46 protein-coding genes and 1 tRNA gene (1 of these 47 running past the window's edge) are annotated in these 57671 nt (G+C 40.1%); 9 read left to right on the top strand and 38 right to left on the bottom strand.

The window, feature by feature from the left end; translation table 11 throughout:
* The 7 genes from PLE33_04210 to rplU all read right to left on the bottom strand — a co-directional run.
* Positions 1 to 401: the 5' portion of a uracil-DNA glycosylase gene (locus PLE33_04210; protein ID HPS60448.1), read on the bottom strand. Its footprint begins 253 nt before the window's first position; only the first 401 of its 654 coding nucleotides appear in the window; it begins with the start codon at positions 399 to 401; the stop codon falls past the left edge of the window.
* A gap of 3 nt (positions 402 to 404) precedes the next feature.
* Positions 405 to 821, bottom strand: coding sequence for a hypothetical protein (locus PLE33_04205; protein HPS60447.1), 417 nt, complete (start codon positions 819 to 821; stop codon positions 405 to 407).
* Positions 822 to 831: 10 nt separating this feature from the next.
* Positions 832 to 1443, bottom strand: a complete 612-nt coding sequence (gmk, locus tag PLE33_04200) for a guanylate kinase (GenBank protein HPS60446.1) — start codon at positions 1441 to 1443, stop codon at positions 832 to 834.
* 26 nt (positions 1444 to 1469) lie between these two features.
* Positions 1470 to 1847: a glycine cleavage system protein GcvH gene (gcvH, locus tag PLE33_04195; GenBank protein HPS60445.1), complete on the bottom strand. Its 378-nt coding sequence runs from the start codon at positions 1845 to 1847 to the stop codon at positions 1470 to 1472.
* A 93-nt stretch (positions 1848 to 1940) separates the two neighbouring features.
* Entirely contained in the window at positions 1941 to 2366 is a 426-nt protein-coding gene (locus PLE33_04190) for a hypothetical protein (GenBank protein HPS60444.1), read from the bottom strand.
* A 162-nt stretch (positions 2367 to 2528) separates the two neighbouring features.
* Positions 2529 to 2789 carry a 50S ribosomal protein L27 gene (gene rpmA, locus PLE33_04185; protein HPS60443.1) on the bottom strand — a complete coding sequence of 87 codons (261 nt, stop codon included), beginning with the start codon at positions 2787 to 2789 and terminating at the stop codon, positions 2529 to 2531.
* Positions 2790 to 2804: 15 nt separating this feature from the next.
* Complete coding sequence (gene rplU / locus PLE33_04180; GenBank protein HPS60442.1) at positions 2805 to 3119, bottom strand: 50S ribosomal protein L21; 315 nt, start codon at positions 3117 to 3119, stop codon at positions 2805 to 2807.
* Positions 3120 to 3722: 603 nt separating this feature from the next.
* Here rplU and PLE33_04175 point away from each other — a divergent pair.
* Positions 3723 to 4001: a DUF5678 domain-containing protein gene (locus PLE33_04175; GenBank protein ID HPS60441.1), complete on the top strand. Its 279-nt coding sequence runs from the start codon at positions 3723 to 3725 to the stop codon at positions 3999 to 4001.
* A gap of 103 nt (positions 4002 to 4104) precedes the next feature.
* On the top strand, positions 4105 to 4533 hold the full coding sequence (locus tag PLE33_04170; protein ID HPS60440.1) for a retroviral-like aspartic protease family protein: 429 nt from the start codon (positions 4105 to 4107) through the stop codon (positions 4531 to 4533).
* A 496-nt stretch (positions 4534 to 5029) separates the two neighbouring features.
* Here the strand turns inward: PLE33_04170 and mce are convergent, their stop codons facing one another.
* The 9 genes from mce to PLE33_04125 all read right to left on the bottom strand — a co-directional run bounded on the left by mce (position 5030) and on the right by PLE33_04125 (position 13017).
* On the bottom strand, positions 5030 to 5431 hold the full coding sequence (gene mce / locus PLE33_04165) for a methylmalonyl-CoA epimerase (protein ID HPS60439.1): 402 nt from the start codon (positions 5429 to 5431) through the stop codon (positions 5030 to 5032).
* Positions 5432 to 5640: 209 nt separating this feature from the next.
* Positions 5641 to 6177, bottom strand: coding sequence for a 2-oxoacid:acceptor oxidoreductase family protein (locus PLE33_04160; GenBank protein HPS60438.1), 537 nt, complete (start codon positions 6175 to 6177; stop codon positions 5641 to 5643).
* The gene (locus tag PLE33_04155) at positions 6177 to 7016 is read right to left on the bottom strand and encodes a 2-oxoacid:ferredoxin oxidoreductase subunit beta (GenBank protein HPS60437.1); all 840 of its coding nucleotides are present in this window, start codon (positions 7014 to 7016) and stop codon (positions 6177 to 6179) included. The genes PLE33_04160 and PLE33_04155 overlap by 1 nt, the downstream gene beginning before the upstream one ends.
* A gap of 1 nt (position 7017) precedes the next feature.
* Positions 7018 to 8262 (bottom strand): 2-oxoacid:acceptor oxidoreductase subunit alpha, encoded by a 1245-nt coding sequence (locus PLE33_04150; protein HPS60436.1) that lies wholly within the window; start codon positions 8260 to 8262, stop codon positions 7018 to 7020.
* 15 nt (positions 8263 to 8277) lie between these two features.
* On the bottom strand, positions 8278 to 8577 hold the full coding sequence (locus PLE33_04145) for a 4Fe-4S binding protein (protein ID HPS60435.1): 300 nt from the start codon (positions 8575 to 8577) through the stop codon (positions 8278 to 8280).
* A gap of 20 nt (positions 8578 to 8597) precedes the next feature.
* Positions 8598 to 9812, bottom strand: coding sequence for a PLP-dependent aminotransferase family protein (locus tag PLE33_04140; protein HPS60434.1), 1215 nt, complete (start codon positions 9810 to 9812; stop codon positions 8598 to 8600).
* Positions 9813 to 9835: 23 nt separating this feature from the next.
* Positions 9836 to 10126, bottom strand: a complete 291-nt coding sequence (locus PLE33_04135; protein ID HPS60433.1) for a hypothetical protein — start codon at positions 10124 to 10126, stop codon at positions 9836 to 9838.
* A 114-nt stretch (positions 10127 to 10240) separates the two neighbouring features.
* Positions 10241 to 10939, bottom strand: coding sequence for a hypothetical protein (locus PLE33_04130; protein ID HPS60432.1), 699 nt, complete (start codon positions 10937 to 10939; stop codon positions 10241 to 10243).
* Positions 10940 to 11556: 617 nt separating this feature from the next.
* Complete coding sequence (locus tag PLE33_04125) at positions 11557 to 13017, bottom strand: peptidylprolyl isomerase (protein ID HPS60431.1); 1461 nt, start codon at positions 13015 to 13017, stop codon at positions 11557 to 11559.
* Between the two features lie 209 nt (positions 13018 to 13226).
* Between PLE33_04125 and PLE33_04120 the strand changes: the two genes are divergently transcribed.
* Together PLE33_04120 and PLE33_04115 are read left to right on the top strand one after the other, a co-directional pair.
* Entirely contained in the window at positions 13227 to 13580 is a 354-nt protein-coding gene (locus tag PLE33_04120; GenBank protein HPS60430.1) for an HIT family protein, read from the top strand.
* 9 nt (positions 13581 to 13589) lie between these two features.
* The gene (locus PLE33_04115) at positions 13590 to 16589 is read left to right on the top strand and encodes a S8 family serine peptidase (protein ID HPS60429.1); all 3000 of its coding nucleotides are present in this window, start codon (positions 13590 to 13592) and stop codon (positions 16587 to 16589) included.
* Positions 16590 to 16811: 222 nt separating this feature from the next.
* On the opposite strand, the gene PLE33_04110 is transcribed toward PLE33_04115, so the two are convergent.
* From PLE33_04110 to PLE33_04095, 4 genes are all read right to left on the bottom strand, one after another.
* Positions 16812 to 16985: a zinc-ribbon domain-containing protein gene (locus PLE33_04110; protein ID HPS60428.1), complete on the bottom strand. Its 174-nt coding sequence runs from the start codon at positions 16983 to 16985 to the stop codon at positions 16812 to 16814.
* A gap of 141 nt (positions 16986 to 17126) precedes the next feature.
* A complete protein-coding gene (locus tag PLE33_04105) occupies positions 17127 to 18401 on the bottom strand; it encodes a metallopeptidase TldD-related protein (protein ID HPS60427.1) in 1275 nt (424 codons plus the stop codon).
* Complete coding sequence (locus tag PLE33_04100) at positions 18398 to 19840, bottom strand: TldD/PmbA family protein (GenBank protein ID HPS60426.1); 1443 nt, start codon at positions 19838 to 19840, stop codon at positions 18398 to 18400. Before PLE33_04100 ends, PLE33_04105 begins: the two co-directional genes overlap by 4 nt.
* 15 nt (positions 19841 to 19855) lie before the next feature.
* Positions 19856 to 20143 carry a hypothetical protein gene (locus PLE33_04095; protein HPS60425.1) on the bottom strand — a complete coding sequence of 96 codons (288 nt, stop codon included), beginning with the start codon at positions 20141 to 20143 and terminating at the stop codon, positions 19856 to 19858.
* 418 nt (positions 20144 to 20561) lie between these two features.
* On the opposite strand from PLE33_04095, the gene PLE33_04090 reads away from it, so the two are divergent.
* The 4 genes from PLE33_04090 (at position 20562) to PLE33_04075 (ending at position 31550) form a co-directional block, all read left to right on the top strand.
* Positions 20562 to 21932 (top strand): hypothetical protein, encoded by a 1371-nt coding sequence (locus PLE33_04090; GenBank protein ID HPS60424.1) that lies wholly within the window; start codon positions 20562 to 20564, stop codon positions 21930 to 21932.
* A gap of 9 nt (positions 21933 to 21941) precedes the next feature.
* Positions 21942 to 26969, top strand: coding sequence for a FlgD immunoglobulin-like domain containing protein (locus tag PLE33_04085; protein ID HPS60423.1), 5028 nt, complete (start codon positions 21942 to 21944; stop codon positions 26967 to 26969).
* A 242-nt stretch (positions 26970 to 27211) separates the two neighbouring features.
* Positions 27212 to 31147: a M6 family metalloprotease domain-containing protein gene (locus PLE33_04080; GenBank protein HPS60422.1), complete on the top strand. Its 3936-nt coding sequence runs from the start codon at positions 27212 to 27214 to the stop codon at positions 31145 to 31147.
* Between the two features lie 327 nt (positions 31148 to 31474).
* Positions 31475 to 31550, top strand: a tRNA-Phe gene (locus tag PLE33_04075).
* Between the two features lie 54 nt (positions 31551 to 31604).
* On the opposite strand, the gene PLE33_04070 is transcribed toward PLE33_04075, so the two are convergent.
* The 18 genes from PLE33_04070 to rpmF form a co-directional block, all read right to left on the bottom strand.
* Entirely contained in the window at positions 31605 to 32774 is a 1170-nt protein-coding gene (locus PLE33_04070) for a glycosyltransferase (GenBank protein ID HPS60421.1), read from the bottom strand.
* On the bottom strand, positions 32771 to 34045 hold the full coding sequence (locus tag PLE33_04065; protein HPS60420.1) for a glycosyltransferase: 1275 nt from the start codon (positions 34043 to 34045) through the stop codon (positions 32771 to 32773). Before PLE33_04065 ends, PLE33_04070 begins: the two co-directional genes overlap by 4 nt.
* Positions 34042 to 34794 carry a class I SAM-dependent methyltransferase gene (locus tag PLE33_04060; GenBank protein HPS60419.1) on the bottom strand — a complete coding sequence of 251 codons (753 nt, stop codon included), beginning with the start codon at positions 34792 to 34794 and terminating at the stop codon, positions 34042 to 34044. The genes PLE33_04065 and PLE33_04060 overlap by 4 nt, the downstream gene beginning before the upstream one ends.
* Entirely contained in the window at positions 34791 to 36254 is a 1464-nt protein-coding gene (locus tag PLE33_04055) for an oligosaccharide flippase family protein (GenBank protein HPS60418.1), read from the bottom strand. The genes PLE33_04060 and PLE33_04055 overlap by 4 nt, the downstream gene beginning before the upstream one ends.
* Positions 36247 to 37692: a family 10 glycosylhydrolase gene (locus PLE33_04050; protein HPS60417.1), complete on the bottom strand. Its 1446-nt coding sequence runs from the start codon at positions 37690 to 37692 to the stop codon at positions 36247 to 36249. Before PLE33_04050 ends, PLE33_04055 begins: the two co-directional genes overlap by 8 nt.
* Entirely contained in the window at positions 37689 to 39029 is a 1341-nt protein-coding gene (xseA, locus tag PLE33_04045; GenBank protein ID HPS60416.1) for an exodeoxyribonuclease VII large subunit, read from the bottom strand. The genes PLE33_04050 and xseA overlap by 4 nt, the downstream gene beginning before the upstream one ends.
* Before the next feature lie 150 nt (positions 39030 to 39179).
* The gene (locus PLE33_04040; GenBank protein ID HPS60415.1) at positions 39180 to 39755 is read right to left on the bottom strand and encodes a nitroreductase family protein; all 576 of its coding nucleotides are present in this window, start codon (positions 39753 to 39755) and stop codon (positions 39180 to 39182) included.
* Positions 39756 to 39850: 95 nt separating this feature from the next.
* The gene (locus PLE33_04035) at positions 39851 to 41848 is read right to left on the bottom strand and encodes a hypothetical protein (GenBank protein HPS60414.1); all 1998 of its coding nucleotides are present in this window, start codon (positions 41846 to 41848) and stop codon (positions 39851 to 39853) included.
* Positions 41848 to 43098 (bottom strand): hypothetical protein, encoded by a 1251-nt coding sequence (locus PLE33_04030; GenBank protein HPS60413.1) that lies wholly within the window; start codon positions 43096 to 43098, stop codon positions 41848 to 41850. Before PLE33_04030 ends, PLE33_04035 begins: the two co-directional genes overlap by 1 nt.
* 1 nt (position 43099) lies before the next feature.
* Entirely contained in the window at positions 43100 to 44611 is a 1512-nt protein-coding gene (locus PLE33_04025) for a hypothetical protein (protein HPS60412.1), read from the bottom strand.
* A gap of 175 nt (positions 44612 to 44786) precedes the next feature.
* Positions 44787 to 45554 (bottom strand): ribonuclease III, encoded by a 768-nt coding sequence (gene rnc / locus PLE33_04020; protein ID HPS60411.1) that lies wholly within the window; start codon positions 45552 to 45554, stop codon positions 44787 to 44789.
* Positions 45555 to 45588: 34 nt separating this feature from the next.
* The gene (fabF, locus tag PLE33_04015; protein ID HPS60410.1) at positions 45589 to 46830 is read right to left on the bottom strand and encodes a beta-ketoacyl-ACP synthase II; all 1242 of its coding nucleotides are present in this window, start codon (positions 46828 to 46830) and stop codon (positions 45589 to 45591) included.
* Positions 46831 to 46988: 158 nt separating this feature from the next.
* A complete protein-coding gene (locus PLE33_04010) occupies positions 46989 to 47225 on the bottom strand; it encodes an acyl carrier protein (protein ID HPS60409.1) in 237 nt (78 codons plus the stop codon).
* Between the two features lie 43 nt (positions 47226 to 47268).
* Positions 47269 to 48018 carry a 3-oxoacyl-[acyl-carrier-protein] reductase gene (fabG, locus tag PLE33_04005; GenBank protein ID HPS60408.1) on the bottom strand — a complete coding sequence of 250 codons (750 nt, stop codon included), beginning with the start codon at positions 48016 to 48018 and terminating at the stop codon, positions 47269 to 47271.
* A 35-nt stretch (positions 48019 to 48053) separates the two neighbouring features.
* Complete coding sequence (gene fabD, locus PLE33_04000; protein HPS60407.1) at positions 48054 to 48986, bottom strand: ACP S-malonyltransferase; 933 nt, start codon at positions 48984 to 48986, stop codon at positions 48054 to 48056.
* Between the two features lie 343 nt (positions 48987 to 49329).
* The gene (locus PLE33_03995) at positions 49330 to 50322 is read right to left on the bottom strand and encodes a beta-ketoacyl-ACP synthase III (GenBank protein ID HPS60406.1); all 993 of its coding nucleotides are present in this window, start codon (positions 50320 to 50322) and stop codon (positions 49330 to 49332) included.
* A 2-nt stretch (positions 50323 to 50324) separates the two neighbouring features.
* Entirely contained in the window at positions 50325 to 51320 is a 996-nt protein-coding gene (plsX, locus tag PLE33_03990; GenBank protein ID HPS60405.1) for a phosphate acyltransferase PlsX, read from the bottom strand.
* A gap of 1 nt (position 51321) precedes the next feature.
* Entirely contained in the window at positions 51322 to 51501 is a 180-nt protein-coding gene (gene rpmF, locus PLE33_03985) for a 50S ribosomal protein L32 (protein ID HPS60404.1), read from the bottom strand.
* Positions 51502 to 52528: 1027 nt separating this feature from the next.
* Here rpmF and PLE33_03980 point away from each other — a divergent pair.
* A complete protein-coding gene (locus tag PLE33_03980) occupies positions 52529 to 57289 on the top strand; it encodes a S8 family serine peptidase (GenBank protein HPS60403.1) in 4761 nt (1586 codons plus the stop codon).
* Positions 57290 to 57671: the final 382 nt, after the last annotated feature.

The following is a 57671-nucleotide window of genomic DNA, read 5'->3' as shown; positions in this document are numbered from 1 at the left end:
AGCAAATAGGGTAAACAAGCTCTTCTTTCATCGGCTTCGGGATTGCGGTTTCCCGGAGGACGGCATTTTACAATATTGGCGATATAAACATCACTGCGTTTAAGATTTATGGCAGCCAGCATTTTTTCCAAAAGCTGACCTGCAGCTCCTACAAAAGGTCTGCCGGTTTTGTCTTCCTGTTCGCCGGGTCCTTCTCCAATCAGCATTGCAAGGGCATTGGGATTGCCTTCTCCGTAAACAAAATTATGGCGTGACTGAGAAAGGGAGCACTTTGTGCAGTTGGAATATTGGTGTTGAAGTTCGTTCAGGCGTTTTTGGTTATTGCTCTCCGGCAGATAAAGTTCTTTAATACCGCTATTTTTTAAGAATTCCAGGTATTGGCGTAAAGCATTTACAGACATAGTTTAATTTTCGTTGTTGTCTTCGTTATCCTCGTTGTCGTCGTAAAAATCTTCTTCTTCCTCTTCTTCCTCTTCCTCTTCGTCCTCTTCATCTTCAAAGCTTTCGGTGTCTGAAAGTTCTTCTATGAATTTCTCGGAATCATCAATCGTTTCTTCTGCTTCTTCTTCAGCGCTTTCTTCTTCCATAAAGATTTTTTCCTGGGCTGCGGCAAGTTCTGCTTCAGCCAGTTCGGTAATATAATCCGGCACTTCGTTTTCAGCAACATGGTTCATAGCCAAAATGGCTATTTTATCTTCAAATTTCTGCCTTACATAAGTAGGAAATTGAAGTAAGCGATATGCCTCTAACTGCGCTAAAAGGCAGAACAGAAAGTTCATATCGGCTTTTTCCAGAAAGGTCTCAAGTTTTTCGTTAATCATCTATTTTCTCCTAAATTATAAAATCTTCCGCAGGATGTTTGTAGCGGCAAACCCGGTTTTCTTCAGCCCGGATAATAGCTAAAATATCCTGCACAGCTATCTCTAAATTATCATTAATTACCAGATATTGATACTGAGGAATATAGGCAACTTCTTCTTGGGCAATTTGCAGGCGTTTGGCAATTTCTTCTTCGCTATCCGTTGCCCGTAAAACTAAACGCTGTTTTAGCACTTCCATAGAAGGCGGTAAAATAAAAATCTTCACATAAGGAATATCGGTAGCGCTAATAAAAGAAGCACCTTGCACATCTATATCCATTATCACATGACGCTTACCCGCCAGACATTTTTTAATAAAACTTTTGGAAGTGCCATACCAGTTTCCGAAAACCTTGGCATATTCCAAAAAATCACCTTCAGCAATACGCTGCTGAAACTCTTCCTCACTAACAAAGTGATAGTGAATTCCATTTTGCTCAGTTCCCCGGGGACTTCGGGTAGTGAAAGAAACGGAATAATCAATATTATCGGCAACTTTTAGAATTTCAGTTAAAATGGTGCTCTTGCCACCACCTGAGGGTGCAGAAAGAATAATAAGAAAATGACCGTCCTTGGTAATCACTGATTGCTTTAGAAATAAGGTTACAGTCAGGGAATTAGTTTTTGATACTCTGCTGCCGTTAGCAGATTTTCCAATTCTTCGGAACCGGACATTTTAACTTTGAATAACCAACCTTCATCGTAAGGCGACTTGTTGATTAGCTCCGGACTATCCTCCAGCTCTATATTCTTTTCCTCAACAATGCCGCTAACTGGACAAATGAGGTCTTCCACTGCTTTAACAGCTTCAATTGAACCACAGGGTTCGCCGGCTGCTACATTTTGTCTTACTTCGGGGAGTTCCACAAAAACAATATCACCAAGTTCGTGCTGCGCAAAATCACTAATCCCGATGGTAGCTATATCATCAACTATATGAACCCATTCATGGCTCTCTGTGTAATATAAATTGTCCCGGATTTCCATTTTTACCTCCAAAACCGGATTTATTATCTTGTGTTATTCAACTCTTGGCAGGGTATTATTATGTCAAGCACAATCACCCTTCTATCAATCTTATCACTTGGTTACCCGATCCTTTTCCGCAACTGTTATTTTGCCTTCGGGTAAGGTGATGGTAACCGTAACTTGGGGACTTTTATCCTTTCTTCGGGCTTTGGCATAACCGGTTATAGAAACACTGGTATCGGAAACGGCAGCGATGCTGAAAGTTCCGGCTTCTGTAGTTATAGAATTAGCATCCCAACCCGCATAATTTCCTAATTGAGCGGTATCCGGAAAAACTGAAACCGAGTCCTCTGTCTTTTGCCCGGCAAGGGCTTGATAATTATTACAGAATTTGTTTGCATAATCTTTGGCTTCGGTGGATAGAGCTGTTTTTGCAGCAGTATATGCCTGATCCTTATATAGGGTTAGACCTACTATAATCGTTGTTCCGATGATAATAATACTGAGGATGAGTAAAAGTATTTGTTGAGCTCCCATCTTTTTCTCTTCTCCTGTTTAATATTTTTACACCGGAAACACTGAAATCCCGAATTTAATTATAAGTTATGCTTTTATTTGTGGTTTGCCACCGAAGTTTGAGAAGCTATTTTGCTATTTTAACCAAATCCACTTTCCAAACTTCATTTAACGCTTTTGTTGTTATTCATTCAGCCGCAACACGCTTACATATTTTCTGCCTTCTCTTCCGGTTGAAAATTCAACCTTGCCATCTATTAAACTGTAGATAGTAAAGTCCCTGCCAATGCCAACATTTTTACCGGGATGAATCTTTGTTCCTTTCTGGCGGATAATGATATTACCGGCTATAACAGATTCACTTGCGTATTTTTTAACCCCACGGTATTTGGGATTGCTGTTGCGTCCGTTTCGGGAACTTCCCACACCTTTTTTATGTGCCATTTTTCACCTCTTTCCTTACACCAAAATATCTGTAACCCGAAGGTCGGTAAAACTTTCGCGGTAACCTTTTTTTACCCGGTAACCTTTACGGTTTTTCTGATGGTAAATGGTCTTTTTCTTCCCTTTACCGTGCTCCATAACTTCGGCAACAATACTGGCTCCTTCTACAACAGGTTGACCAACTTTAATTCCATCTTCATCACGCAACAGAAGAACTTTTTCAAAGGTCAGGGTTTGACCCGGCTCTGCTGTATTCAGATAGGGAACGCGTAATACTGCGTTTTTTTCAGCCCTAAACTGAAATCCTTTAATTTCTACGATGGCGTACATCTTTTCTCCTATAATATGGTATATGAGTGCAGATTTTTAGAGAGGGGAAATCTGTCAAGGATTTCACGCAGATTACACAGAAAAAATGTCTCTCACAGATTACACGGATAAAATGTCTCTCACAGATTACACGGAAAAAATGTCTCTCACAGATTACACAGATAACACAGATAAAAGAATAGGTATGGGATAAACAGGATAAAAGATTAGATATGGGATAAACAGGATAAAAAATAGGTATGGGATGAACAGGATAAAAAATAGGTAGGGGATGAACAGGATTTTCAGGATTTTGGAGATTTTATTTGTATAGTCGGAAGATGCTATTCCTCTGCGAGAAAAAATAATGCAAAATACGGAGCTTCAGTGAGCTCCGGTTACCCATATCAGGGTTTGCAACGATATTTATCTCCCCGTTCACCTGTTAACCTGTTAACCTGTTAACCCGTTAACCTTTTTCACCTGTTAACCCGTTAACCTGTTAACCTGTTAACCCGTTAACCTTTTTCACCTGTTAACCTGTTAACCTGTTCACCCGTTAACCTTTTTCACCCGTTCACCTGTTTCCTATAAGAAAAAAAATAACTTGCCAATTTAATCCTGATGAATAGTTTGTATTTAGAGGTAAAAAAAATGGAAAATAGTGCGAAACCGTTGGAAAAAGAGTTTGAATTCTTTAGAGCTCATCTTCCGGAATTCAGCAAAGAACATCCTAATAAGTATGTAGTAATTGTAGATAATAAAGTTGTTGGTTTCTTTCCCAATATCACAGAAGCGATTGTGTTTGCAAAAAAGAAATATGAACCGGGGACTTTCTTTGTTGAACTGTGCACTGCAGATCCATCCTATTATAATGTAAGCTTTTTAAACTGGAATGTCTAATAATATTCAAAGATTTGCTTTTACCGTTGCCTACCCTTCGCGGGTTAATATTTTACAAACAAAAATCAGTATAACCTCTTCCACAGTTTTGGAAGATTCAAAAATGAAAGTAGAAACTATTGGTGCATGGGATACTGGTGCCAATCATTCAGTTATTTCGTCACAGTTAGTTCAGGCACTGAATCTAAAACCAATAGGAATTACGCAAGTGAATGGAGTACATGGTAAAAGTTCCTGCAATAATTATTTGATAGATATGATCTTACCTAATCAAGTCGTTATTCAGCAAGTGAGAGTTATTGAAAGTAATTCTATTCCTTTTGGGGTTTTAGTTGGGATGGATATCATTGGTTTGGGGGATTTTACTATTAGCAACTCGGAAAATAGAACCAAGTTTACCTTCCAAATTCCATCAACTCATAATACGGATTATGTCGCTGAGATTGAAGAAATTAACAAGAAAAACAAACCATCCCAAAAATATACAACTGATGATATTAGAGCTTATCTGGCAAAGCGGAAAAAGAAATAATCGTTTTCCAAGAGATAGAGTTAGATCTCTCACAGATTACACAGATAACACAGATAAAAGAATAGGAAGGGGATGAACAGGATTTTCAGGATTTCACGCAGATTACACGGATAAAATGTCTCTCACAGATTACACGGATAACACAGATAAAAGATTAGATATGGGATAAACAGGATAAAAAATAGGTATGGGATGAACAGGATAAAAAATAAGTATAGGATGAACAGGATAAAAGATAGGTATGGGATGAACAGGATTTTCAGGATTTTGGGGATTTTATTTGTATAGTTGAAAGATGCTATTCCTCTGCGAGAAAAAATAATGCAAAATACGGAGCTTCAGCGAGCTCTGGTTACCCATATCAGGGTTTGCAACGATATTTATCTCCCCGTTCACCTGTTCACTTGTTAACCTGTTAACCTGTTAACCTTTTTCACCCGTTAACCTTTTTCACCTGTTAACCCGTTAACCTGTTAACCTGTTAACCTGTTAACCTTTAACCGTGTTCCTCGCACAATTCTATCAAAACCCCCAAACTGGATTTAGGATGCATAAAAGCAATCTCCGAATGATGTGCTCCGGGGCGAGGTTCTTTATCAATTAGGGCTAAACCCAAATCGTTTACCTGTTTTAAGGCGTCGTTTATATCGTCAACGGCGAAGGCAAGATGTTGAATTCCTTCTCCCTTTTTTTCAATGAATTTGGCAATAGGGCTGTCATCTGAAGTAGGGCAAAGCAATTCTATTCTTGTATCTCCACAAGGAAAAAAGGCAACTTTAACCATTTGGGAAGGGACTTCTTCTATCCCTTCAAGTTTTAAGCCGATTTTTTCGTAGAAAGCAATTCCTGCTTCCAGGTTTTTAACTGCGATGCCGATGTGACTGATATGTTTAAGCATCAATAATCTCCTCTAATGAATTAGGGTTCAAGGTGTCACGAGTCCTCACTGCCAAAAATGTTTGCGGATAGCAATGAAGGCATTTCGGCAGTGATGACTCCTGACATAACGGGATCATAATGAACGATGAGGACATCGTTCCTCCGGGGTTTTTGAACGATGAGGACATCGTTCCTCCGGGGTTTTGAACGATGAGGACATCGTCCGTCTTATTTTTTTGCGAGGTCAAAACCAATCTGCATTGCTTTCAGGTTCAAGTCAACAAATGCGGGTTTTACCGTTTCCTCAATCGCTTTTTTCAAAGAGCTTTCTTTCACTATTCCTGTAACTTTCACCAGGAAAGCAAGAGCCATAATATTAGTAGAAATAGGGCTGCCCAATTTTTCCTGGGCAATTTCTGTGAAAGGAATTTCGTAAGTATTTTCAGCAGACATAGCCAGGTTTTTAACGAAGGTAGTATCAATAATCAGGATTCCGTTTTCTACCAAATCAAAAAGAAACTTATCACACGCTTCCTGAGTTAAAGCCAGCAGGCAATTAATATTCGTTGCTTCAGGAAAGTTTATTTCCCTGTTACTGATAATTACATCAGCATGCGAATAGCCGCCTCTTGATTCAGGACCATAGCTTTGGGTTTGGGTAACCTTTTTATTTTCTATCACAGCAGCTTTAGCCAGAATAATTCCTGCCAGAATTAAACCCTGGCCACCGCTTCCGGAAAGGCGAACTTCAAAATTATCAGCCATTATTCACCTCTCTCAGTTTGCACTTTCTGGCATAGAGCAGCATATTCAGCAGTGAATTCAGGACGGATTTCTTTGCGTAAAATTCCGCGCACTATTTTTCCTTCCACTTTTTCCGGAGGCAGTTTGTCCACTGCAGCCAGGGGAATGGAATTATCCCGAAAGTCCTTCAGCATTTGTGGAGCTCCACCTTTTTTATTTAAGCGTCCGTAGATTACAGGACAAGCGCTAACTACCTCTATCAAAGAAAACCCGGGATGCTGAAGAGCGTCTTTTATCATAGATTGCATTTCCTGAACATGGAAAGCTGTAGTTCTGGCAACGAAAGAAGCGCCGGCACCCATAGCCAGATTGCAGATATTAAAATCAGGCTCTATATTTCCATAAGGTGCAGTAGTAGCATAGGCATTATGAGGAGTTGTAGGACTGCACTGTCCACCCGTCATCCCATAAATATTATTATTAATCATCACTACTTTCAGGTCTATATTTCTGCGAGCAGCATGAATTAAATGATTACCTCCGATGGCAGCACAATCGCCATCGCCGGTTACAACGATTACTTTCAAATGCGGTTTATGCAGTTTAACGCCTGTAGCAAAAGCAATACTGCGTCCATGTAAAGTATGCAGAGTATTAAAATCTACATAAACAGGCATCCGCGAAGAGCAGCCAATGCCGGAAACCATAACAATATCGTTGCGGTCTATATTCAAAGAGGCAACTGCTCTAATAATAGCACCCAAAACTATACCATTACTGCAGCCGGCACACCACACATGAGGAAATTTCTTATCGTGCCGCAGGTATTCATGAATTATGCGTTGGGGAATATTAGCCATTTCAGCATACCTCCTTGATTTTATTCAGGATTTCGTTGGGAGTAATCAATTCGCTGCTTACTTTGTTAATAGGAATCAATCCGCCGTCACTTTTATCTTTAGTCAGACGCTCTACTTCGTGAATCAACTGTCCCTGATTAAGTTCCGGAACGATAACTGTATCCACATTTCGGAGCATTTTCCGCACTGCGTCATCCGGGAAGGGCCAGATAGTTAAAGGTCTTAAAAGCCCTACCTTAATTCCCTCTGCTCGGGCTGTGGCAATTGCAGCTTTAGCAGCCCGGGAAGAAATTCCGGCAGCAAAAATAGCAATTTTGGCATCTTCCATCTGATAGCTTTCAATTTGTACCAGGTCACGCATATTATAAGAGATTTTTTTGCGTAAACGATCCATCATATCAGCTGCCTCGCCAGGTTTGTTAGTAGGAAAACCATGCGAATCGTGAGTTAAACCGGTAACATGATAACGGTAGCCCTCTCCAAAACTGGCAAGAGGGGAAAGGTATTTTTGGTTTTCATCATAGTGTTTATACCATTGAGGTGGCACGGTTGGTTTAATCCGATTGATTATTCGCACATTGGCAAGATCAGGAAGGCAAACTGCTTCCCGCATATGCGCTATCACTTCATCCAGTAACAAAATAACGCATGTTCTGTATTTTTCGCTTAAATTCACTGCCCGGATAGTTAGTTCATAGCTCTCTTTCACCGAATCGGGATAAAGAACTATAGCAGGAGAATCACCATGCGAACCCCATTTGGATTGCATAATGTCTCCCTGGGCAGGACTGGTGGGCATTCCAGTGCTGGGACCAACTCTTTGCACATTAACTACCACGCAGGGTGTCTCTGTTATTTTGGCATAACCGATTCCTTCCTGCATCAGGGAAAATCCTGGTCCGCTGGTAGCGGTTAATGATTTTGCTCCTGCCAAAGAGGCACCAATGATAGCACAGATTGAGGCAAGCTCATCTTCCATTTGAATAAAGGCACCGTTTCTTTTGGGAAGTTCAGCGGCTAAAATTTCCGCAATTTCCGTGGAAGGAGTAATCGGGTAACCGGCAAAGAAATTTACTCCCGCATCCAAAGCACCATAAGCAACTGCTTCATTGCCTTGCATCAGAACCGTTTTGCGTTCGCGTTTTGCCTGAATTTCTTCCAGTTTGCTTTCCGGTTTAGTAGCCAGAGATGCTTTTGGGGATGGGGTTTTATGGGTTGTCTGTTTACTTTTTTCTTTTTCTGTCATTTTTTTTAAGTTCCTTCAGCGTTCTTTAGCTCCGGTAATGGCAAAATCGGGACAAAGCAGGTCACAGGTTTCGCAGTGAATACATTTTTCGGGTGCTTGCACATAAGGGGAGCCGTCACTTTTTCTACCCAGACAGCCGGTTGGGCAAAAAGCTACGCAAATCCCGCATTTTTTGCACCAGTTGTAATAGATGAGGACAGGGGAATCCTCATCGCCGGGAGCTTTAATTTCCGTTATTTCTACTTCCATTTTTTCGGGAGTATCTTCTTCGTGAATAATCATGCCCATACGGTCTTTTTCGACTTTTTTGGACATTCTTTCCTCCATTACTTTATTTATTTTTGTAGTATTTTTTTGAAATATCCACCGAGGCGTTTGCAGCCCTCAATATTGGTTTCAATGCTTTCGTAGCTGAAATTAAGACGCATTGTATTATAACCTTTGCCGTCGCAGAAGAAACTGTTTCCTGCTACATAAGCTACATTGGCTTCTCTAATGCATTCCAACAAAAGAGCATTAGTATCCAACTGTTCCGGACCCGTAACCATCAGGAACAAACCACCTTCAGGATGAGTCCATTTCATTTCTTCCGGCATATATTTTTCCAGGGATTCCAGCATTACTTTTTGTTTCACGGAATACATATCTTTAATTTCGTTAATTTTGGGGTCTAAATATCCCTTTTCCATATAGCGGGCAGCTATTCTTTGAGTGAAGGGGGGAGTGCATAAGTCGGTTGCCTGTTTGCCAACAACAATTTTATCCAAAACATCGGGGTGACCTACAACCCAGCCAATTCTGAAACCGGGGCAGAAGATTTTGCTGAATGTGCCCAAGATAACAACCTGGCTTGTTCCATCCAGTTCATAAAGGGTCTTTTGGGTTTTACCTTCATAGCGCAATTCCCGATAGGGGCTATCTTCCAGAACCAGAACATCATATTTATGAGCCAGTTCCAGAATTTCTATTCGCCTGCGTTCGCTCATAGTAATACCGGCGGGATTTTGAAAATCAGGTATCAGATAGATAAATTTGGGCTTTTTCCCTTTGGCGGCAAGGTCTTTTAATGCCTTTTCCATCAGGTTCGGGTCTTCACCTTCATCATCCATAGTAATTCCAATCATATTAGCTCCATAAGAACCAAAAGCTTGGAGTGCTCCTAAGTAAGAAGGTAAACCCACAAGAACATAGTCACCCGGATCAATAAACATTTTGGAAATCAGGTCTAATGCCTGTTGAGAGGCAGTAGTGATAATGATATTGTCTTTCGTAACATCTATGCCATTGGCTTTGTAACGGTTAGCCAGCATAGTCCGCAATAAATCATCACCTTCCGTTGTTCCATATTGAAGTGCATAAGCAGCTTCATTATCCATAACTTCGGCAATAATGCTTTTCAGCTCTTCCACCGGGAAAGTTAGAGGGCTGGGAAAGCCACCGGAAAAGGATATCAAACCGGGCTGACCGAGAAACTTCAAAAGTTCGCGGATTGCAGACCTTTTCATACCCTTAATGTTGGTTGACAGGATGTTTTGCAAATCGGTGATCATTTTCTGATCCTCCTTGTCTTTTTTTATCTTTCTTCGTAAATTAAAACTTTCTTATTGGTTTTGCGCCATTCCTTGTAGGCATCTTTAATCTCCAATTCCCACACGATGCGCTTATCATTATCTTCAAAAGTAATAATATCTATGTAGTAAGTATGTTTGGATTTGCCAATAAAGCTCTTATGCGGAAATTCCACTACAATTTCGCCATCAATATTTAAAATAGTAACCTCATTCAAAAAAACACCATCCGCAATTTCTATAATTGCTCTGGCTTCCACGCTTCCACTTTGGACATCTCTGAAATGTATGTTCATTATTACTCCCGGCTATTACCTATTTCTCCAAAATATAAATGCCTTTATTAGTCAAGTAATATATTGCTACATAGTATCCTGCAATAGTTAGCAATATTTTCCCGCTATAATTAACTACCTTGCATCTTGTTCGGCAGACGGAGGGTTAGTATCCTTAGGGGGATTGCTGCCATCTGTTTCGGGTTTTTCTATGAGTGCAGGACTACCCGGAATATGAAAAAGTTCTGGAAAATGGGCATCATAATAGAGCACCGTTAAACTGTTGTCATCTGCATACATAATATGCACACTGCGAGTTGTGGATAAAAACCAGATAAGTTGCTGTGTTTCTTCATCATATTGGTTAGTTTTGCCATGTAATTCCTGCAGAGTTTGCAAGATATAGGCATCGTCTTCTTCCGAATTATCGGGACTGTATTTAATAAACCAGCCCACTATGCGTCTGGTTTTGGGCTCTACGAAAACCAGAATTGCTTCTACATAATTACTGGTTTTGGGGTAATAACGAACCAAATTGTCGTTAAAATTGGGCGTATAAAAGTCAATTTGGGTAAGCAGAGAGTCCGCTTCTTCAATCGGAATGGCATAGCTCAAATTAAAAAGTCCCGTTTGAGCCCTTAGGGCAAAACATCCTGCAATCAGAATCAGGAGGATAGCTAATCTTTTCATTATATTATTCCATTTTTGCATTCTTATATCCACTTTTAAAGGCAAGGATAGTTCGTCAATCAAAATCTGGAAATGAATTGCTCGCAGATTGCCAAGATTATGCAGATTTGAACAGGTAATATAGTTTTCCCGTCGATCAAACATAAATATTTATGCATTATGTAGATTCCTGCGAAAGCAGCAGTTTGGAGAGGTCTATGCAATTTAACTGTCAGGCCATAAAAGGAAACAATGTTAATAGCGATAAGATATTGGGGAAGAAAGAATTTGCTTCATCATTATTCCCTATCACCTGTCCATAAGTTATAGCGTCCTAAATTAAAATTTACTTCAGATGGCAATAAATTAGCGTGTCATTGGCGAAACCGTTACTTGGGCATAGCTGTGTCTTATTTCTTGCCAAGTTGAATCTTTTATGTTTCTTTAAACCTTCTTTAACGACTCTTTAACAAAGTAAATGTATCGTTAAAGAGTCGTTAAAGAGTCGTTAAAGAAATGAGCAGGCAACAGGTAGTTAAACATAATCCACAAAGCAAGTTAATAAATCAAAACGCCGATGGGGAGATAGCTTCTGTCTGGTAAGTTCCTTCAGAAAAACTTCTAAACCTTATTTTCCGAGGGGCTTACGCACTCATTACAATCATTGGGTTGTCTTCAAGACCTCTCGCCTTCAAGTCCTCAAGACCTCTCGACTTCAAGACCTCTCGCCCTCAAGACCTCTCGCCTTCAAGCCCTCTCGCCTTCAAGCTCTCTCGCTCTCTCTACAATTTCAACTGCACTTGCAGCTCGTAAAAATCCTTCCGGTTATCCGTTATCTTAGTTTTCTGGCGTTGCTCAAAATACCATTGATTAAGGTGATCTTCCTGAAGTTTTGCTTCAGCATCTGCGATAATTTGCTTTTTATCTTTTTCCCAGATTGTTAAATCCGGTTGTTGGCGTTTAGTTACAAGTGCCAGATACCAATGTTTTTCATTTTCAATAAGAGGAGTGAAAGAGCCCACTGCTGTGTTCAAAATTGCCTGGTTTAAAGCAGGAATTTTACCGAGGGGTTTAATATCGTTGTCCACCAGAACTTTTTCTGCTTCAATAATGGCAATACTATCTCTGGCAGCTGCTTCCAAATATGTTTCAGGTGTTTCTCTCCGCATAAATTCCTGCACATAATTATCCATTGTGAACATTCGTTTGGTGCGGGTTGCCTTAATTGCCATTTCCTGTTTTTTAATATCAAAAGAAATGTAGTATTCAGGAATTTCGCTCTTAAGCTCCAGCACCAAAATATCGCCGGTGGGAGCATAAAAAATATTCGGGATGGAACCGATTGGATTGTTAAAAGCAAAAGAAATCAAATCGGGAGCTCTACCTATAAGAGGTATTAACTGGTCCTGTTGATTAAAATAAGGGCTTTCTTCCAGGGGGATATTCATTTCTGTTGCCGCTTGTTGCAAACCAACTTCTTTGGCACGATTATACAGTGTGTTACTAAGTGCTTTATTTTCCTGTGCCTGTTGTTCGGGATTTTCAGCTTTACTTAAATTTCCGGCAAAACGCGCCAGCAGATAGCTCCGTCCATTTTCGCGTTTAAATTCTTCTTTGTGTTCTTCGTAATAAGCACGCACTTCGTCATCGGTTGCGTTAATATTAGTCAGCTTACTGTAATCAAAGTAAATAATTTTAGCGCTGGCAAAGTCATTATCGTGCATCCAGGCATTTTTAACGCTGTCCGGATTGGCTTTCACTTCATTTTTAATTGTTTTAATTAACTTATTGTAGGAATACATATCACGAGAATAATCCATCAGCTGTTTTTTGAATTCAGGATGTTCTATTAGTGCCTGTTCATATTTAGCTTTGTCAAATTTGCCGTTGGTCTGAAAATCCTTAATTTGTTTAACTTCAGGAGGGATATTTTTCTTAATTTCCGCTTCCAGCTCTGCATCGGTAACTTTTATTTTACCGGCTTTGATTGCCTGATCATAAATATAGATGCCGACAAGCTCTTCCCAATATTGATTATTAAAGCGGATGCTATCTTGTTTGGTAAGAACTTTTCCCTTACTATAATATTCCAGATATGCTTTGAAACCGTCATTGAATTTTTTGTAATTATATTCTCGGTCACCAACTTTGCCAACTAAAGCATTCGGATCGGGTTTAGCGGCAGACAAGGCAAAAATCCACACCAGGAATATTGCCAGAAGGATTTGGGCTTTATATTTCATTAAAAACTCCTTAAAAGCAGAAACAAATATGTCTCTTTAAGAACAATACTTTTGGGATAGGGCTTTTACTGCAAGAAAAAAAAGCTCCGACTACACAACAACACTACTGATAACATCTTGGTAACACTTTAAAGCAGTTCTTATTCAGTAAACATTATTCTGGTTTTATTGAGCTAACAAATTATTATATACAACAGAGGAATAAAATTATGCCGTGCTCATTTTGTAATCTTGACTGCTCAGTTTATCTGGCAGAAAATGAACATTTCTTTGCTATTTGGGATAAATATCCCGTCAGCAAAGGTCATGCTTTGATAATTTCCAAGCGTCATACTCCCGATTTTTTTAGTTTGGATGCCGGAGAAGTTGTCTCTTTACACGAGATAACTTTGGCAGTAAAGAAATTGCTGGAGGAAAAGTTTGAGCCGCATGGTTATAATTTAGCTATGAATTGCGGTTCTGTTGCGGGACAAAGTATTCCGCATTTTCATCTGCATATCATACCCCGTTTCGGAAAAGAAGATAGGGGCATTTTTCCACGGAGGAGAGAATCCGTTTTTTAGGAGGATAAAATGAAGTATTTTACTGTTTTTTTAGCTTTATTGCTTGCTTTTGGTCTTTTTGCTGCTGATTTTAGTGAAAATGCAGGAACCGCTATTTTTAAGCTGAAACCGGAATATCGTTCTGCTTTGCAAAAGTCCCATAATCGCACAGGAATTGCCTCTATAGATGAAAAACTGCAAAAATTGCAGGTCTCTTCTATAAACTCTAAATTCCTTATTTCGCCGCAAAAAAGAGAAGAATGTGAGCTTTCTCTGATCTTTGGAGTGCATAGTTCCTATCCCCCGCAGGCAGTTGTAAATCTGCTATCTTCAGACCCTTTTGTGCAATATGCGGAAGTTATTTATCCCGATAAAGCTTTTGTCTTTCCCGATGATGAATACTATGAAGATTCCTACTATTTTACTTCTCTGGAAGCAGAAGCTGCCTGGGATATTCATCAAGGGGAAAATGGAACTTCTCCTGTAATAATTGCTATTGTAGATACCGGCTGTAAATGGACTCATCCTGATTTGGCAGAAAATATTTGGCAAAATTTGGGTGAAGATGCCAACCACAACGGTTACACCATTTATAATAACGGAAGCACTTGGGTTATGGATTCAAGTGACTTGAATGGAATTGATGATGATAATAACGGAAAAATTGATGACCTTATTGGTTGGGATTTTATGCTTACCAGTAATGGAGGTGAATCCAATAATCCTTATGAGAGCAGTGGTCATGGCACAACAGTTTCCGGGATTGCTTCTGCCCGAACAAACAATAATATCGGGGTTAGTTCGCTTGCCTGGAATTTAACTCTAATGCCTGTTTCCTGCAGTTATCAGGGTTCAAGTTCCATTTATAATGGCTATGACGGTATTATTTATGCTGCTGAAAACGGAGCGGATATTATCAATTGCAGTTGGGGTGGTAATACTTATTCGCAAGCAAACCAGGAAGTTATAAATTATGCTTACTCTTTAGGTTCAGTAATTATAGCTGCTGCTGGTAACAGTAATAATACGATTCCTGTTTATCCTGCTGCCTATAAAAATGTTTTGGCAGTAGCAGCTTTACAAAATGACGGGATAAAATCATCCGTTTCCAGTTATGGCTCTTATGTAGATGTAGGTGCTCCTACCGGTTCAATCTGGACTTTAGCTGCAGGTGGTTATGCAACAGTTAGTAATGCTACTTCTTATGCCAGCCCGATAGCCAGCTCTTTAGCAGGACTAATAAAGTCCTACATTCCCGATATTAGCCAAAATGACCTTCTAAATAGAATTAAAGGTAGCTGTGATGATGTAGATGCAGTTAATTCCGGCAAAGAAAATCTTTTGGGAGAAGGCAAACTGAATGCCCAGCGTGCGCTGCAGGATGATAATCCTCTTCCCGATGAAGAAATCCGCCTTGCCTTAATAGAAAATAGAGGTGCTACGGATGCTAACGGCAATTTAGCTGTGGAGCCAGGAGAAACATTTTCCGTAAATCTGCTTTTGCAAAGTTACGGGGATTATTCTGCTAACGGCACTTTTACTCTTTCTACTACCAATCCTTATGTAAATATCCTTTCCGGTAGCCACAATCAAAACATTCCTGCCGATGATTATATAACTTTGGAAGAGGTCTTCAGCATCTATGTTTTGCCAACTGCTACTTCCCAATATGTAACTTTCAATTTGCAGACAACTGCAGATTTGTCTGTGGTGGCAGGAAATAACCTTTCCTTCAGCATTCTTATTAATGCCGGAGGAATATTTGTTTGGGAAGGTGTTTCCGGCGGAAGAGATATGAGCGGAACCTTTATCAAAAGCACTTTACAAAACCTGGGCTACACCTGCACTTACGGAACTACTTTTCCTTCTTCGTTTTATAGCTTTGAGGCGGTCTTTTTAAGTTTTGGAGCTGTGGGTAGTAATATTGTGCGCTTTGATAAACCCTATATGTTTAATGCCCTATATAACTACTTACTTTCCGGCGGAAGAGTATATATTGAAGGAGTGGATGTTGTCGGTTTTGATTTAACTTACTATCTTCCGAATATTCAAGGTGAACTGGATGCTTATGAAGTTCTCTGGCCCCTTTTAGGAATAAGCAGTGCTGAAGATGGCGCAAATAATGCTATTAATAACCTTAGCGGTTGTGCTTATACACCTTCTGCGGGAATGCTGTTTACCTCTTCTTTGCAAACTAAAGTGGACTATATAGACCGTTTTACAGGGCTCTATCCTTATGCCAGAAGTGCCTTTGAGGAAAGTGATTACGGATGTGTAGCTGTAGCTTGTGCCGGTGGCTATAATCAGCGCAGTTTTGTTTTCAGCTATGCTTTGAGCGAATTGGCGGATGGAACTTTTCCTAATACCAAAGCAAACCTTGTAGCTCGCATAATGGATTTCTTCACAGCAGAAGAAGTAACTCTGCCTGTAGAACTTACTGCTTTTTATGCCACTTATGCTAACGGGGCAACTGTTTTTTGGAATACTGCCTCCGAAACCAATCTGCTGGGTTACAATCTTTACCGAAATAGCTGTTCTGATATATCTAATGCGGTTAAACTGAATTCTGTAATTATTCCGGCAACAGGTTTGGTAACAGGAAATAACTATCGCTATTACGATTCGGAAACTGCTTTGTCCGATACTTTGTACTATTGGCTGGAATCAATCTCTTACGATGGATTTAATCAGGTTTTTGGTCCTGCGGTTCTAATAATGCCTTTTCCCGAACCGGAAACACCTCTTATCTCAACTGAGGAAATGGAATATTTACATGCGTATCCCAATCCTTTTGGAAATTTCGTATCTCTGGAGCTGAAAGTTTATTCTCCTGCCCCGGTAACTATGCAAATCTATAATATTAAAGGACAATTGCTGCGGACAGTGGAATATCCGTATCTGGAAACAGGAATTCATCACCTGGTTTGGGATGGCTTGGATAATAAACAGCGTAATACTACTTCCGGAATCTATTTGATGGTGGTTAAAACCCAAGAACGAGCATTTATGCGTAAACTGCTGAAACTGTGATTAGTGAGATAGCACCATCTCGCCATCTCGCCATCTCACTATCTCGCTATCTCGCTATCTCGCTATCTCGCTATCTCGCTATCTCGCCATCTCGCTATCTCACCATCTCGCTATCTCGCCATCTCGCCATCTCACCATCTCACCATCTCGCCATCTCGCTTTTTTTAGTATAAAAAAAACGCCACTACATTTTTGCAGTGGCGTTAACAGATTAGTAACTATCTAATTAGATTGTCTGCGTCTGTTACGATTAAACTGTGCCTTTTTTGCTTTACGGCAATCGGGGCAGCGTTTGGGCTCGTTCTGAAGGCCTTTTTCCTTATAGAATTCTTGCTCACCTTCAGTGAAAACGAATTCCCTGGAGCAGTCCTGGCAAATGAGTGTTCTGTCTGGCATTTGGCATCTCCTTTTAATTACGGGATTGAACATTCTGGTCCAAAGGCACTCCCGAGATAAAAGGAACTGGCTTGGTATGAATGTTGAATCGCCTTTAATACTCCTATTTTAAAAAATGTATTTTCTGTCAATTTATTTCTTTCAAAAGGATGTTTTATCCACGAAATTAAAGCCATCAATCAGCATTGCAGGCAACAGAGAAATGGGGTTGGCAAGCTCACTGTTACCGGTTGCAATAATTCTTTTGGTTGCTTCATGAGGGATTTCGTTAAAGCGCAGATTATTTACTGCATATTTAATTTTTCCGTCTTCAAAATACCATACTCCGTCACGCGTAGTTCCGGTAAATTCACCTGCTTTCATATCTACGGTGCGAATATACCAAAAGCTATTTACAATAAGACCGCGGGGCACCATTTGCAGCATTTCCTCTTCGCTATAACCTTCGCCGGGAATAAACATATTATAGTTATCGCCGGGTTTACTGCCAATCTTTTTAGCCCAATAGCGGCTGGTGTAAAGGTTTTTCAGGATGCCGTTTTCCACCCAGGGAATTTCTTCTGCAATTATGCCGTCGGAAGTAAAAGGTGGAGCTAAAAGAGTTGGTTGTTTGTAAGTAGAAAGCCAGCTGAATTTTTCGCCAAAGAAGGGTTTTCCAATTTGGTTCGTAAAAGGAGTGATACCTTCATCGGCATAGCGGCGGTCCATCATCCAGCCCATAAACCAAAACAATTCCTGCAGAGCAAGAGGTCTTAAAAGGACAGCGATTTTTTGGGGCTCAAATGTTTGTTTAACAGCAAGCGTAGCTGCCTGATTTTGCAGTTTTTCCAGAAGTTCTTCCAGGTTAAAATCGGCAAAGTTTTTCGCTTCATAGGCAACCTTTGTTTCCACTTCATCTTTTTTCAGGGTCAAAGAGTGGCCGAAATCACTTTTTTCATATTCGCCGGCAAAACCGTTTTTTGTAAACAGAGCGTTGGTCTCAATATGTTTTTCTGTTAAGCCGGAAACTGTAGCTCCAATATTTTTTGCCCTATCAACGCTTTTTCGGACGATTTCTACCATTTGTTCCGGTACCAGGGTTTTGGTTTCAGGATCACAGTTTGCGAGCTTGGGAATATCTTTTTTACCTTCGGAAGGAACAAATTCAGGGTCTTCGGGAGCCAGTTTAGCAATATCTTCAGCTGTTTTAATAATGTATGCCAAGCTTTCTTCATCATCCTGATTTACAGTGCAGCTGCCTGCTTTACTGCCAAAAGCAACGCTTAGAGAAATTGTTTTCATTGCACCGGCAATGTGTTGAGTAATAACATTTTGGGCAAAGCGTGTTTCATGGCTGTCATCTTTTGAAATATTCAGTGTCCAGTCATCAGCTATACAGTGTTTCTGAATATATTGCACTATTTTTTCGCTATTCATTGTGAACCTCCTACACGGATATTACGAAATCTTGCCGTTGCGGAACCATGAGTCATTCTACCTGTTTGCGGGGGCTGGCCTTTACCGCAATTTACAACCCCGAAGGGATGCCAAAAACGCTCATCACAAATTGCATCACAGCTATTCCAGAATTCAGGATTGCAGGATTTATAGATAACTTTCTTCAGGGGACGAATCAATTTACCGTTCTTAATTTCCCAGAAGAAATCACCGCCAAACTGGAAATTTATGCGATGATGGTCTATAGAATAACTTCCTCTACCTTGAATATAAACACCATCTTCCGTATCGGCAATAAGTTCACCCGGAGTTAAAGGTTTTTTTCCGGGCAGTAAATATAAATTTGGAATCCGGTTAATTGGTTGATTAAAATAATAGGTAGCACGATTGCAACCGCGGGAAGCATTTAAACCAATTTCCAAAGCCGTGTCTCGCGTGCTGCCATATTCTTTCAAAATACCGTCTTTAATAATATACCATTTCTGACCGGGAACTCCATCATCATCAAAACCGAGAGTAGCAAGACCCCCTTCCAAAGTGTTATCTCCCATAAAGTTAATCACTTCACTGCCATAATGATAGTTGTTCAATTTTTCCGGGGTTGCAAAAGAAACACCGGCATAATCAGCTTCCCAACCTAAAACCCTGTCCAGTTCAGTAGCATGACCCACACTTTCATGCATCGTTAAACCCAAATGATTAGGATCAAGCACTAAAGACCTGCGTTCTTCAGCTCCAAGAGTATCGGCTTTCACTTTGATCAATGCCTCTTGGGCAATCTGTTTTGCTTTATCCAGCAAATCCAGTTCCAAAATCCATTCCCAACCTACAGCTCTGCCACCATCATCAAAAGTGCGGCTTTGACTGTCATTTTCAGTTACTGCCACAGCTGTAATCATGGGATTGATAAACTGCGTAGTTAGGTCTAATCGGGTGCCTAAAGTGCTGGCAAAAAGTTTTTCATCCTTTTGCATCATCAGCAGAAAGATTGTTTTTTTAATTCCCTCGTAAGCAAGCATTGTGCGTGATACTTCCATCATCAGGTCTATCTTTTCAGAAACGGGAATAGAAAAAGGGTCTATTTTAACGGGGGTCTTGTAAGTAGCAAGGTAACTTCTTTCCGGGGCTAAACGCAATTTTTTGTCTTTATTCACAGCAGCAGAAAGCGTTGCTGTATTAAACGCTTTTTTTACGGTAGCTAAAACTGCTTCATCACTAAAAACATTGCTATGGGCAAAACCCCAGGCACCATCTTTGAACACCCGAATGCCATATCCCTGAATAATGTTGTTACTGGTATGTTTCAGGGATAGGTTTTGCAGATAAATTACCTGATCAGTTGTTTTTTGAATGCGGATATCGGCATATTCTGCACCGAGTGTTTCAGCTGCATTCATTGCCAAATCTAAATATTTCATACTTTCTCCTTATTATTACATAAAATTCATAAGCTGAAAAATCCAGCAGGTTATCCTGCCAAGCCAGAAACCGGATAGAACAAGCAAGGCAGCCATAAAAAGTAATACCGCTTGAGCAAAACTTCTCCGGTTGGGATTGCCGCTTTTATCTATAGACCAAATTATCAGCATTATCAGATTTACCAGCGGAATCATCAGCAGAATTAGAACTACCAGCCAGTCACTGATCCTCATAGAAGGGGCAATTAGATCATCTTCCTTAATATTGGAAACGGACAGAGGAGACGATTCATAATAATCCATCAACATAACTCCTTAGCTTGTTTTGGGAACTTTTTATATTTACAAAACTCTTTTTTTAGTATCTCAATTTCGTCAAGCTTAAATATCTGCTCTAAACGGAGCTTGCTATTTTTCAAATTGGGGTAAGATAAGTAGCAGAGAAAAAACAAAACAGCCACAAATTTATTAAAAAAAAGGGTCAGCACCTTCTTTATTTGCCGATATAATCTGCTATCTCAATACACCGCAAGCCAATAGCAAATTAATTACAGATTGTTCCCAAAGCAATTCCGAAATTCTCTCAATAACCTTCCGATATAATTCCCGTATCGTTCTCATATCACGATACGGGAATGATACGGCAATCTCATTAGCAGCATAAAGCTAAAAGAAGGGTTGATGACAGGCAAAAAAAACTTGACAGGAAAAGCTTGAAGCTATGGAGTGTTTTTTAGATTACAATGCTGGAGAAGGTGATTATATGGCGCAGTGTTTAGCGCGGTGTAAGCAAGTGTTTCTTTTTATACTTACATTTTGCGCAGCGACTACTCTTAAGGCAGATTGGCGAATAGATTTTTGTCTTGCCAATTTGGGTTCCGGGAACTCCATAAATGCCTATATATATTTGGGTGAAAGTAAGGGTGCTGCAGATGGTTTTGACACCTATGATTTTCCTCTTTCTCCTCCTCCTAATAATACTCCTTATGTGCGTGCCTATTTTCCACACAACGATTGGGGCTCAACTTTCAATGGAAATTACATAAAAGATATCAGATCTATAAATCCTGCAGCAAAAACCTGGAATTTTACTTTTTCTAAAAGCGGCACTCCTTTAAGTAATAACTATCGTCTTTCCTGGAATATAACAGGACTTTTTCCCGCTTGTTACCAGCCCCGTTTAGTTTTCAACAGCCAAAATATCAATATGCTTACTCAGAGTAGTTATTTATATACCGGTTGGGTTACTTCCGGTTCCATCCAAATGCAATATAATAATGCAATGCCGTATCAAGTTCTTACTCTGCCGGAATTGCTTTTTTCCGATAATCTTACAAAGGGTCTTAACCTGAACAGATATTTTAAAGTGGGTAGTGGCACGCTTAATTTTAACTGCCTGCCTAATGCTAATTTGGTTCAGAACCTGGTTACTTTGCAGGATTCTGTGTGGCTAAATATTTATCCTGTAGCCGGTTTTACAGGAACCACAGTTGCCTCATTCACCGTTAGCGGAACCGGGGGAACACTGAATATGCAAATATCTGTTATTAGAGATACTGCTAATTCCCCTCCGGTTTACCTGGATACAATTCAACCCCTGCCGATAATCCAAAATCAACAGGGAATTTTTTCCTGGGCGGGAAAAATTTTTGACCCCGATTTGGATGCCCTAACTATCACTTTTTCCAGCGGAGAAAATATCAGCATTGAACCCGAGGAAACATTACAACAGGCAGCTGTTATTCCCGCTGCAGGGTTTAAAGGTGAAACGGTTTTCCAGTTTTCTCTTGCCGATGAAAATCATTCTCCGGTTATTTATGAAATTCCGGTAAATGTTTTGCCTGCCGTTCCAAGTAGCCCTCAAAATCTGGTTCTGCAACTTTTGCCGGAAAACTCTCTTCTGCTTACCTGGCAAACAGTTAATACAGATACTTCGGGTTTGCCTGTTTGCGGAATAAATTATCGTGTGCTATGCTTTAACGATATAAATTCCCCTCAATGGATTCAAGAATATATTGTATCCGAGCCATATTGTATTATCCCTGTCAATCAGGACAGGTATTTTATAAAAATAATCTCAATAAACGAATAGGAGTATAAAATGAGAAGTAAAACACTAAGTATTCTGTTGGTTGTGATAACAATATCCTTCTTTTTTGCCACTGCAACTATGATGGCAAAAGATATTACATCCGACATTCCAAAGGGAAAATCTTTACCTGCACCTTATTCTTCTACAATAAATAACCGTAGTGGAGGTGTGGTAAGTTCAACGCTAATTTATGAAGAAAATTTTGAATCTATGCCTAATGACTGGACTCTTGGTTATGGCTGGAACATTGGACAGGATTCTACTTATGGTGCATATTCTTATCCTAATAGTGCATTCACTAATCATCCCTATAATAATGGGGCTGATTATCAATTACTAAGCCCTGTTATTCAACTTCCATCAATAACCACTATAGGAACAGAATATATTCTTAGTTTCTGGAGTTGGTGGCAAACTGAAACCTCATACGACAATATCTATATTGATGTGTATGCTAACGGGGTTTTCCAAAGAACTATTTTTCTTCAAACCGGTCAATCAGGATGGGTTCAACCAACTATTGATATCACAGAATTTGCCTCGCAAAATATCCAATTTCTCTTTCGGCTTACTGCAGATAGTAGTAATTATTATGAGGGTTGGGGTATTGACGATATCCAAATTTTGCAAAGTGTATATGAAGTAGTTCCGGAATTAGATTTGATTAGTATTAACACTCAGAATTTTCCTTTTGTATATTCAACGGTATCAGTTTCTATGGAAGGTCAGGATATGAGTAATCTTGTAGAAAATAATTTCCAGGTGTATGAAAATGGAACATTGCAGACCGATTTTTTTGAGGTTTCTCCTCCTTCTCAGGGAACTGGCTCTCGGTTAGTTGATATTGCTTTTTTAATGGATAATAGTGGCTCAATGGATCCTTACCAACAAGCGGTAAGGAATAATGTTACCAGTTTTATCAACAATCTTGGAACTTATGGAGTAGATTGTGCTTTGGGCTTATGTAGGTATGGTTCTGGCAATAATAATGGCTATCCTTTTCTGGAGGACTCAGGAATTTTAACCACAAATCTTAACTATTTCAGGGATGATGTTTGGCTTAGAAATGATGTTTCAGGTGGTTATGAACCAGGTTATTATGCTATCACCTATGCTCTGGCAAATTTTAACTGGCGTCCCGGTAGTCAAAAAATTCTGATAATTCTTACAGATGAAACTCCCGATCAAGGAGTAATGACTATATCTGATGCTATGAATGCTTGTAGTGCAAATGGCGCAATGCTTTATGCTCTCACTACTTCATATCTCTTTTCTACTTTTACTCCAATTACGGAAACCACTAATGGAGCCGTTTTTGATATTATGGATAATTTTAATGTTATCCTTACAGAAATTTCGCAGCTTGTAACTTCAAATTATATAATTTCTTATCGCTCCAGCAATCCTTTTTTTGATGGTTCTCAGCGGAATGTGCTCTTTGAGCTCCAATATCAAGGTTTAACTGCATCTGCAGAAGGAAATTATGTTCCTGGCCAAACTCCTCAAATTACCCGAACCCCGGAAACCATTGCTTTAGATAATTCACCTCAAGTTGATAATCACGAGATAATTATTCAAGCAATTATTACAGATAGCTATCCTCCATATACAACTGAAGCAATCCTCCACTACAGTAATCTCCAACAAAGTAATTGGACTACCCAGGGAATGACTAATTTAGGAAACAATCTTTGGCAGGGAACAATCCCTGCATCAGCTGTCCAGAGTCCTGGAATTGAATACTATCTTTCTGCTACTGATGGACAATCCACTTCGTCTTTACCTTCGGTTGAGCCAATGAATTATCCTTTCACTATTGCTGTTTTACCAAATGAACCTCCGATTATTATTCACCATCCGGCTGCTCAAGTCCAGAATTTTGCCCCTCTATCAATAACGGCTATTGTTACTGACAGTACAATGTATGTGGCTACTGTTGAATTGAGCTATCGTCGTTATGGATTATTAACTTATACTACTATTCCGATGGAAGCTACAGGTAATAATCTATTTAGTGCTACAATTCCCGGAACAACAATAAGTACTTATGGAGTAGAATATTACATCAGAGCTGTTGATAACTATGGGTTGGCTGTTAGTTCCGGTTTTGCAGATACGCCAAATTTTGTTCCGGCTATTTTGGAAGGTACAATTATTCCCGGAGGTGCGATAACGGATTTCTATTGGGAAATAGCAAATTCTCCTTATTATATAAACAATACTGTCTTTGTTGAAACTGGCAATACTTTGGAAATTGAATCAGGATGTGAAGTTATATTTTATCCTAATACCCGGCTTGAGATTAATGGCGGAATTCAAGCGACAGGTGTCCATTTTACGGGAACAGACCCTCAACTGGGTTGGCCTGGAATTTATTTGGAATCTCAAGATCAGGAAATACAATTCACTAATTGCTTAATAGAGCATGCTCACCGGGGTTTATATTTCCAAAATACTAATGGAACGATTAGTAATACTACAATAACTAAAGAAAATGATTTTCCCAATGAAGTTGGAGTATTAGTTAATGGTTATTCTAATCCGCATTTTAATAATATGGATATTATAAATTATGCCTTTGGTTTTATGTTTACTAATGAAACCAGGACAAGCAGTACTCCTTCTCTGAATAATACTCGCATACGAAATACCAGCAGTACCCTTCGGACAGAAAGTCACGGATTGGATGTTTTGGGAGCCGTGGGCTTAACAGTAAACAATGCAGATATTGAAGAATATGATTATGGCGTTTACTGGAATGGATTAGGAACGACTGATTACCGTAGCACTCCTTCTTTAAATAATACCAGGATTAGAAATACAAGCAGTACCCTTCGCACTGTTACCAAAGGTGTGAAAATGATTGATGTCAGCAGAGTAACAATAGCTAATGATTCCATTGTAGGTTATCCCACCGGCTTGGAAATTACTAATGACGGTTCAGGACTTTTAACTACTACTGCCTCTTTGAATAATACCCGGATCCGTAACACCAGCAGTACTTTAAGAACTGAAACAAAGGGTATAAATTTCAGCGGTTATATTTTGGCGACTATGGATACTCTTTATGTAGAGGATTACACCACCGGTATTTATTATGAAGGAAATGGAATGCCTTTTAACAGGACAACTCCATCTTTAAATAATACGCGCATTCGCAATACCAGCAGCACTTTGAGAGAACCCTTAAAAGGAGTAGTGCTGAAAAACCTGGCAGGAGTAACTTTGCAGCAAAATATCATTTATCCGCAAGTGCAAGCCGGAACAGGTAATCTGGAAGGTAACGGCATTTTTCTGCAGACGGTTCAAAATGCAGAAATAATGCATAACACGATTTGGGGTTTGAATAATGGTTTATATGCTACGGGCAATAGTAACGGCAGCTTTATTCAGAATGTTATCTGGACTAATGGAGCACAGTTAAATACTCCAGTTATCCTGGAGGACAGCAATATTCCTGTCAGCAACAGTGATATTTCTTATGCTGCAGGTGTTTTTCCGGGAACCGGTAATCTGAATGAAGACCCTCTCTTTGTAGCTCCGGAAGAAGGTAATTTCTATTTGAAACCGCGTTCTCCGCTTGCCAATCAAGGTATTGGAGCTTTACCTTTCAATTTTGAGGTTTTAGCAGGAGTGCGTACTTATACTATGCATCCTGGATGGAATATGATGGGTGTGCCATATTTAACCAGTGAAACCTATAGTTCACCGGTAAGCATTTTTGCCGATGATCTTTCGCCTTTTTATGTAGCTCCCACCTACACATCTATTGTGCAATTAAATCCGGCTGCTTTACCTGACACTTTGGGTCATATTGATATGAGTTATACCGGAAGCTATGTAATTCCTTCAATTGTGCGTCCCGGAATAGGTTATTGGATCCGCAATCCTTATGCCACACCTGCAACGATTGATGTTTATGGTTTGATGGATGAGGGCAGTTATAATATTGTTTTGGATGGAACAACGAACGCTAATAACGGCTGGTATTTATTAGCCAATCCTTATGACCTTCCCATTGGTTTAGATAATGGTCTCATTTTGGGTGAAGGAATGTTAGCAGGATTATTAAAGTATGATTATTCCCAAAATGCATATCTACCCATTGATGAATACAATCCCGGGGTAATTGAACCGTGGGGTGGATTTTTTGTTAAAGCTACAGCTCAGAATGCGCATATATATTTAAATTATCCTACGCCAGTCCGGCAGCAGAATTATAATCAACCTGTTATAAATAATGATTATAATATAGTAGAGCGTCCTAAACTGAAATGGGAGTTTTCTCTTGCAGCCAAAGCAGGAGAAAAAGGAGATATTATTATTTTAGGCGTTGGCGAAGGAGCAAAGGATACTCTTGATCCTTTAGATGTTCCGGAAATTCCCAATCCGCCTTTTCCGCAAATCGGGATGCTTCAATTCAGCGTTTGCAATAACGATTGGGAAAATAATGCCGGGCTTTATACCCGAGATATTAAAAACGGCAGAAGCGGTTCCTGGAATTGGAATTTACTAATCAATCTGGAAAATATGCTGGAAGATGGAATTTATAGTGATATAATCAGAATTAGCGCCAAAGGTGCAGATAAAATTCCCGGGGGTTATATTTTCCGTCTTGTAAATCCTGCCGATGGCAGCAGTGCAGATTTAAGGAATGAAGATTTCCTGCTGGATGTAGATATTACTAACGCCGAAGGTGAGCCCTGGCTGATTCCTTTATACCTGGAAGTTATTCCTTGCGGCAGCGATGTTGTTGAAAGAGAAGCATTTTCGGCATCCAATTATCCCAATCCTTTCAACCCGGAAACTACAATCAGTTATAACCTTCCCTCCGAAAGTTTTGTTACCCTGGAAATTTACAACCTGAAGGGACAGGTAGTTAACAGATTAGTGAGTGACAGTCAACCTTCCGGAATGCATAAAGTTGTTTGGAAGGGCACAGACCAACAGGGTAGAGCTGTTGCTTCCGGATTTTATTTCTATCGTTTGAAAACGAAGGATAATCAGCTGACAAGAAAGATACTGCTGATGAAATGAAGAATAAGTAACTGAGAAGAAAAAAATAATGTAAGTCAGGAGTCGTCACTGCCGAAACAACTTTTGCCCTTCGCAGAGGTTTATTTGGCAGTGAGGGCTCCAGACAGAAAGCAGCACGCAGGTTACGCAGATTTTTACAAAAAGATTATACTGTTACCAGTAATACAATGTTCTGATTGACAATTTTCTGATTAACTAAAACAAGGATATAAATAAAAAAGTTCACTCAAAAAGGAGCGGAAGTGAAGATAATAAAGATGCATAAGCTACTGCTTATCTATGTGATAGCTTTGTTATTTGCCCTTAATCTTAAGGCGGCTATGGTTACTAATTTACCGGTTACCGTTTATCAACCGGATGGCACGAAACTGGAACTTTTTGCCAGTGGCGATGAATTTCATAATTGGCTTCACGATAAAAATAATTATACTATTATCAGGCATCCTGCAACCGGATATCTGTGTTATGCAGAACAAGATGGAGAGAACATTAAAGCCGGTAACTTAATTGCGGGCAAAGACAATCCTTTCGGTTCTGCTCTAAAGCCGGGAATAAATATCTCTGAAAAGGCGTATCAGGACTTGCGCCAAAGCAAGTTTTGGATGCCTGAAGAAAGGGATGCTCCTACAATTGGAACTATAAATAACCTTGTGGTTTTTATCCGTTTTTCCGGGGAAAGTGAATTTGGGCAGAATATCAGCGTTTATGACGGTTGGTTCAATAGCGGAACCAATTCTCAAAAGAACTATTATCTGGAAGCAAGCTATAATCAGCTTACGGTGAATACTACATTCTATCCTCCAGTGCAAAATAATCTGGTTGTTTCCTGGCAGGATAGTCATCCGAGGGCATATTTTCAGCCCTATAATGCAACAACTAATCCAACAGGTTATAATGGAGATGATGAGCGTAGAAACCGTGAATTTACTTTACTCCAAAATGCTGTAGCTGCTGTTGCTTCTCAGGTTCCTGCTTCTTTAAATATTGATTCCGATGGAGATGGCAATGTGGATAATGCTGTTTTTATCGTCAGTGGTTCCGCAGGAGAATGGAGTAGTTTGCTCTGGCCCCACCGTTGGGCTATTTATGATCGCAATGTAACTTTGAACGGGAAAAGGGTTTATGATTTCAACTTTCAGCTTAAAGATTTTCTTGCCTCACGCGGAGTGGGCGTTATCTGTCATGAGTTTTTTCATACTCTTGGAGCACCCGATCTTTATCATTATACCGGTAATGGAATTGATCCTGCCGGTAGCTGGGATTTAATGTGTTCCGATCAAAATCCTCCTCAATATATGACTGCTTTTATGAAATGGAAATATGGAAATTGGATTGCTGCTATTCCAACTATCTCAATTGGGCAGCAATATACACTTAATCCGTTAACTTCCTCCACCGGCAACTGCTATAGAATCAATTCCAATAACTCCAATCAATATTATGTAGTAGAATTCCGGAAGAAAACCGGCACTTATGAAAGCAGTATTCCCGGTTCCGGATTGTTGATTTACAGAATAGATACTTCTGCCGATGAGGGAAATGCAGATGGACCACCGGATGAATTATATATTTACCGTCCAGATGGCACCACTACAGTCAACGGGACTATTAGTTCTGCATTTTTCAGTCAGGAAAGCGGCAGAACCAGCATCAATAATTTTACCAACCCAACTCCTTTTTTGCAGAATGGCAGTGAAGGGAATTTAAATATCTATGGAATTGGTTCTGCAGCGGGAACAACTATGACCTTTTCTTTAGGTGTTCCTACAGTTGATTTTTCTACAAATCCATATTCTGAGAGTTTTAACAGTTCTACATTTCCACCTGCGGGTTGGTATAATCAAACCATTTCCGGCAGTTACAGTTTTGAAAGAGTAACTTCCGGAACCAATCCAACCTGTTCACCTCAATCAGGAGCTGGAATGATTAGCTATAAAAGTTATTCTGCCTCTGCTTCCAGTTCCGCAAGTTTAGCCACTTTGCGGCTTGATTGTTCAGAAGTGCAGTATTACAGCTACGCTTTTTCCTTCTATATGTATCGGGATACAGGATATAGTTCCCGAGCAGATAAAATTGAGTTCTATTTGGCAACGCTGCCTGATTTGAGTGGAACCAATACCCTTTTAGGAACGATAAATCGTTATACCGGCTATACTCCAACCGTTCCTTCAACAGGTTGGTATCAGTATTCATTCAATTTACCTCTTTCCAACTCCGGTTATTACTATCTTGTCTGTAAAGCAATCAGTGCTTATGGTAACAATATGTTTTTAGATAACTTCAGCATAAGAAAAACAGCTTTACCACCTTCTCCGTCAATATCTCCTTCTCCTGAAAATTTGGCTGAGAATATAAATGTTTTACCAAATTTTACCTGGGTAAACGGAGGCGGTTATCCCAGCCATTATCTATTTTATTTGGGGACGAATAATCCTCCCAGTAATTTAATCAATGGTTTGAATTTGGGCAATGTTCTCAATTACACTTATACCGGAACCTTGGCTTACAGCACCCAGTATTATTGGAAAGTTGTTGCTGTAAGCGAAGGCGGTTCTGCCCAAAACTGTCCGGTATGGAGTTTTACTACTTTTGCGGATCCGCGTATTACAGCTCTGCCTTACAGTCAAAATTTTGATAGTATAACTGCACCTGCTTTACCTTTTGGCTGGAGCACTTATGTTTCTTCAACCGGCGGTTCTGCCTATGTAAAAAACTATTCTTCGCCTACAAATTTTGCTCTAAGTCCTCCCAATTGCATTTCTTTTAATAATTTCACGGATACCAGCGCAGAGCTTATTCTTATTACCCCCGAAATTTTAACTCCGCTAAATATTATGCGTTTAAAGTTTAGTGCCCGGGGTGCTGCTTCAGGATATAGTGTTCAGGTAGGAACTATGAGCAGTCCCACCGGCATTTTTAATTCCTTAACTACAGTTAACTTAACCAATACTATGCAACAATATTCTGTATCTTTTTCCGGTTACAGCGGAACAGATAGATTTCTTGCCATCAAACATAATTTAGGCGGAACCAATCGTAATATATATCTGGATAATTTTTATCTGGAAGAAATACTAACCAATGACCTGGCTGTAAGTGCTTTGCAGGTAAATGGTTTAGGGATTGTTGGTGAACCAATGCAGTATAGCGTTAGTGTTCTTAATAATGGAAACGCAATTCAAAACAGCTATAGCATTCAGTTACTTTCCAATTCCAGCAAAACGGTGCTGGCAAATCTGGATGTTTTTGAACCGCTTGCTCCGAATCAAACGGCAATTCATAATTTAACCTGGATTCCTGAGACGGAACAAATACTATCTGTATCTGCACAAGTAACTTTAAGTTCCGATGGTTATCCCGCTAATAATACTTCCCTACCCTCTTCTGTATCCGTGGGAAGTTACATTGCTGAAGCAGGAACCACAGCTTCAGGCACCAAAACAAATTACCTTCCCCTCAGTTTTAATCAGAAAAACAGTATCAGCGAAACAATTTATCTTGCCTCTGAACTGGAAATGACCACGGGAACAATCACTGCTATTACTTATCATTCCAATTTTGTGCAGAATTTACCTCAGCAGGCAGTAAAAATCTGGATGAAAAATACTACGGAGAGGAATCTCAATTCCGGCTGGCTTGCTTTTGATGGATATATAGCCGTCTTTGATGGTATATTAAATTTTCCTTTGGGGATAAACACCATTGTAATTCCTTTGCCAACTCCTTTCATTTACACAGGTAATAATTTGGCTATTCGGGTAAACAGACCTCTGGATAATTATAATTACAATATCAGTAACCAGTTCTATTACACAAATTCTGCTGCCAATCCCAGCCGCAGCCGGTATATCAGCAGTAGTTCAGTAACTTACGATCCCCAAAATCCATCAGCTTCGGGCACATTAAGTAATTATATTCCTGTAACCGGATTTTCAGTAACATCCTTTGTCCCGGTTGTTTTAGCCATTCCTCAGCTGCAAATTCAAAAAAATCAGCAGGGGGTGATGCTTAGCTGGAATGCTGTGCAGGGAGCTAATTTATACCGGATTTACGCCAGTTCCGATCCTGCTGCCTGGAGTGATATCCCCTATGCTGAAATCTGCCAAAACAGTATTCTGATAACTACTCCGCAGGATAAAATGTTTTTCAAAATTGTAGCCGTTTATCAGGCACCCTGAGTTGATGCTTTTTTAACTGCCTTTTGGGGGTTAACATCTTCTTGAACCGTGCCTGATCTTTAACGCTATACGCATCAATAAAATCCGGTATCGTTCCCATATCACGATACGGGAATGATACCGGAATGATACGGGGGTTATATCGGAAAGGGTTAGGGCATTATAACAGGTTGCCTGATAACCATTTCAGGGAAAAACAATGCTCAAAGACCCCTGAGAGCACAATATGATCCGTTACCGTATCTCTTTAAATATAATGCAGTTAGCAGCCAACAACATTTTTGGCTTGACAGAAAGGGGGGTTATTTTAGGAAAGTTCCTAAGCGTGGCGAGATAGCTCAGACGGTAGAGCAGAGGCCTGAAAAGCCTTGTGTCCCCAGTTCGATTCTGGGTTTCGCCACCATATTTTTTTTAAGCATTTTTTTCTGGTTGATTATAGCCGGAGAGTAATAGCGGATTACTTTGGCAAAACTTTTTGATACACAGCGGTTATTTTATTGCAGATTACAGCCGGGGAATAGTTCTTAAGGCATATCTCTCTGATGCGTGCAGCAGAATATTTAGGCATATTTTCTTTCATTTTCAGCATTGCTTCTGCCATTAAAACCGGTTTTTGGGGAGGGATAAGAACGCCTGTTTCCGGAGTAACAATATCAATAGGACCACCGCAATCAGTTGCCAAAGTTGGTTTTCCGCAAGCCATTGCCTCCAAAAGAACTAAACTGAAGGATTCAATGTGGCTGGGCAGAATGTAACAATCGCACTTTTGATATTGTTCCAATGCCTGCCCAGGATTTAGTAAGCCCAAAAGATGAACCCGGTGTTCCAGATGCGAAGTAATTATCTTATGCCTGATTTTATGTTTTAAATAGCCATCACCGCCAATAAATAAATCGGCATCCAGTCCTTTTTGAACGGCAATGTCAAATGCTTCTACCAAATCCATAACTCCTTTGGCATAGGTTAAGCTGCTTAAAGAAAAGAAAGAAAAGCGTTTCCTCGGTTCCGTAAAGGAAGCTGGATGGTAAAATTCCGTGTCCACTAAATTGGGGATTACAATGCTTTGAACGGAACAGGAAGTAAGAATTTGGGACTGCAGAAATCTGCTTACAGCTAAAACAGCGGACGCATTGTGTAAAGGCAAGGTGATTTTTGGGGAGACATTATTCCCGATAATGTATTCCGGAAAAGGAAAAGGACCGCTATGTTCACTGATGATATAGGGTATTTTCCATTTTTCCGCTAAGCGAAAAGCAAGAAATCCTGCCGGGAAAGTTACATAACTATGAATAATATCAGGTTTAGGCAGTGACCATAATTTATTCACCAATGCTCTGATGTTGCCATAGAATAACCTGCCTGTCCAGGTGAGATGAGGAATTGAAACTTCCTGTAAGTTCGGTTTTATTAGCTGCGTAGCAGGTCTTGCTGTTAGATATCTTAAAATTTTAGTAATGGCGCTAAGGGGATGTCTTATTTGCAATTGATATTCGTTCTGACCCCAATTCAGGATTGTGTATTGGTAATTGCTGTTTTCTGATAGAGCTATTGCCTGGTCCAGAAAAAACTTACCTGCCAAAGGATTTTGCGGATAGGGATACCAGGAAGGGATAATTAAAACCTTCATTGCTCTAAGGAAGAAAAGACCTCTGCCAGCTTTGCGGTAAGTGCTTTGCGTTCAAATTGCCGGATATAATTCCAGTTGGGTTTCGTTTGCAGCTTATTTTCCTCCCAAAGCCGATAAAGGTTTCCTAAGGTTTCCTTTATAGAATGAATTGATGAGGACTCGGCAATAAAAGCTGTGTTTGCGTGCTTAAGGATATCTGCTGCTGCTCCTGAAGAATCTATTACAGCCAAAATCGGTTTTCCGCTGCGCAGATATTCAAAAACCTTTGCTGTAACGATTGCTCTTTGTGCTTCTCCGGAACCTAAATACAATAAAAGAACATCTGCAGTGCGAAGAATTTGAATGCTATTCCGATGATTGATATAACCGTGGAAATGGACAATTTGATTTAGTATAGGATCGGTTATATATTTTCCCAGCACGAATTTACGAAAGTTTCTGCCATAAATTTCCACGGCAATTTTCCGGGGGTTAAGACAACCTTCCTGAATTAACTCTAAAATTGCCTGCCAGAGAATAGCCGGTTGAAGTTCATCGTAAAAGCTGCCGGTGTAAATAATAGTAAATTTGACATTTCTTACAGGAGGAAATGAAACGGGGAAATCTTGCTCATCATAACCATTGGTGATACAGACAAATTTGTTTTTATCCAAATAGGGATAAAGATGCAAAAATTCCTCTATCATAATAGAGCTTACCCCGATAACTTGATCTGCCTGGGTTAATATTTCCTTTTCCCACCTGTTCTCTATGGAAGTAACCCAAGCAGGTGGTTTGAGATATTTTCTGCCAATACCGAAACTCCAGGGGTCTCTAAAATCCAGACAGACATTGACCTGATAATGCTTTTTCAAGTGTCGGGCTATAAAAATTAGAGAAAAAGGCGGAACTGAAACCATAACTTGGTTAATCTTATTAGCAGCCATAATTTTCTTTAGTTTAGGCAGAGCAAAAGGCAACCAAAGAATTTCTCCATCCGGAATAAAAATGCATCGTTGCAGGAAAGTGACTACTTTGTTCAGTTTCAAGCCCCAAAGCAGTTTATAAAACCAGTTTAGGTCTAAAGCGAAAGTGCGGTAAATTTTCGTGTTCCGGGGCAATTCGGAGAGAAGAGTATAATCCCTGGGCTGTTTTAAAAAACGGGAATCGGCACAAAGAATAATAGGTCTGAAACCGAATTCCGGTAAATATTTGGCAAACTTTAAAGCTCTTTGCACTCCGGAACCACCTGTGGGAGGAAAATGATAGAAAATTAAAAGCACATTCTTCATAGTTCTTGCTCTTTTCTGCAAAATAAACCCGTAAACCAATACGGACGCGGACGCTCCAATAACACATTCAGCAAGTTAATTCCTTTGGTGAGAAGGGATTTGTTTACTTCAAAATTATCCTGCTGACACCGGGAACACTTTAAACCGCTTCCGGGATTGAACCATTGCTTTAACCAGCGTTGTTTTATTTTAAGCAAAAGAGGAATAAAATCACGATTCCGAGGACCGAATACAGCTCTTTTTTTCAGATAAAATTCTGGAGCCAGATAGGACGCCAATGTTTCTTCTGAAAACGATTGCAAGTGCCCGTAAATGTGTTCAGTAAATCCACAATTGGCACAGCGGGAATAGTGTTTTTCCAGCTGTTCTTTATGGGGAACACTAATTATTATATATTTAGCGGCTACCCGTTTAAGTTCTTGAACGGCTTTTTGTAAGGCAGCGTTATCCAGGTGTTCCAAAACCTCGTTACAAATTACAGCATCAAAACTTTTGGCGGGGAAAGGAATTTCTGTAACTGAAGCTTGAACAACTGGACACTGCAAATACTTTAAAGCTGCGGGTGAAATATCTAAACCGGTAACTTGATATTTAGCAATAAGTTTGTTTGTGATTATGCCATTTCCGCAACCTGCATCCAGGATGGTTTTAACATCGGAAGGAAGAAAAGCAAGAAGTTTTACAATTCTTAAATCTGCTTGATGTTCAGAATCGTAATTTTCCCAGGTTGATTCAGCTAAGTAGTTCATTTTTTTAACCTCTTGAAAGTATCGGTATAAATCCCTTTTAACAGCTGAATGTCATAATCAAGAATAACACCTGTTTTTTTGCCTAAAAACAGATAAGCAATCATAAAAACGATACCTCCCGCAAGCATAAAAGGAAGGGTGCTTTTTCCCAGTTTTACTATCAGCACACAGAAAAAAGAACAGATAAGTGTTAATATGGCGGTTTTCGCTATTTTTCCCAATGGAAAAAAAGCCCTTAAATTCAGCTTTAAAACTTTGGCAATAAGAATAAGATAAATAATTACCGATAGCCAGGTGACAATAACCGTTGCAATTGCAGCACCTTGCATTCCGAAGTTAATTATAAAAAGATAGTTTAAAACAGCGTTGGCAATGAGCAGAAATAAAGAATTATACATAACAACGCGGGTTTTTCCAAATGCCTGAAACAGGATACCGTAAGTGGCAATGCGCAAAGGCAGTAAAAAGAGATAAATTCTAAAATAAATAGCGGATTCTGTATAGAGTTTGCCATAAACTAAAGTAATTGCCGGTTCCGCAAAAATGTAACACAAAGCCATTAAAGGGAATACTAAAATGGCGTTTTTACGCACTGCCCCACTATATAACACACCCATCTTTTCAGGATCGCTGGAGCTTAAATGAGGCAATAAAACTGAAGTTATGGAGTTGGATAAAATGCCTACAACAGGGAATTCAGTGGCTCCTATGGAAAAGACGGCATACTTTTCCGGAGTGAAAAAACCCGCAATCATCAATTTATCCAGCTGAATACTAAGCATTCCGATGATAGAAGATAAACCTAAAGGCAGAGAATAATTCATTATAGTTTTAAAGGAACTAAGATCAAAATAAGTTCCCTTGGCTCTAAATTTGGAGAGAGAAATTCGGGCATAGAGCCATTGTAAAAAAGCAGAACTAATTACTCCCCCGACAATAATTGTTAAATTCCTGGTAAGTAAGGCAGAACCTACAATTAGAATAAAATCTGCCGTTATAGAAAAAAAAGTAAAAGTAGCAGCTTTGAGAGGTTGTTTTAAGCCCAGCATTACATTGCTGAAAAATTGAGTTACAAAAAGAAAAACCGGATATAAAGCATAAATTATCAGCAGTTTTTCCAAGGCAGGATTATGGAAAAGATTCGCAATTACTCCCCTTAAAAAAAGCAGGCAGATAGCAAAAACCAAACCCAAAATGGATATGATATTCAAACAATGAGATATCAGGACATTTTGCTTTTCCCGGCTACCTGCCTTGGGTAAAAAATAGAGCATACTTTGCGGAATGCCCAAAAGCAGAAGAGTGGAAAAAATGGCATACACCAGGAAAAGTTGACGGTAACTGCCAAGCTCCGCAGGAGTTATTAAACGGGCTAAAGCAATTCCAATAATTGCTTTCACAGCCAAGCGGAAAAATTCCGTAGCGGAAAGAATGCCTGCCTGTTTGGGAAGTTCACTCATCGGGTGTTGTAAGTTCCACGGGGATAAGATATTGAAGGGATGTATCCGGTTGGTAAAGACGCACTGCATATCGTCCGGGTTGCAAATTTGCCGCTAATTGGGGATTGATGATATTTAGGATATCCATATTTTCCCCTTCCTGATAATAGCGATTGAAACAAAGCTGGAAATTACTATTGTAAAGTTCCCAATTCCAGAGCCCTTCTTCCGGAATTTGCAGTTGGATGATAATTTCGTTGTTTAAACGGGAAAGTTTGGCTTGGGCGGGATATTTTGTTTGGGTGGCTGGTAAATTTTCTGGAGCGGACACCTTGTTAAAAGGATAACTCTCTTTTTCCCGAAAGCTTAATTTTGCCAGTTGGGCAAAGGCGTTTCCTTTTTGCAAGCCCGAATAACTGAATAACGAGACCCCGGCGAAACCATAACTACGCGAGAGGTTAATCTTTTTCGCTATTTCCTGAATATTATAGGAATTCTTTTTAGAAACAGCAAGGGAACTGCCATTTCCATTCCAGGCGCGTAAACCGATTACGATTTGTTCATTCTTTCCCAGCAGGTTAATTTGTGCCAGTTGTTTCTGAAATTTAGCATATTGCACATCATAAGCCATGGGATAAACGCGATCAATAATACCTTGTTTTAGCCAGGATTGCCAGTCCTGAGCGTAATCTACATTTGCCTCGGCTACATCAGGAAAAACAGCGGCAGTTAATTGCAGGGAAGGGTTAATCTCTTTTAATTCCCGATAGGCATTTTCCACAAAAGCGGTTACTTGCATAATCCGCCATTCGTTAAAAGTTATTTCTGTTTTATTCTGGCAGTATTCATTATAGCGGGCAAGAGAAATAGGATGATAACCTAAGTTACTATCCGGATAGCGAATATAATCTAAATGAATACCATCCAGTTCAGGATAGCCGGCTGCCAGATTGCCTAAAACAGCTAACAGGTAATTTTGCACTTCCGGAATGCCGGGGTCTATAAAATAGCCGGACTGGTTATTGATATTCATTGGAGAACCGCTGGAATTGCAGGTAATCCAGTCCTTGTGGTTATTATAGAGATAATTCTGTTGAATCAGGTTCAGCTCGGTGGGGGTAGCATTAAAAACTACTACCCATGCCTGAACTGCCAAACCTTTGCTATGAGCTTTTTCCAGAAGACAGGCAAGAGGGTCAAAAGCGGTATCGGACAAAATATAACTCTTCGGTTCGGGATTAGGGAAAAGATAACTACCTTTAACAGTATCAAATAGGGCATCGGCACGGTAACGCACTTCCACTAAAAGTTCATTTTGATTGCAGGCATAAGCTGTTTCTACAACTTCATCAATTGCACCGGGCGAAACAATATCCCAAGGCATTACCCAAACGGAACGAATTTCGGCATTGGCATAGAGAGCAAGAAGGATAAACAGCAGAAAGAAAACTCTTTTCACTCTTTGTTCTCTACCTTAGTTACTGTGGTTTCGGCAATTCCATCGGCAAAATCCAGAGAAAGATGTTCCCCGGGGGCTACTTGTTTTACGGAACTAACTAATTTGCCGTCCCGGAAAGCTATAATCCAGCCCTTACTTTGCAGACGCTGAGGAGAAAGCTGCTCCAGTATTTCGTTTAAAGAATTCAAGCTGGTGGTTTTGAACTGTAACTGGTTCTTAACTTTATCCTCCAGTCGCTGTCCTGTGGAATTGCAAGCTGCCTTGGATTTGGTTAGGCAAAGTTCTATGCGGCTATTCAGGTGTTGCATAATACTGTTAGCTTTCATTTCAAAATGTTTCCGTTTTTCAGGAAGCTGTTTCAGGGCATTTTGTAAAGCCATATCTGCCATATCAAAACGCTGTTGGAAATTACGCCAAACGCGTTCCGGATGGTATTTTGCCAATTCCAGTTGCAGAGTAAAAAGGGGAGCGCTTTTGCGGGTATATCTATTTTGGGCAGATAAATCCAGCCGTTTTTTTAACGAAGCCAGCAGGTTCAGCAGGTCTTTTTTATCCGGAACGGCAAGTTCTGCTGCCGCGGAAGGAGTAGGGGCTCTTTTATCCGCTACAAAATCAATCAAAGTAAAATCAATTTCATGCCCTACTGCAGACATAACCGGAAGCGAGGAATCGTAAACAGCCCGGGCTAATGCTTCATCGTTAAAACAGAAAAGGTCTTCCTGAGAACCACCCCCTCGGGTTATTATAATGAAATCCACCTCCCGGTTTGCATTGAAATATTTTATTCCTTTAATAATTTGGGGAGGAGCATCAGCACCCTGAACCAAAGCCGGATAAACTATCAGTTCCACAGGATAGCGGCGTTTTATGATGTTTATTATATCCTGCAGTGCAGCACCCGTAGGAGAAGTGATAATTCCAATCCGGTCAGGATATTTAGGCAGGGGCTTTTTATGTTCTTGGGCAAAAAGACCTTCTTTTTCCAGTTTCTTTTTCAGCTGTTCAAATTTTTGCTGTAAGAAGCCCAAACCAGCTTCCTGCATCTTGAGCACATTCAGGTTATAATAACCGCCTTTTTCGTAAACAGTTAGCTTGCCGAAACAGATAACCTGCATCCCGTCTGCGGGCTGAAAAGTTAAAGAGGAATTCACTCCCTTGAAAAAAGTGCAGCGCAAAGTAGCATTTTCATCTTTCAGGTTGAAATATATATGACCGGAACTATGATGAATAAAGCTTGAAATTTCGCCGGTTACAAAAACCGGTTGCAGAGATGACTCAATCACCTGACGCACTTGTCGGGTTATTTCATAAACGCTATAGATTATTACATTTTCCATTTCAATGCCAAAATCTTAACATAACGCTATTTGTCAATTCTAACAATGTTTCGTAGTTCCAACTTCCTAAGGTGGCAATTAGATAGCAGGAACTGCCTAAAGTTAGTTTAATTGTCCTTGGCAAAGCGGATTTTGTTACCCCATTTAGCTTTAATAGTTGATAATCAATTCGCTGATTTTGCGTTTCGGAACATAATGAATGCCTTTTTCATCTCGCCAATATTCAATTTTTTCCGGCTCAGTAACATCTTGCACTACAATTGTTTCTGCGGGATAACCCAAAGCAATAACCAGCGCAATTTCCATCTCTTCCGGTAGGGCAAAGGCATTTTGAACTTTCTCTTTATCAACCGAGGCAAGCATACAGCCGCCAAAACCATATTCTACCGCGCTTAGAAGAATTGTCTGGGCTGCAATTCCGGTATCAATTGACACCATTTTCGGGCTGTTTACCGGAACTAAAATAATAATATAAGCTGCAGGTCTTTGTCCTGAAGCCGGTCCGTTCCAGTTTTGCAGATAACTTGCCCAATGCAGACAGGGAAAGATTAGATTACATTTCTCCTGCTCAGCAATGAGGAAATAGCGTAATTTCTGCAGGTTACCCGCGCTGGGAATGTATCTGGCAACCCGAATCAAGTCAATTAATTGCCCCCGGGAAATTCTTTTATCTTCGTGAAAACGACGATAACTTCTATTGCGATAAACAAGGTCGGAAATCATCATTCTTTCCTCCAATATAGTTTATATACCGTTTCCTGAGGGAAAAGCCAATCGTCATTCTGTCTTTGTCAGGAAGCGATATTTTCTTTTCTTCTTCTTTATAGCAAACCCCATCTTCTTCTAAAGAACAACTCTGTGCAGAAGGTTAAAATAAACAGTGATAGCACATACCACTTTTTATAGAGGGGAATTTCCTTGCGGGAAATTTGAGCCAGGGGTTTTGCCGGAACCGGCTGATAGGTATTCAGATTACTTTTGAACAGCAGTTTGCCCTCTGTCTCGTTTGCCAGCCAGGAGAGGAGGGATAAGTTATAGCCATAATCCCTTGTCTCTATTGAGGTTTCGGAAAGTTCAAATTTACCCTTAGTGCTTTTACCTGTTTCCTGGTCGGAAATTTCAAAGCTGTATGTTCCCGGTTCTGAAAGCTGAAGATTGATGGCATATTCATCACCTTCGCGTTTCAGGAAATCAGTATAGACCTCTTTATTGTTTTTATCCAGAATGCGAATGCGGGGATTTACATCCAGGCGACTTTGCCTGATTTCATCTTCACTACGCAGACGGATACGAATTTCCTCACCTTGAAAATAGCTGTTATTATAAATTGCATTATAAACCCCGGTGCTTTTATTACTGAGCCAGGTTAAACAATTACCGATAAGTTTTGTGTAGCCCTCTCCGCCACTTTGCATTTGCCAACGCCAAAGGTTTAATGTGGCAAAAGCCAGAGAGCGTGCGGTTCCTGATGTTTGCACAACGATGGCAGGAGAATTTTGGGGATTATTGATGGTTGCTAAAACCTCGCTGTTCTGTTTAGCTGTTACATAGTAATAATCCAGCGGGGGAATATCCTTGGCATTTAAGGTTAAGCTACTCAGCATAGGGTAGTTTGCAGAAGCAGGTGTAGGAACCAAAAAGCCCTGATAGCTGGTAGTGATATTGGATTTTTGAATCGGTAAAAGAGCATTTAGTTCATTCACCGGAAGCCCTTGATAAAGTATTCCTGTTCCCTTACCATAAGCATTTTGTAGAAAATTGGCTGTAGCGCTATCCAAATTCAGCATTCCATTATTGATGATAATTATGGCAGCCAGATTTTCGGGTTCAAGTTTATTAACTAATACCTCTCCGCTATAAAGATGCCCGTTTCTGTTAAGATAGCTTTCTGCAACCCAACGGCTATTTGTAGCAATAGCATCCAGAGTGAATTTATTATCCCAGGCAGGTTTATCGGAAATGAGCATAATTCTTTGTTTTTCTGCAAGCACTTCAATAGCTCCGGGATAGAGATTATTATTGATTTGGCTTTCATTGGGTAATGCTGCAACTTCCACTTTCCAAGGGAAAAACCCGATGCTGTTAAACTTGTGAGTAAAATCCACATTAGCAGTTATGCCTTTTTCCAGCTTCAAGCTTTGGCGTGAGATAATTTTATTTGCCATCAACAAACGGACTTCTGCAGGTCCGCTGTAATTTTGGGACGCTATTTCAGCCCGAATAGTATTGGACTCATTTCTATAGGCATAGCGATTGCTGCGCACATTAATGATTGTCAAATCGGGAGCAGGATTTTGAGTGCTATCTGCTAAAACATAGAAAGGACAACCCAATTGCTGAACTGCGGATAAGGATTCATCTCTCAACCAGCCATCTGTTGCCAGAACCACTCCTTCCACATTGGCTAACATTTTCTGTTTGCTCAGTTCTTTTAAGGCAGGAGCCAGTAAAGTGTTGTTATTATCGCCCTCCAAGCCATTGGCAAAGTGCTTATGCAAAACTTCATAACCGCTGGCGTTAAATTTCTTCTCCATTTGCTGCCAGAGAGGTTTCAGGTGTTGTGCCTTAGTAGAGGAATTATGCTTTAAATTCATACTTTGGGAGGTATCTTCCAGCACAATAATCCGGGGAGCCAGGTTTTTATGGCGAGTGTAGTATAAGATGGGACTTAAAAGTAACATCAGAAGCAAGGTAAGGGTAAAGAACCTGAGAATAAAAAGAACCCAACGCTGCTTGGCAGCAACTTCGGGATTAGTTCGGTAGTTTAGAAAACCGGATAGAGCAAGCGAAAACAGGACTATCAGAACATATTTCAGCATTAGATATGAACCTTCAGATAACTTCCTATGGAAATTCCTTTGGTTTTGTAACCCGGAATAAGATTCTTAACGCTTTGCCAGCCCAGACCGAATTCTACCTTTTTGCTGGAATAACCTAAGCCATAACTTATCCGCCAGGGATATTGACTGTTGCCAAAACCGAGACCAATATTTAGAGGCAGAAAATCCCAGGGCAGAAATTGAGCAGCTAAAGAAAATCTACCAATTCCGCTGGTGGCAATGGAAGTTTTAAAACCCTGAAGATAATCCAGGGAGAAATTTGCCCAAGGTATATTGTATAGAGCTCCCAAACGCAATTCCGGAGGTAGCTTGGTAGAATAAGAACCAATATCCGCGGTCTCATTCGTGTAATCATAAAAATCTTCTGAGATATTTGCTGCATAAACATCATTAGCAACCACTTGGATATTTGTTTCTTCCGTAGTAAATGCCCAGTTTATATTGCCGAAAAGGTTATCTAAAGTAAGCCCTACTTCCAGATTGGGAGTGATGTCGCTTGCCAAGCCCAGCATTGCTTTTTGCCCTAAACCGCCAATCCCTGTATGTAACACAATATCCTGTCGCAAATCCGCACCTTCCATTGAAGAACTGAAATAGCCGTTAAATTCTTCCATTTCAGCATTACCGGCTCCAATTAAAGCGCTTACAGCAAAACCGGCACGGATAGGAGGTATAGTTTTGGGAATATAGGGAAGAGTAAAATTCCCCATGGCAAAGGTGATATCAACATAAGCAAGACCTCCTGCATCCGTATTGCTTTTATTAAACACATAAAGAGTATCGGTATTACCATAGAGCAGAAGGTCAAGATACTTTTCGGAAAGAGCCAGTTTACCCGTTAAATGAAGAGAACTGGAGAGAGACATATTATCAAAAGCAAAACCGGCAATGCTGATATTGCCTTCTACAGCTGAACGCAGAGAGCCGTCAATCTTGTCCAGAATTTTCCGTTTGTCCATCTCATTCAAAGTATCTCTGCTAACTACATAGTTATAGGTATCCAAGTCCAGAGAATTATTATTGATGCATATTCCGAGGTTCGCTACAGGCACCCAGAAATCAATACCTTTTTTCTGTTGTAAATTGGCAGGATTCCAATAGGCAGCTTCTACGCCTTTTGCGCGTAGCATATAGCTATCGGCAAAAAAGATAGATTTTCCTGTATTAAAAGCGTTTAAAGCAGTCAGCAACAGCAAGGAGAAAAGGATTAACAAAGTTAATTTCTTCATTTTAATTCTCCTCTTCAATTAAAACAGTGGCATGCACCATTCCTTTAAGATGAATGTAATCGGCAGTGCTGGCATTAATAGTTACGGGAGTTCCTGTCTCATTAAAGCTGAAAGCAAAACGCATATAAACCTGCTCGGCGGTAAAAACATTCAGTTCGTTTTCATTCAGGGTCAAATCTACATTTTGGAAACCGGCATCCTCGTTCACGCTTTTAATCTCAGCTATTTTCATAAAGGCATAGCTGGCAGGATTTTGGGTATCTATATCAGGTGTATTGCTGAAGAATAATTTAGCTGCAGCACCGATAGGAAGTTTGTTTTGGATGTCTAAATTCAGGGCAACGCTTACAGCATTTTTTTGGATACGCTCACGGTTTTCTTCCGGAATATTGAATTCCTGTTCTTCCTTGATAACAATATCATAATTATGCAAAGTAATAATGAGGGGAGCATTGATAAAGTAATCCAGATGCATATAATCCGTAGGGCGTAAATGGCCGATATTATCTCCGCTGTTAATTAAAAAAGAGCCGTTGATTATCCTAATGCTTGTAGGCATAATTTGCAAGAGCTCATTAATATTGTGCTGAAAAGGAATATCCACTGTTACAGGTCCTGTTTCCGAGGAAGGTTCTATCTGGAAATTGTTTCCGTTTTCATCCAGGATATCAAGAATATAAATTTCTCCTTCGTCATTTATAGCTTCCAGCTGTCCTGAAAAAACCGAACCGAAACCTATATAGTTCGTTAAAGTAATTTGCAGCATAGCATTTTGCAGAGTAATAGCGTGATTCAGATTATACGGATATTCAATATTCACAATAGAGCCCGTATCTTCAAGCCCTATAGGATAATCCTGCAAAGTTCCTCTAAATTCACCAAATTCAATAGCATCCATAGCTTTAAAATCAAAAATGGCAGCTTGCACTCCTGCGGGTAATGCAGGTGAAACCTGAAGGGAGATATGTAATTCGTCAATCACCTGTGTGGCATTTGCTTCTCCCCAATGCAATCCTTCCAAATCAGTAGTTATCCAGTTACCGAAGTTGTCAGGATTTGCAGTTATTACCAGGTTCTGGTTATTTTCCCCGTAAAGATCATAAAAAGTAAGGGAAATCTGTTGAACATCGGGATTTAGATTGCGAAAACGACTTTGGAAAATGCCTTCTGCAATTTCTGCGTAAGCAACGCTTACTTTGCCGGCACTATCTTCAAAAGGAACGGTAAAATTTAGCTCGGAACCTAATATAGGAATTCCCTCCTCATCCACCATCGGGGAATAGGATAAATTTCCGAATTGATTTGTGTTTGCTTCTCCATTGGATACAAAGGTTAAGACCTCGTGTTCATCCGTTACCACATTAACGGAATCTACCAAATCGGACACATAGAACATATCGTTAATCAGAGGAATGTTCAAATCTACAGTCCAACTGGGCATTGTAGGTTTCTTTACCTCACAGGCGCTTAAGAGAATTAAGGTAATAATTGGGAGCAAGTAACATTTTTTCACAACCACCTCCTTTTTGGGGGTTACACTCTATATTCATTGCTTATAGATATAATAAACGGTTATTGTTCTATGGCAACTATTTTGGGTTGTTAGGATTCCTTTTGCCATAAGAGGATGCAAGCAAGAAATATAGCAGTTGAGGCAGGGAATGATGAGAGCATCAATAGGTGGGGGGTTAAATACCTAATTTTTGGCAAGCCATCCTGGCGGCTTCCTGATGAGCATTTTTCTTGGTGCCGCCTTTCCCCGTTCCTAAAAGTTTATTTCCCCAGCGCACTTCTACAACGAAGGTTTTATGGTGCTCAGGACCTTGTTCCGCAACAGTAACATAAGTAGGTGGAGGTTGATTTCTGCTTTGCATATATTCCTGCAGGATGCTTTTATAATTTATCAATTCTTCGCGGGTAACAGTTTCCTGGTAATTATCCAAAATATGATTGCGAATAAAACGGGTAGCTGTAGAAATACCGGAATCCAAATAAATGGCGCAAATCAGAGCTTCCATAGCATCCGAAAGAATAGAGGGTTTGGAAGCACCACCGGATTGTTGTTCTTCCGGGCTTAAAAGCAGATATTTTCCCAGGTCTATGGAATTAGCTTTTAGAGTGAGATAGGTTTCGGAGACAATTTTAGATTTCAGCTTGGAAAGCTTACCTTCCTGTTCATCGGGATGGCGGGTAAAAAGTTCCTTGCTAACTATGAAACCGAGTATAGAATCCCCCAAGAACTCCATCCGTTCAAAGGGAGAGGGGGTTTTATGGTCTTCAAAATGCCGATGTAAATATGATTTATGCGTAAGAGCAGCATACAGCAAAGTGAGGTCATTAAAATTATATTCAATCTTCTTCTGCAATTGCGAAAGCGATTTTTCCCACTTGGGATATTGTTCGGTAATCTTTTTTGCAGAGAAATACTCCACGATACGAGAGATCATAGATTTCATCTGTTTCTCCATCGTTATGAAAAATCAGCTCTCGTTAAAGGTAACGCTTAATGATTATCGCAGAATTATGACCTCCAAAACCTAATGAATTAGAAAGAGTAATATTCACATTCTGTTTAATTGCCTTCAGGGGAGTGTAATCCAAATCACAATCCGGATCGGGATGAGTTAAATTTATGGTAGGGTGTATGATACCTGTTTCAATGGTTTTTATGCAAACGATTGCTTCAATTCCTGCAGCAGCACCTAACATATGACCTACCATACTCTTGGTAGAATTTATTTTCACTTTATAAGCATAATCACCGAACACATTTTTAATGGAACGCGTCTCGCCCTTATCATTTAAGGGAGTGGAAGTGCCATGAGCATTGATATAATCAATATCTTCAGGGGTTAATCCGGCATCCTGAATAGCCATTTTGATAGCTCGCGAGCTACCTTCTCCATCTTCGGTAGGGGCAGTAATATGATAAGCATCTTCAGAAGCACCATAGCCAACTAATTCGGCATAGATTTTTGCTCCTCTGGCTTTTGCATGTTCCAGTTCTTCCAAAACAAGAATGGCTGCGCCTTCGCTCATAACAAAACCGTCCCGTTCTGCATCAAAAGGACGGGATGCTTTCTGGGGTTCGTCATTTCTGGTAGAAAGAGCACGCATAGCAGAAAAACCACCAACTGCCAAAGGTGTAACGGCAGCTTCAGTTCCGCCGCTAAGAATAATATCGGCATCGCCATATTGGATAGACCTTAAAGCGGTTCCTAAAGCATGATTGGCACTGGCACAAGCGCTCATCACATTAAAATTTATTCCCTTAAAGTTATTCTCAATGCTGATATGGGCAGCGGCAATGTTGCCAATCATTTTGGGAATAAAGAAAGGACTGATGCGACGCGGACCTTGGGTGTAGTTCTTGATGCATTCTTCTTCAAAAGTAAGAATGCCTCCAATTCCGGCACCGGTAATAACACCGGTTCTATCAGGATTAAAAGCACCGGGAGTTAAACCTGCATCAGCTATTGCTTCCCGGGCAGCAATCATCGCAAATTGAGTATATAAATCAAGCTTTTTCACTTCTTTATGGTCAAAATGCTCTTCAGGATCGTAATTTTTTACTTCCGCAGCAATCTTAACCGCTATATTACTGGCATCAAAACCACCAATTAAATCCACTCCGGAAACGCCGTTAATAAGTGATTGCCAGGTTTGAGCAACATTATGGCCAACGGGAGTGATAGCTCCCAAACCGGTTATAACAACTCTTCGCTTATTCATAAAGACCTCATTTCTGGTATTTCAAAAAATCCTTCCTGCAGGAACTCCTCTTCGGTTAGCAAAAGATAGCAAGAGAGGATAAATTCCCGCAAAGCGTGGATACAATCCTGATTTTGATTTCACAATCAGGATTGTTCCACATTAGAGGAAAGGGTATATTATCCCAGTTTTTCCTTCAAGTAATCAATTGCCTGACCAACAGTGCGAAGTTTATCCTGATCTTCATCCGGGATGGTAAGACCGAATTCTTCTTCAAATGCCATAACCAGTTCAACTGTATCCAATGAATCGGCGCGCAGGTCTTCTATGAAGTTTGCGGAAGGAATAACCTGAGATTCTTCAACTCCCAGTTTATCCACTACTATTTGTTTTACTTTGGCTTCAATATCCATTATTCCTCCTATGTTATTGAAGTATTTTCTTTTTTTGGGTTTATTATCAATGCATAGTTAAACCACCGTCAACGGCGATGGTTTGACCCGTTATATAATTTCCGGCTTCAGATGCCAGAAAGAGACATACATTGGCTACATCTTGCGGTAAGCCCATTTTTTGTAACGGAATGGCTTTAGCATATTCAGTTCGGGTTTCGGGGCTTAAGGTTGCGGTCATTTCCGTTTCTATAAAACCAGGAGCTACAGCATTAACCCGAATATTACGACTGCCAAATTCCTTGGCGCAGCTTTTAGTGAAGGCAATCAGTCCGCCCTTGGAAGCAGCATAATTTGCCTGACCGCTATTTCCTGTAATGCCGATCACACTGGCTATATTGATAATACAGCCATAGCGGTTGCGCATCATATATTTGAAGACCTTCTGGGTACACAGAAAACTGCCTTTCAGGTTTATATCCATCACCATTTGCCAGTCCTCTTCTTTCATTCGGATTAGCAAATTATCACGCGTAATGCCGGCATTATTAATCAAGCAATCTATGTTTCCCAATTTATTAACTACATCACTGAAGATATTTTCCATACCTGCAGAATCCGTAACATTGCCGGTATAACCAAAAGCTTCAAAGCTATTTTCTTTCAATTCGTTCACGGCTTTTTCTACGGCATCAGAAGCAATATCAATAATTACTACTTTAGCTTTAGCTGCAGCAAAAGAACGGGCTATGGAAAAACCTATTCCGCGAGCTGCACCTGTAATCACTATAACTTTCTCTGAAAAATCCCAGTTCATTATTTCCCCGTAAGTATAATTCTTATTTTTCTCAACTAACCTATTATAGACACAACTGCTTCAATGTCGTCAAATCTGTCAATGGAAAAAACTTCCACCTCTTTGTTGATGTTTTTAATCATACCGCTTAAAACCTTTTGCGGACCGAATTCTATAAAGCGTTGAACACCCTGGTTAATCATATATTCTACACTTTGTACCCATAAAACAGGGGAAACGATTTGCCGGGCAAGCAGTTCTCTTTCTTCCTGTCCATTTATTACCGGCAGAGCGGTCACATTGGAAATAACAGGTATTTTTCCGTTCTTGAAATCTACTTTTTCCATTTCTGCCTGCAGCCAATCCTTGGCTTTGGCAATTAGAGGAGTGTGAAAAGGACCGCCAACTACCAAAGGGATTACTCTTTTAGCTCCTTTTGCTTTGGCAATTTCACCTGCTTTTTGAACTCCTTCTGCAGTTCCTGAAATTACGGTCTGAATTGGAGTATTGAAGTTCACGGCTCTTACCAAACCGGTGTTTTCCGCTTCAGCACAGATTTCTATTACCAGTTTTGGCTCCAAACCGATTACGGCGCTCATCGCAAAAGGGATACCGGCATTGGCTTTAATCATAAATTCGCCTCTTTTATGCACCAGATGTAAGGCATCCGGTAAAGAGATCATTTCTGAGGCAACGAGGGCACTAAATTCTCCTAAAGAATGACCTGCCACAAAATCCGGCTGCACTTTACTTTTGCTTTGAAAGCCAGATAGGGCTGCAAGAGAATGAAAAAGAATAGCGGGTTGAGTATAGCTGGTTTGTTTCAGTGTTTCTTCCGGTCCGTTAGTCATCACTTCAGCCAGGTTCAAATTGTGAACTTGGTCAAAGTTATCCAGAACCGCTTTCAGGGCAGGGTCTTTTTGCCTAAAGTCATTAGCCATCCCAATATATTGAGAGCCCTGGCCGGGAAAAACAAAAGCTGTTTTCATTATTTACCTCTTGTGTATTTGGAGCTTGCTGAAGCTCCACAATTTATGCTTGCGGAGGAACGATGTCCTCCGAAATCAATAATAAAGTTACTGGTTGACCGGGAGGTCAACCCTTCCGATTTTTGGTTGACCGGGAGGTCAACCCTCCGAGTTTTTGGTTGACCGGGAGGTCAACCTTCCGAGTTTTTGGTTGACCGGGAGGTCAACGCTCCGGGATTTTGGTTGACCGGGAGGTCAACCTTCCGAGTTTTGGTTGACCGGGAGGTCAACCCTTCCGATTTTTGGTTGACCGGGAGGTCAACCTTCCGAGTTTTTGGTTGGCCGGGAGGTCAAACCTCCAAGGTTAATATCTGGCTAAAACGCTTCCCCAGGTTAATCCTGCTCCGAAGGAAGTTAGTAATATTATATCACCTCTGCGGATTATCTGATTGCGAATGGCTTCATCAATTGCAATCGGAATTGTTGCCGAAGAAGTGTTTCCGTATTTTTCAATATTCACGATAACCTTGCTCATCGGCACTTTCATTTTGGCAGCCAAACCCTCAATAATGCGTAAATTTGCCTGATGGGGTATAATCCAATCCACATCCACAGGAGTAAGATTATTGCGTCTTAGCAGTTCATCCGACGAAGCATACATACATCTGATGGCATTTTTAAAAATCCGATTACCTTCCATATAAACAGTATGCAGGTTTTTATCCACTGTTTCATGGCTGGCAGGCATTCTGGAGCCACCGGCATATTGAATTAAATATTCACCCTGGCTGCCGTCAGCGTTAATTTTGGTGTCTATAATTCGCGAAATCTCGCTGGGTTCAGCCCTGCTTACAATTGCAGCTCCAGCGCCATCTCCAAAAAGAACACAAGTATTACGGTCTTTCCAGTTGGTAATTTTAGTAAGAATTTCCACTCCTATAACCAGGATATTTTGGCGTAAACCGTTTTCCACATATTGACGAGCCACATCCAAAGCATAGATAAAACCGGTGCAACCGGCAGAAATATCAAAAGCGGGGATATCTTTCAGACCCAATTTTTTTTGGAGAATGCAGGCAGTAGAAGGAAAAGGATGGTCTCCTGAAATGGTAGCTACGATTATTTGATCAATATCTTTGTATTTAACTGAGGAACTTTCTATCGCCCTGGTTGCTGCCTGATAGGCAAAATCGCTGGCTGCTTCATTTTCGGAAGCAATATGTCTTTCAAACATACCTGTGCGGGTTCTAATCCATTCATCGCTGGTATCCACAATCTTTTCCAAATCAAAGTTATTGAGGATTTTTGCAGGAACGGAGCTACCAAAAGAAGATAATTTAGAATGATAATTTGCCATAATTAAGACCTCTCAAAATAGTCCCGGGCATTCGTTACAAAGCCGGATTTGGCAATTAATGCAGCAAAGCGGATAGCATTTTTCATCGCTTTGGCATTACTGCGACCATGCGCCACTACGGAAATGCCGTTTAAACCGACAAGTAATGCGCCACCATATTCTGTATGATCCAGTTTATTTTTTATATAGGTATAAACAGGATAGGAAAGGAGAGAGCCAAGCTTGGCTATCCAATCCTTATTGATCTGTTCTTTCAAAATTTCAAAGATAGAAAACCCCACGCCCTCTATTGTTTTTAGCACAATATTGCCGACAAAACCATCGCAAACAACAACATCGGTAATGCCTTTGATGATGTCCTTACCCTCTATATTGCCGATAAAATTAAGCTCTTGTTCCTGGCTTAGTAATTTGTATGCCTGCTTGGTGATAGCATTTCCTTTGGCACTTTCTTCTCCTATATTCAGCAGGGAAATTCGGGGCTGCTTTTTTTGAAAGAAATACTTGTAATACATACTTCCCAAATTGGCAAATTGCACTAAATTTTCTGCTGTGCAATCTACATTAGCGCCCATATCCAAAAGAATTTGATGCCCTGTTTCGGTAGGAAAAACAACCGCAATTGCAGGACGCAGAACATTTTTTATTCTTCCGTAAACCAACAGGGAGGCAGACATTACAGCACCAGTGTTACCTGCACTTACAGCAGCATCTGCAAACCCCTGTTTATGTAATTCAATTGTTTTCACCAAAGAAGAATCCTTTTTAGAACGCACTGCTGAAGCGGCGCTATCATCCATCTCTATTCGTTGCGTGGCATTAACGACACTGATTCTGTTCCGGGGATAAAAAAATTTCTCCAGTTCGTGGTTAATTTTATCTTCTTCGCCAACCAGGATAACTTCATTGCAAAGGTCTTCTTTTATAGCCAGGACTGCGCCTTCAATTTCCGGAAACGGTGCTAAATCCGTTCCGAAAGCATCTACGGCAATACGCACCTTACTCCTTAACTGCTAAAATCTGCTTACCGTCATAAGTGCCGCATTTTTCACAAATATGATGTGGCAATTTGGGTTCTCCGCATTTTTTGCAAGAGTTAAAACTGGGAGGGGTTAACACCTTATGTGTTCTGCGTTTATCTCTCCTGCTTTTGGAGGTTCGTCTTTTCGGGACTGCCATTTTATTTCTCCTTGAAGTAAATATTTTTCTAAAGCAAGGCACAAGTGTGAAATTATTTTTAGAGGTGGAACTAATCCTTCTATGAAAACTATCCCTTGTGCTTTTTCATCATCTATGAACTAAAGTTGAAAAGGACATTTTTTGTCAATCAAAATCTCTGTTTTGGGGCTGAAAGAGATTTTATACCTTGATTTTAGGAGGAAAAGATGGTGTAAAAAAAAGTTTCATTTCCGGGGTAGCCGAAGGATGATTAAAATGACAAGAATTTCTTTTTTCCGGGAAAGTTGACCTCCCGGTCAACTATAATAAAAGACCAGGATGTCGTTTCTCCTGAAAAGTTGACCTCCTGATTAACTAAAATGAACCAAAAGAACATCGTTTTTCCGGGAAAGTTGACCTCCCAGTCAACTAAGATAAAAGACAAGGATGTCGTTTCTCCAGGGGAAAAAGCGGAGCTACAACTATCATAGTTTGTAACAAGTTTTTACCTGATAATTGCCAAAGATGATTTTGAATGCTGTTTGCTAATTTCTTTAATGATTCTTTAATGATTCTCTAACGATTCCTTAACGGCGCTAAGGAATCGTTAAAGAATCTTCAGACCGATATTAGAGATTGGACTAAGAAACAAATATTGATAGAAAGTATCTCATTTTTTGAATGAAGTTTCTCTTTTTATCCCGGAAAAAGCAGAAATTCGGGATAGTTTTAACATAATCTGGTGTTATCTATAAGGAAATCGTATTCACTTCCGATAAGGCAGTAAAAATAAATAATAATACTGAATGGCAATTAAGATGCCGAATGTGGCTTGGGTCTGAACTGAAAACATAGTTTTTTAGAGACAGGAAAGGGTTTTGCAGTAAATTTAAATGTGCCGTCCCGATTTTCCTGATTGCCTTATATGCTTTTAACCGATACCGGCAAGGGATTTATCTTATACAAAACTAATTGCTTGGAATGAATATTGCATTATTTTATAGGTATTATGAAAAGAATTGCTGTCCTTCTATTCTGTCTGTTTTTGGTGTGCCAGATTTATGCAATAGCCCTGCAAAATGCTCCAAAACAACAGCCGCTCTACAGTGCCGACCTGGTGAAAATAAAACTTAGCCAGGATGCGGTTAATCGCTCCCAATTACCAATTAATGCTTATGAGACAAAAGAAAAGACCTATTTTAACGAACTTGATCAATTATTTACCGGCGTAGGCATAAAGTCCATTACGCGTGCCTATATAGATGCCAAAGACAAAGAATGGGTTCGGAGAAACGGTTTTGACCGCTGGTTTGTAGTTCATTCAGATGGAACTAAAAGCGTGGAAGAAATTATTGCCATCCTAAAAAGCAATCACTATATAGAAGAAGCGATTCCGGAGTATTATGCTTATTTGCATATTGCTCCCGATGATTTTTATTTTGAGAATAATTGGGGTCACAATAATACTGCGCAGCTACCTGTTTATGCAAATGGTTCTCATAGCGGACCCGGGGTCGGAGTTATCGGTTTTGATAGCGATGCTATCGCTGCCTGGGACGAAGTAGATTATTTTGGTGATCCGAATATTATTATCGGAATTGTGGATACGGGTGTAGATATTGATCATCCTGATTTGCGTTTGGTGGCAGGTTATGATTTTGGGGATAACGATAATAATCCGGATGATAATAGTATGGATCCCGGGCATGGAACAGGGACTTCGGGAATTGCTGCTGGCATTGCTAATAATGTAATTGGGGTTTCCGGAATTGCAGGCGGGTGTAGTGTGATGCCTCTAAAAGTATCTAATAGCAGTGGAGATCTTTTATTTTCCTATGTTACTAATGCTATCATTTATGCGGCAGACCACGATGTAGATGTAATCAGTATGAGTTTTGGCTCCTATGCAATGAATGTTGGTGATGATCCTGCTGCCGATAGTGCTTTTAGTTATGCTTATAATAACGGAGTTGTGCTCTTTGCCAGTTCAGGAAATTCTGATAATTCTGCTATGGGTTATCCGGCAAAACATCCTGATGTAATAGCTGTTGGAGCTGCCAGTCCTTCCGGAGAAAGAAAAAATCCCAATTCTTCTGATGGCGAATATTGGTGGGGTTCCTCCTATGGAATGAATCTTCAAGATGGTGCAGGAGCAATTGATATTATGGCTCCTACTATTCTTCCCACAACCGATATCCAAAGTTATGGCGGTTTCTCTTATGGTGATTACTTTCAGTGGTTCAATGGAACTTCCTGTTCTTGTCCTTATGCAGCAGGAGTTGCGGCTCTAATTCTTTCGGTAAATCCTAATCTTACTCCTGCTGAAGTAAGAAATATAATTATTTCCACTGCCACAGATATGACGATAGATGCAATTGTAGGTTGGGATTGTTTTACCGGTTACGGAATGGTTAATGCCTATCAGGCATTATTGGAAGCCAATCCTTATAGCCCTCATTGCCACATTGTTTATCCTATCAATAATACCGGTTTTGTAATCAATTCGCTGATCCCGGTGCAGGTTGAGGCAACTGATTTGGATGATAGAAGCATAGCGGAAGTTCGTTTCTACCTTGATAACAATCCTGATTATGTTTTTTCCGATGCTACAATGCCTTATGAATGGACTTGGGATACTGCAGAAACAACTTTAGGGATGCATACAATCAAAGCAGTAGTTGTTGATAATGACGGAAATCAGCGTCAGCATCAAATAGTTACATCTATTGTTTCTCCCGCCGATGAGGGTTTTGAGACAGGCGATTTTTCGTCATTATTTTGGCAAAACAATAGCCCCAACCCCTGGTCTGTACAAGATGATGTTTATTTTGAGGGTGCTTTCTCTGCTCGCAGTGGAAATGTGGATAATGGTGATATCACTGAATTGAAACTGAAAATATATATTACGCAGCCGGGAAATATAAATTTTTACAGGAAGCTATCTACTAAAAGTGAATTTAGTTACCTGCGCTTTTACCTTGATGATAACCTTGCAGTTCAATGGACAGGAAAAAGAGATTGGGATCTTGTTTCCTACCCTGTAGAGCCAGGTTTGCACACTCTGGCTTGGGTATATTATCAATATCAGGGTAGTGATGAATTTGAAAACTGCGCTTGGATAGACCATTTGACAATGCCTGAATATGAAACCTACTTTTGGCCTCCCCGCGATTTGACAGCTGCAGGGGGAAATGGCTTTGTCCTTGTTTACTGGAAAGTTCCGGAAGCGGGAATTCCTGTCGGTTATAATATTTACCGCAACGATGTTTTGCTTACTACAATTACCGGAACCAGATATACAGATACAGAAGTTACCGCGGGGGTTTCCTATCAATATAGAATTACAGCCGTTTATGACGATGGAGAATCAGAAACTACTACAGAGCAAATTGCCACTCCGTTAACGGAAGATGTTTTAATAGCAGTTATTGGTTCGGGAACAGGGGTAACAAGTTCCGCTGAGGGATGTCCCGTAAATAATTTCCGGAAAAGTTTGCACGGTCAGATGATATATCAGGCACGAGAGCTGAATTTGCAGGGTATTTTCGGTCCCATTTTTATTTCCCGATTGGGCTTTAATATTGTTTCGTCTCCTGTTTATCCGCTTCCCGCTTTCCAAATTAGAATGGCTCATACTGCTGAAGAAAATGTTTCTGCGTGGCAAGGTGAAGAGAACTTAATTACTTATTATAAAACAGATAATTACACACCTGATACAGGTGGTTTTGATCAGCTTACTTTGGATACTCCTTTTCTCTGGAACGGGATAGATAATATTTTGATAGATACTGCCTTCAGTCCTGCCAGTGCTGTTTCCCCTTCCGGAACTGTAAGTTATACAGAAATTCCTCAGGGCTATCGTTATGTTCGGGATAATCTTGCAGACCAAAGCGATGTTTTTATTGGAGGCACGGTTACTGTTTACAGACCTAACTTGAAAATATCTACTCTCAATGCTCCCGCTATTGAGGTTAACGCTACGAACCTTTCCTTTGGTAATGTTCTTGTGGGCTATGGAACAGAAAGACCTCTTACGATTACTAACACTGGAACCTCTCTTCTAACAGGAGAAATAACTGTTCCCACGGGTTTTTTGATTATCTTTAAAGGACAGAAACAAAACACCGTTCATTTCTCTATTCCTGCTGATAACAGCACTGTTTTCACTGTTGTATTTTGTCCATTTGAGGCAGGAGATTATAACGGGAATTTAATTATTACTCATAATGCCGATAGTGAAAACAAGATTATAACTCTGAATGCAATTTCGCTGCCTGCACAAACTGCACCTTTTATTGCCGGTTTTGAAACAGACAGCTGTTTATGGACTGTTGCCAATGAAAATCAGACCAATAAATGGATACAGGGTTCGGCAACGGCTCAAGCTGGAAATGGATGTATTTATATCAGCAGTGATGAAGGTATCAGCAATACATACAACACTAATGCTGCTTCCCTTAGTTATCTTTACAGGGATATTTTCCTTCCGGAAGGAACCGAAAATTGCAAATTACGCTTTTCCTGGAAAGCAAGAGGAGAAGGAACTGAAACCTGTTTTGACTTTTTAAATGTTTATTGTGTTATGCCCAATATAGTTCCCGTAGCAGGAACTTTTTTAAATATTGGACAATTGAGCTCTCCTCTGAATCATTCCAATAACTGGAAAGAAGCCGAATTTGATATTCCGTATTTCATTTCCGGCAGTGCTGTAAGAATCATTTTTGCCTGGAAAAACGATGCTACAGGTGGAGAACAACCTCCCGCGGCAATTGATAATGTTCGTGTTGCCCTCAATGATTATACGGATTATGCTTATGTTTACAATGGCTTTGCTTTTGTGCATCTACCGGCTGTAACTGATACTTTGGGCAATACTTATCACCCGGAACTTACTTTGGAAGGAATTGCTGCAGAAGATGATTGTCTAACCGTTACTTCAGGTTTTGCTTCGTTAAATGAACCCTTTTCCGATGCAGGAATGGATTTCTCTCTTAGCGGAGTGAATTTTAGCGGCGCAGAAATAACTATTTTCCATAATTTGGGTTACAAACCCTATTATTTGGCTTATAAAATTGATGCGCGAGGGCAGTGGATAATCCAGGCAGCAGAAACAAACTGGACTGATGAATACGCATATTTTACCCTGCCGGAATCATATTTAACTGCTAACCAGATAGCTTTCTGCTTTCCTCGTCAAAATAATGTTTTACCTCCTTACTTAAATAGTTTTACCCCAACCCTGAACGATAAAAATAAGGTTGTTCTTTCCTGGGTAAGCAGTGTGGAAACAGGAATATCGGCTTTTCAGATTTGGCGGGGAGATAACAGTAACCTTTCTGCTGCATTAGCAATTAGCGATTTGATACCCTTTAATCCTTTTCCTGCAAATAACTATAGCTATACAGATAGCACTACCGTAGCCCGCACTCGCTATTATTACTGGCTGAAAGTGATTAATATAGACGCTACGGAAAGCTTTTGGGGTGCCGTATCCATTATAACAGCCAATGATCCACCTCCCCTTCCTCCGCCGGAAACAGCTCTATTAGGGGTTTTTCCCAATCCTTTTAATCCCGGCACGAAAATTCACTATGCCCTGAACCAATCCGGAACCGTGGTATTTAAAATTTATAACGCTAAAGGTCAATTAGTGAGCAGCTTTGCGGAAACCCATACATTACCCGGAACTTATACTCTTGAGTTCTCAGGTAATGACCATAATGGCAGGGAATTAGCCAGCGGATTATACTTCTGCTCTATGCAGTTTAAGGGTAAAAACTATGTCCGTAAAATGGTGAAAACAAAGTAACAGAATAAGGACTGAAGATAATAACCAGAAAAAGCAAAATCCCTGTTCTGCAATTGATGTGAAAGATAGTGACACCTTCCTTCCTTGCCATAGATAATATACATTTCATATTGAGAAAACATAAAAGGAAAAATAAGGTTTAGAGGGTTGAGATACCTGAAAGCCCCTTAGGGCGAGATCGGATGGTTGACCTCCTGGTCAACTTCTTCTTGTGCTTGAACGACGAGGATTTCGTTCTTCCTGAACAAAAAGCCCCTTAGGGCGAGATCGGATGGTTGACCTCCTGGTCAACCTCTTCTTGTGCTTGAACGACGAGGATTTCGTTCTTCCTGAACAAAAAGCCCCTAAGGGCGAGATCGGATGGTTGACCTCCTGGTCAACC

The sequence above is a fragment of the Candidatus Cloacimonas sp. genome, from assembly GCA_035403355.1.
Taxonomy (GTDB): Bacteria; Cloacimonadota; Cloacimonadia; order Cloacimonadales; family Cloacimonadaceae; genus Cloacimonas.
Note: the sequence above shows the minus strand (reverse complement) of the source record. Positions and strands in the feature narration are given on the sequence as shown.

Excerpts from the sequence above, each read along its gene's own strand:
- fabG (HPS60408.1), bottom strand. The coding sequence starts at position 48,018 with ATGAACTGGGATTTTTCAGAGAAAGTTATAGTGATTACAGGTGCAGCT.
- xseA (HPS60416.1), bottom strand. The coding sequence starts at position 39,029 with ATGGAAAATGTAATAATCTATAGCGTTTATGAAATAACCCGACAAGTG.
- PLE33_04040 (HPS60415.1), bottom strand. The coding sequence starts at position 39,755 with ATGATGATTTCCGACCTTGTTTATCGCAATAGAAGTTATCGTCGTTTT.
- PLE33_04095 (HPS60425.1), bottom strand. The coding sequence starts at position 20,143 with ATGGATTATTATGAATCGTCTCCTCTGTCCGTTTCCAATATTAAGGAA.
- fabD (HPS60407.1), bottom strand. The coding sequence starts at position 48,986 with ATGAAAACAGCTTTTGTTTTTCCCGGCCAGGGCTCTCAATATATTGGG.
- rplU (HPS60442.1), bottom strand. The coding sequence starts at position 3,119 with ATGTACGCCATCGTAGAAATTAAAGGATTTCAGTTTAGGGCTGAAAAA.
- PLE33_04115 (HPS60429.1), top strand. The coding sequence starts at position 13,590 with ATGAAGTATTTTACTGTTTTTTTAGCTTTATTGCTTGCTTTTGGTCTT.
- PLE33_04055 (HPS60418.1), bottom strand. The coding sequence starts at position 36,254 with ATGAGTGAACTTCCCAAACAGGCAGGCATTCTTTCCGCTACGGAATTT.
- PLE33_04105 (HPS60427.1), bottom strand. The coding sequence starts at position 18,401 with ATGAATAGCGAAAAAATAGTGCAATATATTCAGAAACACTGTATAGCT.
- PLE33_04030 (HPS60413.1), bottom strand. The coding sequence starts at position 43,098 with ATGAAGAAATTAACTTTGTTAATCCTTTTCTCCTTGCTGTTGCTGACT.
- PLE33_04170 (HPS60440.1), top strand. The coding sequence starts at position 4,105 with ATGAAAGTAGAAACTATTGGTGCATGGGATACTGGTGCCAATCATTCA.
- fabF (HPS60410.1), bottom strand. The coding sequence starts at position 46,830 with ATGAATAAGCGAAGAGTTGTTATAACCGGTTTGGGAGCTATCACTCCC.
- PLE33_04120 (HPS60430.1), top strand. The coding sequence starts at position 13,227 with ATGCCGTGCTCATTTTGTAATCTTGACTGCTCAGTTTATCTGGCAGAA.
- PLE33_04065 (HPS60420.1), bottom strand. The coding sequence starts at position 34,045 with ATGAAGAATGTGCTTTTAATTTTCTATCATTTTCCTCCCACAGGTGGT.
- PLE33_04110 (HPS60428.1), bottom strand. The coding sequence starts at position 16,985 with ATGCCAGACAGAACACTCATTTGCCAGGACTGCTCCAGGGAATTCGTT.
- PLE33_04130 (HPS60432.1), bottom strand. The coding sequence starts at position 10,939 with ATGTTTGATCGACGGGAAAACTATATTACCTGTTCAAATCTGCATAAT.
- PLE33_04175 (HPS60441.1), top strand. The coding sequence starts at position 3,723 with ATGAATAGTTTGTATTTAGAGGTAAAAAAAATGGAAAATAGTGCGAAA.
- rnc (HPS60411.1), bottom strand. The coding sequence starts at position 45,554 with ATGAAATCTATGATCTCTCGTATCGTGGAGTATTTCTCTGCAAAAAAG.
- PLE33_04125 (HPS60431.1), bottom strand. The coding sequence starts at position 13,017 with ATGAAATATAAAGCCCAAATCCTTCTGGCAATATTCCTGGTGTGGATT.
- PLE33_04145 (HPS60435.1), bottom strand. The coding sequence starts at position 8,577 with ATGTCCAAAAAAGTCGAAAAAGACCGTATGGGCATGATTATTCACGAA.
- gcvH (HPS60445.1), bottom strand. The coding sequence starts at position 1,847 with ATGGAAATCCGGGACAATTTATATTACACAGAGAGCCATGAATGGGTT.
- PLE33_04150 (HPS60436.1), bottom strand. The coding sequence starts at position 8,262 with ATGACAGAAAAAGAAAAAAGTAAACAGACAACCCATAAAACCCCATCC.
- PLE33_04070 (HPS60421.1), bottom strand. The coding sequence starts at position 32,774 with ATGAAGGTTTTAATTATCCCTTCCTGGTATCCCTATCCGCAAAATCCT.
- PLE33_04155 (HPS60437.1), bottom strand. The coding sequence starts at position 7,016 with ATGGCTAATATTCCCCAACGCATAATTCATGAATACCTGCGGCACGAT.
- PLE33_04135 (HPS60433.1), bottom strand. The coding sequence starts at position 10,126 with ATGAACATACATTTCAGAGATGTCCAAAGTGGAAGCGTGGAAGCCAGA.
- PLE33_04140 (HPS60434.1), bottom strand. The coding sequence starts at position 9,812 with ATGATCACCGATTTGCAAAACATCCTGTCAACCAACATTAAGGGTATG.
- mce (HPS60439.1), bottom strand. The coding sequence starts at position 5,431 with ATGCTTAAACATATCAGTCACATCGGCATCGCAGTTAAAAACCTGGAA.
- PLE33_03995 (HPS60406.1), bottom strand. The coding sequence starts at position 50,322 with ATGGCAAATTATCATTCTAAATTATCTTCTTTTGGTAGCTCCGTTCCT.
- rpmF (HPS60404.1), bottom strand. The coding sequence starts at position 51,501 with ATGGCAGTCCCGAAAAGACGAACCTCCAAAAGCAGGAGAGATAAACGC.
- PLE33_04100 (HPS60426.1), bottom strand. The coding sequence starts at position 19,840 with ATGAAATATTTAGATTTGGCAATGAATGCAGCTGAAACACTCGGTGCA.
- PLE33_04160 (HPS60438.1), bottom strand. The coding sequence starts at position 6,177 with ATGGCTGATAATTTTGAAGTTCGCCTTTCCGGAAGCGGTGGCCAGGGT.
- rpmA (HPS60443.1), bottom strand. The coding sequence starts at position 2,789 with ATGGCACATAAAAAAGGTGTGGGAAGTTCCCGAAACGGACGCAACAGC.
- PLE33_04060 (HPS60419.1), bottom strand. The coding sequence starts at position 34,794 with ATGAACTACTTAGCTGAATCAACCTGGGAAAATTACGATTCTGAACAT.
- PLE33_04090 (HPS60424.1), top strand. The coding sequence starts at position 20,562 with ATGGAGTGTTTTTTAGATTACAATGCTGGAGAAGGTGATTATATGGCG.
- PLE33_04190 (HPS60444.1), bottom strand. The coding sequence starts at position 2,366 with ATGGGAGCTCAACAAATACTTTTACTCATCCTCAGTATTATTATCATC.
- PLE33_04085 (HPS60423.1), top strand. The coding sequence starts at position 21,942 with ATGAGAAGTAAAACACTAAGTATTCTGTTGGTTGTGATAACAATATCC.
- PLE33_04035 (HPS60414.1), bottom strand. The coding sequence starts at position 41,848 with ATGCTGAAATATGTTCTGATAGTCCTGTTTTCGCTTGCTCTATCCGGT.
- PLE33_04205 (HPS60447.1), bottom strand. The coding sequence starts at position 821 with ATGATTAACGAAAAACTTGAGACCTTTCTGGAAAAAGCCGATATGAAC.